This window comes from Thermocatellispora tengchongensis (genome assembly GCF_014202315.1).
In the GTDB taxonomy this organism is placed as follows: Bacteria; Actinomycetota; Actinomycetes; order Streptosporangiales; family Streptosporangiaceae; genus Thermocatellispora; species Thermocatellispora tengchongensis.
In genome coordinates this window covers 1-56,923 of sequence record NZ_JACHGN010000008.1, presented here as the reverse complement: position 1 = coordinate 56,923, position 56,923 = coordinate 1, and the positions used below count along the sequence as shown (strand labels likewise).

The window sequence follows — 56,923 nt, the reverse complement described above, 5'->3', positions numbered from 1 at the left end:
TGGTCCGGCAGGGCAAGTCGCTGGTGCGGGTGACGCCGACCTCGTGGGGGCCGGTGGCGACCGGGGGGTTCCCGCCGAGGCTGGCGTCGTGAGCGGCGCCGCCCCCGAGGGCGGCGCCTGGCTGGGCGAGGAGGAGGAGCGCGTCCTGCGCACCTTCCTTGTGGACGGGCGCATCCGGACCATGCCCGCCCGCCGTGCCAAGCGCCTGGTGCTGCTGCGCTACATCTCGCGCGTCTTCGAGCCGGGCGTGCGCTACCCGGAGAAGGACGTCAACGTCGCCCTGCGCGCCTTCCACGACGACTTCGCCGCGCTGCGCCGCTACCTGGTGGACGAGGAACTGCTCAGCCGCGAGGGCAACGTCTACTGGCGATCCGGCGGGCCGGTGGACGTGTGAGGCCCGGCCGCCGTCAGGTGGCGGCGGCGAGGATCGTGCCGGCCCGGTGGTGGTGGACCAGGCGGGCCAGGGCGGGGTCGAACTCGGCGACGATCTGCTTGACGCGGATCTCGGCCAGCGGGCCGAGGGTGTCGTAGATCTCGACGAACAGGTCGCGGGCGCGGGCGCGGGGCCAGTCGGCGGGCAGCAGCTCCGCGGGCAGGCCGGGGTCGAGGTTGGGGAAGGTCCGCCAGGTGTCCATGACGCCGGTGCGGGCGACCAGCGCCTCGGCCGCGCCGACCGCGCCTTCGCGCACCCGGCCGAGCAGGGGCTCGTAGCGCTCGATGAACTGGTCGTAGCTGCGGCGCAGCAGCGCGAAGTCCCAGGCGTCGTGGGGGGCGCGCAGGCCGGGGGCGTCGGCGGCGGTGGCGCGGAAGACGGTGGCGTTGGTGACGCCCAGCTCGGCCAGGGCGGCGACCGCCGCCGCGGCGTTCGCGGCCGGCGAGACCCACAGGCCGTCGTACAGGGGGGCGAAGCCGAGCCAGCGCAGCCGGGTGCGCAGCGCGTGGCGCAGGTCGCGCTGCTCCTCGGGGATGGAGAAGCCGGCGACGGTCCACTGCTCGTCCCAGGCGCCGTGGTGCAGGCCGAAGGACATGATCCGCTGGCGGCCCTCGGACAGCACCTCGGCCGCGCGGTCGGTGATCCGGTAGTACGTGCGCCGCCCGGCCTTGGAGGACTCCAGCAGGTCGCGCCGGGCCAGCCTGCTCAGCGCGGCCCTCGCGGCGACGGAGGAGACGCCGAACTCCTCCGCCAGGCGCACCAGCGCGGCCGAGGGAAGCGGCTCCTCGCGACGGAACCAGTAGTCGCCGAGCAGGGTCGTGATCAGGTGCTGGGGCGGCGTGCCCACCTGGAAGCGCGGGAGGTGGATCTCCTCGATGCCGGTCACGCCTGGCAGTATAAGGATGACGCTTCTGGCCACGCCCGCAAAGCGCCAAGTCATCCGGCGCGGTGTCCCATCCGGCCGGGCAGGAGCGCGGGCCGGGCGGCGGCCGTACGATCGGCGGGTGAGCAATCTGGAGCGCGACCCGCGGGAGGCGGCGTGCGGCGGGACCGCCGTCGCCGAGCTGCCGGTGCGCGAGGCGCTGACCGGCCGCGACGTGGTCCTGGGCGGGCCGCGCGGCATGAAGGTGACCCGCACGCTGCCCGGCCGCGACCTGCGCATGGTCGGGGCGTGGTGTTTCCTGGACGCCTACGGCCCCGAGACGGCCGTGATGCGGGTGCCGCCCCATCCCCACACCGGGCTGCAGACGGTGAGCTGGCTGGTACGCGGCGAGGTGCTGCACCGCGACTCGGTGGGCAGCGAGCAGTTGATCACGCCGGGGCGGCTGAACCTGATGACGGCGGGGCGCGGGATCGCGCACTCGGAGGAGTCGCCGTCCGGCCCGCCCGGGGTGCTGCACGGCGTGCAGCTCTGGGTCGCGCTGCCGGGCGAGCACCGGCACGTGGCGCCGCACTTCGAGCACCACCCCGACCTGCCCGTGCTCGCCGAGCCCGGCGTCCGCGCCACCGTGATCATGGGTGAGCTGGGCGGCGTCGCCTCGCCGGCGCGGGTCTACAGCCCGCTGGTCGGCGCCGAGATCGCGCTCGACCCGGGGACGCGCACCCGGCTGCCGCTGGAGGCGTCCTTCGAGTACGCCGCGCTGACGCTGGAGGGCACGGCCGAGGTCGAGGGGGGCCCGCTGCCGCCCGGCCCGCTGCTGTACCTCGGGCGCGGCCGGCAGGGCCTGGAGCTGCGGGCGGGCGAGGGCGAGGGGCCCGCGCGCGTGCTGCTGCTCGGCGGCGAGCCGTTCGAGGAGCGGATCGTCATGTGGTGGAACTTCGTGGGCCGCGACCATGACGAGATCGTGGCGTTCCGGGAGCGGTGGGCGGCCGGCGAGTGGTTCGGCGAGGTACGCGGCTTCGACGGCCCGCCCCTGGCCGCGCCCGCCCTGCCCACCACGCCCCTCAAGCCGCGCGGCCGGCGGCGCTGACCGCGCGACCCCGGCCCCCGGCGCCCCGAGGGCGAGACACCGCCGGGGGCGGATCTGTAGGCTGCCTGCGTGCGAGTTCCCGGAGACGACCCCCGCCCGGCCCGCGGCGCCGTGCGCCAGGTGCACACCGTCGAGCGTGCCGCGCGGCTGGAGTACTCCCCCGACCTCGACGGCCGCGCCGACCCCGGCGAGATCGTGTGGACGTGGGTGCCCTACGAGGACGACCCGTCGCGGGGCAAGGACCGGCCGCTGCTGGTCGTGGGCCGCTCCGGGCCCAGGCTGCTCGGCATGATGCTCTCCAGCCGAGACCGCGACCGCGACCCCGGCCGCGACCGTTACCACGATGAGTGGCTGGAGCTGGGCGCGGGCGCGTGGGACCGCGACGGCCGGGTGTCCTACCTGCGGCTGGACCGGGTGTACGAGTTCGACGACGACGACATCCGCCGCGAGGGGGCCGTGCTCGACGCCGACCGCTTCACCCGGGTCGCGGTGGCCCTGATGGAGCAGTACGGCTGGCCCGCCGGCGCCTGACCGTCCGATCCGGCACATCCTCTTGCGCCGGCCCGCCCCGGAGGGTTGTCCTTGTCGGGAGCGGAGGGGACGGGAGCGGAGGGGACGGGAGCGGAGGGGAGTGGTCGGTCATGACAGCCGTGAGCGTGGACGCCGTGCTGGACACCCTCGGCCGCGACGGGTACGCCATCGTGCAGGACATGCTCTCGCCCGCCGAGGTCGCCGCGGCCAGGGCCGAGATCGGCGGGCTGCTGGCCGGCGCGCCGACCGGGCGCAACGCCTTCGAGGGGCTGCGCACCCGCCGCCTGTACGCAATCTTCGCCAAGACCCGGCTGTTCGACGGGCCGGCCACGCACCCGCTGGTGCTGGGCGTGCTCGACCGGCTGCTGCGCCACTACCACCTCAGCGCGCCGACCGGGATCGAGATCGGCCCCGGCGAGGAGGCGCAGGCCCTGCACCCCGACGACGGGATCTACCCGCTGCCGCGTCCCCACCCCGAGGTGGTGGTCAACGTGATGTGGCCGCTGGACGACTTCACCGCCGCCAACGGCGCCACCCGGATCGTGCCGGGCAGCCACCGCTGGGGCGAGGAGCGGCCGGGGCCCGGCGCGCCCGTGGTCGTCGCCGAGATGCCGGCCGGATCGGCGATGTTCTTCCTGGGGTCGCTGTGGCACGGCGGCGGGGCCAACACCACCGACCGGCCGCGGCTCGGCGTGATCATGCACTACGCGGCGGCGTGGCTGCGGCAGCAGGAGAGCCACCTGCTGGCGGTGCCGCCGGAGGTCGTGCGCGGGCTGCCCGAGCGGCTGCAGGAGCTGCTCGGCTACAACATCTGCCCGCCGTTCATCGGCTACGTGGACGGCCGCCACCCCCGCCGTACCCTCCCGGCCTGAGCATACGGCGGCCAGACGGCGGCGCCGGTGGGTAGAGTGGCGATCGATGCATGCGCACACGATATTCGCAGAATGGGATGAAATCCCCGACGACGCCGACGACACGGCGCTGCTCGCGGGCGGCTACCGGTCGTACAGTTGCGTGTGCGGCACGCCGCTGCCCACCCGCATGGCCGCCGAGCTGCACGCGGTCGAGACCGACCAGTGCTCGACCTGCCTGGGCTCCGCGGTCGAGGAGGTCGTACCCGGCTTCACCCGCCGCTGCACCTCCTGCACCGGAACCGGGCGGCGCCGGATGCAGCTCATCTGGGAGATGGCCTACGCGCAGGCCGAGGTGACCATCACCGTCGAGGTGGTCCGGGGCGTGATCTCCCGCTTCACCGGCCCGTTCTCGCTGTCGCAGGCCGCCGACGCCGTGCGCGGCACGCTCGGGCTGCGGCCGGGGCGCATGCCGGTCGGCCCCAGGGTCCGCGACGTGCTGCGCGAGCTGGAGGGCACCGGCGAGATCGCGCTGATCTCCGCGCCCGACGAGCTCCTGCGCGGCGCCTCCATCGTGCTCTACCGCGATCCCACCTGGCAGCGCACCATCCCGGCCTGATCGCGCGGCCGCCTCCAGGGGTCCTATGTGTCAGATGGGACCAATACGGATATGCTCACATCACTCCCCCTATGACGGATTTACTCCACCGGTGGGGGGACAATGCGCGTTCGCATGCGATGGAGCAATCGGTTGCGGCGATGGGGCGTATGGCTGCGCACGCCCGAGGGCGGGGGCCCACCCGCACGACCCGCCCTGATCGGCCTGGTGATCGCACTCGCCCTCATGGGCGGGGCTCTCGCCGTGCTGCCCATGTCCAAGCCGCAGCCGCACCTGACCCCGCTGTCGCCCGAGCTGAGGGAGAGCATCGCGCAGCGCGCCGCCGCCCGTAAGGCCCGCGCCAAGCTCAGGCGGATCGTCAACGGCCGGGTCCAGCCCCGCAAGGTACGGGTGCCGCACGCCGCCGGCGGCAGGTACGCCGTCGCGCCCGGCACGTCCCACGCGCCGCGGGGCGCCAAGGGCAGGGTCATCCGCTACATGGTCGAGGTGGAGCGCGGCCTGCCGTTCGGCGTGCGGGCGTTCGCCGCGGCGGTGCACCGCACGCTCAACGACCCGCGCGGCTGGGGCCACGGCGGCCGGCTGCGCTTCGTCCGGGTGGACCGCCCGCCGGTACGCCTGCGCGTGGCGCTGGCCAGCCCCGCCCTGACCGACCGGCAGTGCGTCCCGCTGCGCACGAACGGCGTCCTGTCGTGCTGGAACGGCCGCCGTTCCATCGTCAACGCCCTGCGCTGGGGCCAGGGCGCCGCCACGTACGGCGGGGACCTGGCGTCGTACCGCGAGTACATGATCAACCATGAGGTCGGCCTGGCCCTGGGGCACCCGCGCCGCTCCTGCACGGCTCCCGGCCGTCCCGCTCCGGTCATGGCGCGCCAGACCATCTCGCTGGCGGGCTGCCTGCCCAACCCGTGGCCGCACCCCGGCGCGGCGCCGGCGTCAGGAGGACAGCAGAGGCCAGAGCCTGCCGGGGGTCATGGGAGTGCGCGTTAGGCGCGGCGCGGCCGTCGGGGCCGCGGCGGCGACGGCGTTGCCGATGGCGGCGGGCGCGCCGATGACGCCGGACTCGCCGACGCCCTTCATCCCGCCGGGCGTGTACGGCGACGGGGTCTGCAGGAGGCCGATCTCGATGCGGGGGACCTCGCGGGCGGTGGGGGGCAGGTAGTCGGCGAGGGGCTGACCCTCGGGGGTGTAGACGACCTCCTCGGTCAGCGCCATGCCGATGCCCTGGGCGATGCCGCCGCGGAGCTGGCCCTCCACGATCGCGGGGTTGACCAGCACGCCGGAGTCGTTGACCGCCCAGTAGCCCTCCACCTCGACGGCGCCGGTCTCGGGGTCCACCGCGACGGCCGCGGCGTGGGCCCCGTAGGCGTAGGTGTAGGCGGGCGGGGTGTAGGTGGCGCGGGCCTCCAGGCCGGGCTCCTCGCCCTCGGGCAGGTCCCAGCCGCGCCAGGCGTGCGTGGCGATGTCGCGCAGGGTGAGGGCCGCCGTGGGGTCGCCCTTGACGCGGACGGCCTCGCCGTCGAGCTCCAGATCCTCGGCGGCGACCTCCAGGCGGTGCGCGGCGAGGGCGAGGACGCGGGCGCGCAGGCGGGTGGCCGCCTCGCTCAGCGCGCCCCCGCCGACGGTGGCGGAGCGGCTGGCGATGGCGCCGATCGAGGAGTACGGCGTGGTCACCGTGTCGCCGAGCACCACGCGCACGCGGTCGATCGGCACGCCCGCGCGGTCGGCGGCGATCTGGGCGAGCGCGGTCTCGATGCCCTGGCCGATCCCGGCGACCCCGGCCAGCACGACCACCGAGGCGTCGGGCTCCATCCGCACCACCGCGGTCTCGTGGCCGCCCGCCTGCATCCCGGCCGCCTTCAGCTCCATGGACGGGCCGAGGCCGGTGGTCTCCACGTGGCAGGAGTAGCCGATGCCGCGCAGCCGGCCGTCGTCGCGGGCGGGGGGCGCCCCGGCGCGGGCCATCTCGCGGACCAGGCGCAGCGCGCGCGGATAGTCGCCGGAGTCGTACTTCTGCCAGGTGCGGGTGGCGCAGGGCAGCTCGCCGGGTCCGATCATGTTGCGCAGGCGCAGCTCCACCGGGTCCTCACCGAGGCGGCGCGCCGCCTCGTCGATCAGCCGCTCCCTGGTCCAGGTGGACTCGGGCTGGCCGAAGCCGCGGTACGACCCCGTGGGCGTGGTCGTGGTGACCACGCCGCGCACCCGGGCGCCGGCGCGTTCGAAGCGGTAGGGGCCGGGGAGGGTCAGCGCAGAGATCGCGTGGGGTGAGCCGCCGACGTTGGAGGGATGTCCGCCGAGATCGCCCAATATTTCGGCATAGATGGCGAGAAATCGCCCGGTGGCGTCGAGTGCGAGCATCGCCCGGTGCACCGCGTCCCGCGCCGGCAGCGTGGCCGCCAGCAGGTCGGACGGCGACTCCACCCACATCACCGGGCGGCCCAGCCGCATCGCGGCCAGGCAGGCCAGCGTCTCGTCGGGGTACAGGTGCTCCTTGGCGCCGAACCCTCCCCCGGTCTCGCCCGCGAGGACCCGCACCCGGTCCAGCGGCAGCCCCAGCGCCTCGGCCGCGTGGTCGCGGGCGTGGTGCGGCGCCTGGGTGGAGGTCCTGATCGTCAGCACGCCGTCGGCGTACGCGGCGACGACCCCGCGCGGTTCGAGCGGGCGCGGCGAGGCCCTGCCGATGGTGAACTCCATCCGCACGACGTGCGGGGCCCCCGCCGCCGCGGCCTCGCACTCGCCGGCCGGGTCGCCGAGCTCGTAGTCGAAGGCCAGGTTGCCGCCCCACTCGGGGTAGAGCAGCGGCGCGTCGCCGGCCAGGGCCGCCGTCACGCCGATCACCGGGGGCAGCTCCTCCAGCTCCAGGCCGACCAGCGCGGCGGCGTCGGCCGCCTGGGCCTCGGTCTCGGCGACCACGAGCGCGAGCGGCTGGCCCGCGTACCGGATGCGGGTGTCGAGCACCGGGTAGGACGACATCGGCTGCTCCGGCGCCAGCGTGACGCACGGCAGCCGCACGCCCGCCGCGTCGGCGGGTGTGATCACGTCGAGCACGCCCGCGGACGCCGCGGCGGCCCCGGTCTCGCAGCGCACGAGCCGGCCGTGCGCGATCGGGCTGCGCACCACCACGGCGTGGGCCGTCGCCGGCAGGCGCGTGTTGGCGACGAAGCGGCCCTTGCCGGTGAGCAGGCGCGCGTCCTCGCGGCGCCGCGCCCGTTCCCCCACGTACCGGTGGCCATCAGCACCCATGACCCCGATTGTGCGCGCTCGCCGGGACGCGGCCAAGCACCGCCGGTGAGCCGGGCGTGGGGCGGGCTGCGGGCCGGGTGCGGGCCGGGGTGCGGGCCGGCGTGGGCCGGGTGCGGGCCGGGCGTGGGGCGTGCGTGGGACGGCTACGATCGGCGGATGCGACATCTCGGGCGGCCCGCTCCGGAGTGGCCGGAGACCGCGGTGGAGGCGGAGGAGATCCAGGAGCGGCTGCGCCCGCTGGCCGACCTGAGCGGCCCGGGGCCCCGGGATGTGCGGCTGGTGGCCGGGCTCGACGTGGCCTACACGCCGGCCGAGGGCGGCGGCGAGCTGGTCACCGGGGCGGTCGTGGTGCTCGACGCGGCGACGCTGGAGGTCGCCGGGCAGGCCGTGGTCACCGAGCGGGCGCGCTTCCCCTACGTGCCGGGGCTGTTCGCCTTCCGGGAGCTGCCGCCGCTGCTGGCCGCGCTGGACCGGCTGGACGCCGTGCCCGACCTGCTGCTGTGCGACGGGCACGGGCTGGCCCATCCGCGCCGCTTCGGGCTGGCCTGCCATCTCGGCGTGCTCACCGGGCTGCCGGTGATCGGCGTGGCCAAGACGCTGTTCGTGGGCGAGCACGGGGAGCCGGGGCGGGAGCGCGGGGCGTACGCGCCGGTCGTGCACGAGGGCGATGTGGTCGGCCGGGCGCTGCGCACCCAGGACGGCGTGCGCCCGGTGTACGTCTCGCAGGGCCACCGCGTCGGCCTGGACGAGGCGTGCGAACACGTGCTGCGCCTCGCCCCGGCCTACCGGCTGCCGGAGCCGATCCGCCGCGCCGACCACCTGTCCCGGCACCGGAGCTGACCGAGGGAACGGGCGCCTCAGCGGCCGGGCCAGTTCCAGTTCCTGATCTCCTCGGGGTCCTCGCCGTGCTCGCGGGTGTGCGCGCGGGCGGCGATGCGGGCGTCGGACATCCGCTGGCGCAGGTGCGCGGCCCGGGTGCCGAGGCCCGGCACCCGGTCGATGACGTCCATGACCAGGTGGTAGCGGTCGATGTCGTTGAGCATGGCCATGTCGAACGGCGTGGTGGTGGTGCCCCGCTCCTTGTAGCCGCGCACGTGCAGGTTGACGTGGCCGTGCCTGCGATAGGTCAGCCGGTGGATCAGCCACGGGTAGCCGTGGAAGTTGAAGATCACCGGCTTGTCCACGGTGAAAAGCGCGTTGAACTCCGGGTCGCGCAGCCCGTGCGGGTGCTCGGTGTCCGGCATCAGCCGCATCAGGTCCACGATGTTGACCACCCGGACCTTCAGGCCGGGCAGGAACTCGCGCAGCATCGCCGCCGCGGCCAGGGTCTCCAGGGTGGGCACGTCGCCCGCGCAGGCCAGCACCACGTCCGGCTCCACGCCCTCGTCGTTGCTCGCCCAGGGCACGATGCCCAGGCCGTGGGTGCAGTGGGTGACGGCCTCCTCCATGGTGAACAGGTCCAGCACCGGCTGCTTGCCGGCGACGACCACGTTGACGTAGTCGCGCGAGCGCAGGCAGTGGTCGGCCACCGACAGCAGCGTGTTGGCGTCCGGCGGCAGGTAGACCCGCACCACCTCGGGCCGCTTGTTCATCACCACGTCCAGGAAGCCCGGGTCCTGGTGGCTGAAGCCGTTGTGGTCCTGCCGCCACACGTGCGAGGACAGCAGGTAGTTCAGCGAGGCGACCGGGCGCCGCCAGGGGATCTTCTGCGAGGTCTCCAGCCACTTGGCGTGCTGGTTGAACATCGCGTCCACGATGTGGATGAACGCCTCGTAGCAGTTGAACAGGCCGTGCCGCCCGGTGAGCAGGTAGCCCTCCAGCCAGCCCTGGCACAGGTGCTCGCTGAGCACCTCCATCACCCGGCCGTCCGGGGTGAGGTTCTCGTCGGTGGGCAGCACCTCGGCGTGCCAGGCCTTGCCGGTGGTCTCGTACACGGCCGAGAGCCGGTTGGAGGCGGTCTCGTCCGGGCCGAAGAGGCGGAAGTCGCGCGGGTTGGCGGCGATGACGTCGCGCAGGAACCCGCCCAGCACCCGGGTGGGCTCGGAGTGCGCGGCGGCCGGCCTCTTGACCTCCACGGCGTAGTCGCGGAAGTCGGGCAGGGCCAGCGGGCGCAGCAGCTCGCCGCCGTTGGCGTGCGGGTTGGCGCTCATCCGGCGCGGCCCCTCGGGCACCAGGGCGCGGACCTCGGCGACCGGGCGCCCGTCGGCGTCGAACAGCTCCTCGGGGCGGTAGGACCGCATCCACGCCTCCAGGGCGGCGCGGTGGCCCTTGTCGTCGCGTACGCCCGCCAGCGGCACCTGGTGGGACCGCCAGGTTCCCTCGACCGGCACGCCGTCCACCTCGGCCGGGCCGGTCCACCCCTTGGGCGAGCGCAGCACGATCATCGGCTGGCGCGGGATCTCGCCCCGTTTGAACGCGGCGATCTCGTCGAACACCTCGTCCAGCGTGCGCGCCATGAGCTCGTGCATCGCCGCCGGTTCGGCGCCCGCGACCACGTGGGGACGGTAGCCGTAGCCCTCCAGGAGCTTGAGCAGCTCCTCCTCCGGGATGCGGGCCAGCACCGTCGGATTGGCGATCTTGTAGCCGTTCAGGTGCAGGATCGGCAGCACGACGCCGTCGCGGCGGGGGTCGGCGAACTTGTTGGCGTGCCAGCTCCCGGCCAGCGGCCCCGTCTCGGCCTCGCCGTCGCCCACGATGCACGCCACCACCAGCCCGGGGTTGTCGAACGCCGCGCCGTACGCGTGCGCGAGCGCGTAGCCCAGCTCGCCGCCCTCGTGGATCGACCCGGGCGTCTCGGGCGCCACATGGCTCGGGACGCCGCCGGGGTAGGAGAACTGGCGGAACAGCCGCCGCATGCCCGCCGCGTCCTGCGACACCTCCGGGTAGTAGTCGGAGTACGTGCCCTCCAGCCAGGCGTGCGCGACCGCCGCGGGCCCGCCGTGGCCGGGCCCGGCGATGTAGATCATGTCCTGGTCGCGCTCCAGGATCACCCGGTTGAGGTGCGCGAAGCAGAAGTTCAGCCCCGGCGTGGTGCCCCAGTGCCCGAGCAGCCGCGGCTTGATGTGCCGCGCGTCGAGCGGCTCGGTGAGCAGCGGGTTGTCCCTGAGGTAGATCTGCCCCACGGACAGGTAGTTGGCCGCGCGCCAGTACGCGTCGATTCCGGAGACGTCGATTCTGGAAACGGTGTCCATGCCCCTGGCACCTTCCCCGATCGGGGCGGTCAATCGTCTCCGTCGCCACCCCGGGACCTTGGTCCCGGACGGAAGGGGCACCATGGACGTGTTGGCACGGTCCCGCTCGCGGGAATGCTCACCTGCGCGAGCCACCGACACAATGACGTGGAAAGGCGGCCGGAGATGCCCGCCATCGATCTCAGCTCCATATCCGCCGTCATCTTCGACACCGACGGCGTCGTGACCGACACCGCACGCGTGCACGCCGCCGCCTGGAAGCACGTCTTCGACAGCTTCCTGGGCGGCGAGGGGCCGCCGTTCGACATCCGCGAGGACTACGTCCGCTACGTGGACGGCCGGTCCCGGCACGACGGCGTACGCACCTTCCTGGCCTCGCGCGGCATCACTCTGCCCGAGGACGCCCCCGACGGCCGGCCGAGCGTCCGGTCCCTGTCCCAGGCCAAGGACGCGCTGTACGCCGAGCAGATCGACCGCTACGGCGTGGCGCCGTTCCCGGGCACGGTGATGCTGCTGCACGAGCTGCGCCGGCGCGGCGCGCGTACGGGGGTGGTCTCGGCCAGCAGGCACGGGGCGCGGGTGATCCGGGTGGCGGCGGTGGGGCCGCTGTTCGACGCCCTGGTGGACGGCAACGAGGCGGCCCGGCTGGGCCTGCCCGGCAAGCCCGACCCGGCGCTGTTCCTGGAGGCGGCCCGCCGCCTCGGCGTGCCGCCCGCGCGCGCCGCGGTGGTGGAGGACACCCTGCCCGGCGTCGCGGCGGGCAGGCGCGGCGGGTTCGGCCTGGTCATCGGCCTGGACCGGTCCGGCTCCGGCCGGCAGGGCCCCGGCCTGCGCGAGGCGGGCGCCGACATCGTGGTCGCCGACCTGGACGAGCTGACGGTGACGGGCCGGGTCCCGGTGACGCTGCGATGAGCGCGTCCGTCACCGCGCCGGGCGATCTCGGCCGGCGCGTCGCCCGGCGGCGGGAATCCCTGGGGCTGAGCCGGGAACGGCTCGGCGAGCGCTCGGGCGTCGATCCCGGCTACATCGACTACCTGGAGCACCACCCGGCGTCGCCGTCGATGAGCACCGTACGCCACCTCGCCGCGGCGCTGGAGACGACAGTGCACGACCTGCTCGGCGCGGAGTGGGAGCGGCCGCCGGGGCGCGCCGTGGCCGCGCGGAACGCCCACCTGGAGGAGCTGACGCCGCAGGAGTGCCTGCGGCTGATCTCGCCGGGCGGGGTGGGCCGGATCGCGTTCCCGGCCCGCGACGGCACCGCGATCATGCCGATGAACTACGTGATCTACCACCGCAGCGTGCTGCTCCGCTCGGCGCTGCACGGCCCGCTGGACGAGGACCTGCGCACCGGCCTGGACGGCGTGGAGCGCGTGGTGGCCTTCGAGGTGGACCGGATCGACGAGGCCCAGCGCACCGCGTGGAGCGTGCTGGTCCGGGGCCCGGCCCACCATGTGACCGATCCGGCCGAGCTGGCCGCGGTCGCCGAGGCCGCCGCCCACCCGTGGGCGGGCGGCAGGCGCGAGCTGTACATCCGCATCCCCTGCGTCACCCTGACCGGACGCAGGATCCGCCACGACTGACCGGCCGTGCCGGTCCCGATCGTGCCGATCCGGGGCGCTCAGGCGGCCGGGGGGACCACCGCGATCGGGCACTCGGTGTGGTGGAGCAGGGCGTGGCTGACCGAGCCGAGCAGCAGGCCGGCGACCTCGCCGCGTCCGCGCGTGCCCACCACGATCAGGTCGGCGCCCGCGGACGCCTTGCGCAGGACGTCCACCGGGTGGCCGCGGTCGGCCTGCTCGGTGACCTCGACGTCGGGGTAGCGCTCGCGCCAGCCGGACAGGGCCTCGGCCAGCAGGCGGCGCTCCGCGCCGTCCTGGGGCACCGCGGGCACCGGGTCGAGCCCGCTGCCGGGCGCGAGGGAGTTCCAGGCGTGCACGGCGCGCAGCCCGGCGCCGCGCCTGGACGCCTCGGCGAAGGCGAAGCCGATGGCCGCCGCGCCCGCCTCCGAGCCGTCCACGCCCACCACCACCTCGTCGCGGGGCGGGGTGGAGATCCCGCCGACCACCACGACCGGGCAGGGGGCGTGGCCGGAGACGCCGAGCGCGACCGAGCCGAGCAGCAGGCCGCGGAACCCGCCGAGGCCGTGGTTGCCGACCACCAGCAGCTCCGCCTCGCGCGCGGCCTCGATCAGGACCGGGCGCGGGTCGCCGGGGATCAGCGCGGAGTCGACGGTGACGCCGGGGGCCTGTTTCGCGGCCTGCTCCAGCGCCTCGGTGAGCACCGAGGAGGACAGCTCGCCCATCCAGCGGCCCACCTCGGCGTAGGGGCCGCTCTCGGTCATCTCGACCGACCACTTGGGCACCGCGTGCACGATCCGGACCGGCACGTCGCGCAGCGCCGCCTCGCGCACCGCCCAGCCCGCGGCCTCCACGCCCGCCTTGGACCCGTCGACTCCGACGATTATCACGACATCATCCTCCTGATGCTCGGTAGGTCAGATCGGCCGCGGCCGGCGCCATCGGTCACAGGCGCGTATCCAGGCGGCGTCCCAGTCGGCGTAGCGGCGCCGGTCGAGCCGGCGCCGGAACAGGCACAGGGCCGCCACCAGGCCCGTGGCCGCCGCCATCCAGCAGACCGCGCCCGTGGCCGCCGCCTTGAACTCCGTCTCGGCCCGGGTGCGCGGCGGCGCGGTGCGTTTGCCCTCGCGGTCGAGCCACAGGCTCACCTCCGACCCGGCCGTGGCCCTCGGCGGCACCGTGACGCTCCCGATCACCGCCCGCCCGTCGGGGGTGTACCAGCGGGCGCGCGCGGTGATCTGCGCCGGCAGGCCGTCGGGGGTGCCGGGGGTGAAGGCGGGCGCGTCCTCGATCAGGGTCGCCGCCGTCCGCACCCGGCCGGCGCGCTCCTCGCGCTCGGCGCGCACGCCCGAGGCGTACGCCGCGCCGCCGAGCGCCGCCGCGGGCCATGCGGCCAGCAGCACCAGCGCGGCCATGGCGAGCAGCGCCGCGGTCTCCAGGCGGTCCCACCTCCGCCGCAGGGGATTGCCGTCGAGCCGGTAGCGGCGCCACCACCGCAGCGGCCTGTTCATCCCACACCTCCCCAAGGTGAACGCCGGGAACGGGGCCCGGCGATCATCGAGGATTCCGGACCCGAACCCCAGGGGCAAATCCCCGCAAGCGGTATATCACCGTGATCCCGCTCGATGCCCCCGGACAACGCTACGGGGTCCGGGGTCGCAGCGTGGCCAGAACGGCCGCGACGACGTCGGCGTACGGGGAATCGCGGGTGGACAGGGAGCGGTGCAGCACCTCGATGCCGGGGCGGTGCTCGCGTAGCAGGGTCAGCGCCGCCTCGGTGCCGCCGCGCGCGGACAGCTCGCACACCGCGGCCAGGTGGTCCGGGGGCTCCTCGGGGGCGGGCCGGAACCCGGCCGACTCGTACGCGGCGGTGAAGCGGCGCAGGGCCAGCCCCCGCTCCCGCGAGGTCGCCGCGAGGTAGAAGGTCAGCCGGGGCGAGCTGTGCCGGCGGGCGCTGAAGGCGTCGGCGTGCTCGGCGGCCAGTTCGCGCACCGGGGTGCCGGCGGTGCGATCGAAGAAGGAGCGCAGCGCGCGGGCCGCCTCTCCGTCGGGCAGTCCCTCCACGGCGCGGGCGAGCAGCGGGCGGGCCTCGGCCTGACGCTCGTCCGGGCTGCCCAGCAGGACCGACGCCACCAGGTGCACCACGCGCTCTCTCATGCCTGCCGTTCCTCCCCTGCTCGCCGACCGGGCGAGTACAGCCTGGCGTGCCGGCGGCGGGCTGGATCAGAGTCTTTGGTCCTGTTTCATCCTGGCAGTCGGTCCCGGCGCGGGTCATCGGCACTGCGCGAGCATGACCTTTTTGTCGGCCTTCGTCACCGGAAGACGGTACTTCGCGGCCACCTGGGCGAACCTGACGGCGTACGAGCAGCGGGCGCGGCGCAGCGGCGGCAGCCACTGGGCAGGTCCCCGGCCGCCCTTGGCCTGGTTCACCTCGCGCCGCACCGGCAGCAGGTTGAGCGGGTCGTTGGCGAAGCGGGTGCGCTTGGCGAGCGGCCAGCGCGCGGCGCCCATGCGCCAGCCGTACGCCAGCGGCACCACGTGGTCCACCTGCACCCGGTCGGCGTCGGACCGGCGCCACTCGATCGCCTCGCCGGTGTAGGGATCGGTCAGCGTCATCGCCGCCACCCCGCACGGCGACCGCGTGCCGTACACCACGCGCTCGCCGTCGCGGGCGAGCATGTCGTCGCGGGTACGGCAGCCATTGCGGGCGAAGGGGATGTTGGTCGCGGCGTCGGTCCAGTTCTCGCCGTAGCGCTCGCGGCTGTAACCGCGCAGCGAGCCGCGCTCGCCCGTGCGCAGCCGCCCGATCAGCGCGGCCCCGGCGCCCCGGTCGGCGGGCTCGGTCATCGGGGCCAGCCCCGGCAGGGTGCCCTCGGGGTTGCGCAGCGGCACGGCGCGGACCGGCGCGCCCTCGTGCGCGGCGGCCATGGAGACCATGATCACGGCGGCGGCCAGAACCGTCACCACATCCCGCGTGCCCAGCGCCGCCTCCCGTGCGCACCTCGACCCGGGGGCGGGATTCCCCCGGCGCCGCGCGCCTAACGCCACGGGCCGGTGACGAAGCCGTACCGGGTTTCGGCGGCGATGCGGGGGAAGGGGGCGATGAGACGCCGTACGAGGAAAGGGGGAACGATGCGGCACGACGAGTTCATCGGGCAGGTACAGGCGCGGGCCAAGCTGTCCGGCCGGGACAAGGCCGAGCGGGCGATCCGGGCGACGCTGGAGACGCTGGGCGAGCGCGTCCCCGAGGGCCTGGCCGACAACGTCGCGGCCCAGCTCCCGCACGAGATCGGCGAGCACCTGCGGCGCACGGAGGTGTACGGCGGCCTCGGCACCGGCGAGCGGTTCGGGCGCGAGGAGTTCCTGCACCGCGTCGCCGAGCGGGCGGGCGCCGACGAGCCGCAGGCGGCCTACCTCGCCCGGGTGGTGCTGGAGGTGACCGCGGAGGCCACGGAGGGCAGCGTGATGCAGAAGGTGCGCGACAGCCTCTCCCCCGACCTGCGCGAGCTGGTGACCGCCGGCAGCTCCGGCCGCATGGGCTGAGCGCGCCCGTCCGCCGTCGGAACGTGTGAGGAGGAAGTACCCCATGGCCGAGCGGACCGATGTGGACCCTCTCTGGGAGGAGTTCCACCGGGTCGTGAACATGAGCTCGGAGGAGCTGCGCGCGTGGCTGCTCACCGCCGCGTCCGGCGAGGAGGGCTTCACGCCCGATCCCGACCTGGGCGTGGGCGGCCTGGGCCGGCGCGTGCTGCACGTGCTGGGCAAGCGCAAGGCCGACCTGACCGCGCAGGACGTGGACACGATGCGCGACGTGGTCGATCTGGTCGAGAGCAGGCTGGCCGACCCGCCGCCGAGCGGAGCCCGCGACGAGGAGTGGCGGCACGCCCTGATGTCGGTCGGGCACGACCCGCTGCGCCCCACGAGCCCGGAGGACGTGACGGGCTGATCGTTCGCTCCCCCGGCCGGACGGCGCCCTCGCGGCCGGGTGCGGCATCGCGGCCGGGTGCGGCATCGCGCCGGCCGCTCGCGGCCGGGTGGGGCATCGCGCGGCTCTGGGCCGGTAGCGATCCGTGACCGGCGTGGCCGCCTTCGCCGCCCAAGGGCCGCGAGGTGACACGGACGGCGAGGGCCCTCCCGCAGACCCTCGCCGCCCGTCCGGAGGTGACCGTCCCCGATTCGGGAGGGGGCAAAACCCGCTTTTACGGACACAAGGCGATTGCCGTGCCGGAACCGGCCGGAGCCCCCGCCCCGGACGGCGCGCGCGAGCCCGGCCGAATAGGGTTTACAGGTGCCCACCACACCGCAGGCGCAGCGCTGGCTGCGCACCTTCCAGCCCCGCCCAGACGCCCCCGTCCGCCTGGTCTGCCTGCCCCACGCCGGAGGCACCGCCGCGTTCTACCGCACCTGGGGCTCCCGGATGCCGCCGAGCATCGAGGTCTCGGCGGTGCAGTACCCCGGGCGGCTGGACCGGTTCGGCGAGCCGGTGCCGGAGCGGATGGCCGACCTGGTGGCCGGGATCGCGGCCGTGCTGACCGGGCTGCGGGCCGAGGCGGTGGTGCTGTTCGGGCACAGCATGGGGGCCTACACGGCGTACGAGGTGGCGCGGGTGCTGGAGCGCACCGAGATCGTGCCGCTGCGCCACCTGGTGGTCTCGGGCCTGCCCGACCCCGACAGGCACACGCCCGGAGACGTGCACACCGGCGACGACGACGCCGTGGTCGCCGAGCTGCGCCGGCTCGGCGGCACCGACGCCGAGCTGCTCGACGATCCCGAGATCCGCGACCTGTTGCTGCCCGCGGTGCGCGGTGACTACCGGATCATCGAGACCTACCGCCACCGCCCCGGGCCGCCGCTGAGCTGCCCCATCACCGTCTTCGTCGGCGACGCCGACCCGGAGGTGACCCCGGAGCAGGCCAAGGGGTGGGGCGCCTTGACGACCGGCGGCTGCGAGGTGGTCGTCTTCCCCGGCGACCACTTCTACCTCGCCGGCCGCGAGGCGGAGGTGACCGAGGCCCTCGCGGCCAGAATCGGCCCCCGGTGATCCCCCGCGGGTCCGTGTCGTGAACTATGTTTAGCTAGAGCGAACAATCGCGACAGGACACGACAGAAGGGGGTCCGGTGGGGCGTGCAGAGGTCGAGCGCCGGCGTGAGGACGGCGAGCGGCAGGGGATCGTGGGCGCGCGGATGCGGCGGTTCCGCAAGGAGCGCGGGCTCACCCTGCGCGGCCTCGCGACCAGGTCCGGCCTGTCGATCGGCTTCCTGTCCCAGGTCGAGCGGGGCATCTCCTCGATCGGGCTGACCGCGCTGAACAGCGTGGCCGCGGCGCTGGACCGGGGGGTGGCGGAGTTCTTCGACGACGCGCCCGAGGCCACCGGCCCGCGCGAGGCGCCCGAGACGACCGTGCCGCCCGCCCCGCCCGCCCCGGCGCCCGCGGCGGCCCCGGCCGAGCCGCCGCCGCACTTCACGCTGACCAGGGCCGAGACCGCCGCCACCGAGTACGTCTCGGGGCAGCAGACCTACCGCATGCTCTCGGCCCGCGGCCCCGGCCTGGTGCTCGAACCCATGCTGGTGCACATCGCCCCCGGCGGGAAGCGCGAGGACGCCTACGGCCACGCGGGCGAGGAGTTCGCCTTCGTGCTGGAGGGCGAGCTGCTGTACGAGGTGGACGGCGTCGAGCACCGCCTCTACCCGGGCGACAGCCTGCACCTGCGCTCCTCCACGCCGCACAGCATGTACAACGACACCGACCGGGTGACCACGGTGGTGTCGGTGGTGACGCCGCGGCTGTTCTGAGCGCGGAATTTCACCGTGTTCGGCCCGGGTGAAACACCCGGGCCGATCGGAGCCTCACGGCATCAGCCGGATGAACTCCTCCAGGGAGTAGCGGCCGTCGCCGTCGGCGTCGCCGTCGAGGCTCAGCGCGGGCAGGGCCTCGGCCGGGAGCCCGGGGAAGTGCGCCCGGAACTCGGCCTCGGTGATGTACCCGTCGCCGTCGGTGTCGATGGCCGCGAACTCCTCGCGGAGCCGCCCCAGCCGTGCCTCGGAAACTTCCTCCGCCACGATGACCGCCTTTCGCAGCCTATGTGCCATGTGATCCGAATTAACCTAGCGTGCCGCGGAAACGACGCGCACCCGGCCCGGCCCGCGGCCCACCAGCCTGCTCACCACCTGAGCTGCGGCAGAACCGCGGTGCCCAAGAGGTGGACGCCCCGGCCGTCGGTCAGGCCGCGCGGGGCGCCGAACTCCACCCGGGCGGCGCCGGCGTCGATCAGGGCCTGGGCCTGGGGCTGCGCCGCCCCCCTGGTCCGGGGTGCCGGAGAAGGCGAACAGGTCCGGCACGTCGCCCGGGATCAGCCGGCCGGCCTCGGTGTGGCGGTCGTCGTCCACCAGGACCTTGACCCGCGACACGAGATCGGGCGGCAGGTGCGCGATGGGGTCGAGGCCGGCCACGACCGCGAGGCACATCGCCACCTCCGTGCGCACCCTGTCCCGCGCCGCACAACCATCGGCGCCTCCGCGCGCACCCTGTCCCGCGCCGCACAACCATCGGCGCCTCCGCGCGCACCCTGTCCCGCGCCGCACAACCATCGGCGCCCACGACCGTGACCGCACCCATGCATGCGTCCATGAGCGTGCCCAACACCGCGGCCATGACCATGCCCATGACCGGGCCCACGACCATGCCCACGACCATGCCCACGACCATGCCCACGACCATGCCCACGACCGGGCCCACGACCGGGCCCACCTCGTTCGGATCGCGGCCGGCCTGCCGGGGGCCCGCCGCCACGCGGTCGCGGATGACCGGGACCGTCGCCGGGGTCGGCGCTGCCGCCGGCCTTGATCTCGTTGGCGATCCGGCGCGCGAGGCGCGTCGCGCGGGACGGGCTGCCGGCCAGCCGGCAGCCCACGCTCCGGTCAGATGCTCCCGGCGGAGCCGCTCTCGGCGCCGCCGCCGTGGAGGACTTCCCGCCGCCATTCGTGTCGCGGCTGGGTGTGCAGCCGCCAGTAGTGTTCGGCGATGTCGTCCGGGTCGAAGGCCGTACCCGCAGCGACGGGACCGTCCACGGTGACACTGGCCACGTGGACTCCGGAGGGCCCGTATTCCTGGTCGAGCAGGGCGACCAAGGTTCGCACTCCGGCCTTGCCGAGCGAGAGGCTGACGTATTGCGGCTTCGGCTCGGGCATTCCGCCGGTGATGAGGAACGAGCCGCTCCCGCGCCGCGCCATCTCGGGTGCGAGGTGGGCGGCGGCGGTGAGGGCACCGACCACGTTGACCGCCCAGGCGTCCAACTGGGCCTGCGCGGGCAGTTGTCCGGGCGCGTCCGGCCGGATGAGCGCCGCGTTGTAGACCACGACGTCCGGGAGGCCGAACTCATCGGTCGCCGCGTCGAGGGCGGCGCGCAGCGCCGTCTCGTCGGTGCAGTCGGCGGTCAGCGAGATGACCGGCACACCGAAGGGGGCAACGGCTTCGGCCACGCCGGCGAGCGTTCCGGGGGTCCGCGCGATGAGCGCGATCGGCAGGCCCTGGCGTGCGAACCGGCGGGCGACCGACCGGCCGATGCCCGGACCCGCTCCGATGACCACTGCTCCCGGCATTACACGGCTCCTTCGCTGGATGATGGCTGACAACCAGGACGTTAAGGTGTCACATCGGTGTGAAGGTCAACCTCGGAGCGAGGGAGTCACATGCGGATCGGTGCCCTGGCCGCGAGGACAGGAGTCAGCCGGCGGCTGCTGCGCTACTACGAGGAGCAGGGGCTGCTCCGGCCGCTGCGGCTCACGAACGGCTACCGTGAGTACTCCGAATCGGACGTCGCCGCTGTGCGCCACATCCGCGCCCTGCTGGCCGCCGGCCTGCCCACCACGGTCATCGCCCGGCTGCTGCACTGCGTCCACGACGACGGTGAGCGGCTCATACCGTCGAGCTGTCCCGGAATGGTGGCCGGCCTGCGGCAAGAGCGCCGCCGCATCACCGAGGCGATCACACGGCTCCGATCGTCCCAGCAGGCGCTCGACGCCATGCTCGCCGCCGCCCTACGCGGCGACGGACCCGACCAGCGCGAACGGCTCTGAGACGTACGCGGGCCGCACCGCCTGCCGTACCGCAAACTCTTGCGCCGGACCGCGGCTCGCGCTTCACTTGGTCAGGTGCGGGTCGGCCAGGCCGGCGACCGGTCCCGCCCGGCCGCCGCGCGCGTCGAGCGCTGCGCCGCCTGCACAGCGCGCTGCGGTGCCATCTGGATGACGAGGAACGCGACGCGGTCCCGCTGATCCGCGCGCACATCGGCCCGGCCGAGTGGGCGGCGCACAGCCTGAAGGTGGTCCGCGGCTATGATCGAGGGCGGGTGCCGCTGCTGTTCGGCTGGGCGTGTGCGGCCGGCTCCCCGCATCTGGTCCGCCGCGCGCTCAAGGGGTTCCCGATGCCGGTCCGGCTGCTGTTCCGCCTCCACTGATGGCCCGCCTACCGCCGCAGGCACGCGCGGCTGTACGGAACCCCGCTACGCCGCCATGCCGACCGCGCCTGACACCCGCGCCGGGGGCGCCTCGCACCGATCGTGCTCGATGACCAGTCGCGGGCGCGGCGCCGGCTTCTCCGCTCATCCGCCCGTCATTCGGTGGTCGCCAGGCCGGCACGAGAGCGCAGCCGACCGAAGATCTCGTTGAGCTGAGCCACCTCGTCCTCGGTGAGCGCGTCGAAGACCAGGCGCCGTACGGCGAGTACGTGCGCAGGCGCGGCGCGCTCGATGGCGGCCCGCCCCGTCTCGGTGATGCGGACGAAGGCGCCACGACCGTCGTCGGGGCACCCGCGCCGGGACACCAGGTCCCGTTTCTCCATCCGCGCGACGTGGTGCGACACCCGGCTGCGTTCCCACTGCAGCGTCGTGGCCAGGTCGGATACGCGGATCTGCCCTTCGGCGGTATCGGTCAGCACGACGAGCACCTGGTAGTCGGGGTTGGACAGCCCGGAGTCGGCCTGCATCTCGCGGTTGAGCGTCGCCAGAAGCTCCGCGTTGAGGCCCATCCATTGCCGCCACATGCGCTGCTCGTCGTCGTTCAGCCACGGGATGTCGGTTACTTCAGCCACGGGGTCCAGTCTAGCCGGTTAGGTGACACGTCATGTATGGTGCCTGTCATTAAGTGACACGTCACCGATTTCTGGTGGCGTTTACGGATCTCAGGAGTACCGACATGACAAGCACCGCGACGACGACCACCCTGTCCGACCTCTCCGGCGACTACGTCCTCGATGTCGCCCACAGCCGGATCGGGTTCGTCGCCCGGCACGCCCTGGTGACCAAGGTGCGTGGCCAGTTCAACGAGTTCGACGGCGGCCTGCGCATCAACGCGGAGGACCGCGGCAAGAGCACCGCGTACGTCACCATCAAGGTCGCGAGCATCGACACCCGCAACCAGCAGCGTGACGAGCACCTGCGCAGCAGTGACTTCCTGGCGATGGACCAGTTCCCGGAGATCACCTTCATCTCCACCGGGGTTCACGTCACCAGCGAGCAGACGGCGGAGCTGACCGGCGACCTCACCATCAGGGGCGTCACCAATTCCGTCACGGTGCCGTTCGAGTTCCAGGGCGGGGTCGTCGATCCGTTCGGCAACCACCGCGTAGGTTTCGAGGGCTCCGCGGTCATCAACCGCAGGGACTACGGCATCACTTTCAACGCCGCGCTGGAGACGGGCGGCGCCCTGGTCAGCGACAAGATCACGCTGGAGTTCGAGCTCGCCGCGATCAAGCCGGTCTGACATGTCGATACGCAACCGACCTCGGGCGCGGGGTGCCCACCCGCGCCGAAGGCCGAATCCCGTTGAGGATGGAAATGACACATTCCTTTGAAGTAGGGGTCATCACCTTCGGTGAGATCAGCCCCGATCTCAGGACCGGCGCACTGATGTCACCGCGCGACCGCATGGCGGAAATCGTGGAGCAAGGGGTCGTGGCCGACGAGGTCGGCCTGGACGTCTACGCGGTGGGTGAGCATCACCGATCCGACTTCGTCGCTTCCGCTCCGCCCGTCATCCTGGCGGCGGTGGCCGCCCGGACCAACCGCATCCGCCTGACCAGCGGAGTGACCGTGCTGGGCTCGGAGGACCCGGTCCGGGTCTTCCAGGACTTCGCGACGCTGGACCTGCTGTCCGACGGCCGGGCCGAGATCATCGCCGGCCGGGGTTCCTTCTCCGAGTCGTTCCCGTTGTTCGGCTACGACGTCGCCGACTACGCGGACCTCTACCGGGAGAAGCTCGACGCCCTGCTCGCGATCCGCGCCGGCAACCCCGCGGTCTGGCGTGGCGGCCCGCATACCCGGGACCTGACCGGGCTCGATGTCGCTCCCCGTCCGGTCGGCGAGCTGCCGATCTGGGTCGGCAGCGGCGGCACTCCCGCCTCCGCCGTCCGGGCGGGCTCGCTGGGCCTGCCTCTGGCGCTCGGCCTGGTGCTCGGGCCGATCGGTCAGTTCACCGGCGCGGTGGCGAAGTACTACGAGGCATTCGAGGCCGCCGGCCATCCGGCGGCGAACGCGCGGGTCGGCATCACCGCGCACGGCTATGTCGGCGCGACGAGCCAGGGCGCTCGGGACACGATGTATCCGTACTTCAAGGTGGGCATTCGGGAGAACAACCACCAGCGTGGAGCCGGGTTCGACCTGCCGCGCGCCGCCTTCGACGCGCAGGCGACACCGGGCGGAGGGCTGCTCGTGGGTAGTCCGCAGGAGGTCATCGACAAGTTGATGACCTACCACGAGCTCTACGGGGTGACCCGGGCCGTCTTCCATCTCGGCTACGGCCACATGCCGCAACGCGACCATCTCGCCGCCATCGAACGACTCGGCACCGAGGTCGCGCCGGTGATGCGGCGTGAGGTGTCCCGCACCGCGGGCAGCGCGGCATGAGCCGAGCCCTGAGCGTCGTCGTCGTCAACGGCAGCCCGAACGAGCGATCCAAGACCATGGGTCTGGCCGGGCTCGTCACATCCCGGCTCGGCGAACTCCTGCCGATCGAGCTCCATCAGGTGGATGTCCACCGGCTCGGGCCGAGCTTCACCGGCGCCATCGCCCGGGAGGACGTGTCACCCGAGGTCGAACGCCGGCTCCGGCTGGTCGAAGAAGCCGACGTGCTCGTCGCGGCGACACCGGTGTTCCGGGCGTCGTACTCCGGGATGTTCAAGCACTTCTTCGACCTGGTCGACCAGTACGGCCTTGCGAACAAGCCCGTCATCCTGGTGGCCACCGGGGGAAGCGATCGGCACGCGCTCGTCATCGAGCACGCGCTCCGGCCGCTGTTCGGCTTCTTCCAGGCCGCGACCGCGCCGGTCGGCTTCTACGCCAACGCGGGTGACTTCGACGGCACCTTGGTCCTCAACGGCGAGGTGTACAGCCGGGTCGAAGTCGGTGTGAACGACATCATGCCGCGCCTGAGGGCACTGGCCGATCGGGAGCCGGCCACCGCCGGATGACATCCCGTCACTCGTGCTGCTGCGCCCACCGCGTGCGCGGCAGCACGCTCGCACCGGCGAGCAGCGCGAGCATGACCGCCCCGAACACGAGCACGGCGATGGGGATCGGGATGACCTGCATCAGGACGCCGAGCAGGATGACGGGCACCGACATCCCGAGGTAGGAGGCGACGAAGAGCCCGGCGAGGGCTTCGGCCTGCGAACGGCCCGCCGCGATGGCGACGACGGTCCCCACGCTCGCCTTGAACAACACGCCCGCTCCGGCGCCCGTGACGGTCCCGCCGACGACGAACACCGGAAAGGCCACCGCCTGCATCGCCCCGACCAGCAGGACGAGGCCGGCAGCCAGGAGCATGACCCCGGCCGTCTGCTGCGCCCTGGTGGACCATCCGCCCGTGACCGTCTGAGCCGTCACCGAGGCGCCGAACGCGGCGAAGGCGACGGCACCGGCCACCGCGTGCGAGGTGATGTGGAGCTGCCCCGCCAGGAACGCCCCGGACAGTCCGCTGAACACCCCGAACATGGAGAAACCCACGAAGCCCGCCACCAGTGCGCCCGCGTACGCGGCCCTGGACTCCGGCGGTACGACGACGCGCTGCGGCCGGTAATGCCAGGGTCCGTCCACACCCGAGACCGTCTCGGGAACGAGGGGGACCAGCAGCAGGCCGCCGAGCATCGCGAACAGCAGAACCAGGTACGGCGTGTGCAGCGGCGCGGGGGTGACGTCGGCGAGCATGCCCGCGACGAGCATGCCCGCGCCGATCCCGCCGATGTTCGCGGCCGTGGACATCGTCTCGGCCCGGCCCGCAGGCCGGCCTGTTGCCGGCGCGCGGCCCGCAGGCCGGGCCATGGCCGACGTGTGACCTGCGGGCCGGCCCATGGCCGGACGGGCCGTGCCGTGCAGTTCGGTCATGTGCGCGGTGGCCGTGGCGGTGAGCATGCCCACGCCCAGGCCGGAGAGAACGCGCGCGACGATCAGCATGCCCAGATCGGTCGAGGTCAGGAAGATCAGCCCGGCGAGCACATTGAGCAGCACCGCGGGAGCGATCATGCGCAGCCGTCCGAAGCGGTCGGAAAGGTGACCGGCCAGGAACAGGGATGCGATGACGCCGAACGCGTACGCGGCGAAGACGATGGTGGCCGCGACGGTGCCGAAGCCCTCCCGTTCCTGGTAGATGACGAACAGCGGCACCGGGGCGCCCGCGAAGGCCATCGTGACGGCGAAGGTGTAACCGATGATCCAGAAACCGCGGGCGTGGTGCCGCCGCCGGATCGTTGCTGGAGATGTCACGCGGCGATCGTGCATTCCCTCCCCTCATCGTGTCCAACGAATCATCCTGAATCCAACTATCGCGACACGCGATACATAGGGGCGCAAGCCGAGGGCCTACGGGTCCTCCGGCGACGGTGTGCCCGCCTTGAGCTCGGCGGCCAGGGCGGCGGCGGCCGCGGACAGCGGACGGCTCGCCGAACGGGCCAGACGCACCGTCCAGATGAGCGCGGGATCGACGTCGAGCGCGACGAGCCGGGGATCCGCCCGGACCAGTGTCGCCGGCACGAACGCCACGCCGAGCCGCTCGCCGACCAGCGACTGCGCCATGGTGAAGTCGATGGTCTCGGTGTAGACGGTACGACGCAGGCCCGCGGCGGCGAAGGCCGAGTCGACCAGCAAGCGGTTGCCCCAGCCCGCCGGGGAGTCGATGAACGCCTCGTCGGCGATCTGCTCCAGCCGGATCGTCCCGGAGGAGGCGAGAGGGTGGGACACGGGGCACACCAGCAGGAGCGGCTCGCTGTCCAGGCTCTGCAGGTGCACCCCCGGCACCGTGTCCGTCGGGGTCGCGACCAGCGCGAGGTCCAGGTCGCCACGGCGCAGCGCGTCGAGATGGTCACGCGTCCCCGCGGTGGACGAGCGCCCTTGCACGACGACCGCCGGATGCCTGCGCCGGAACGACGCCAGACGGCCCGCCAGGTCGAACCCCCCGACGTGGTGCATCATGCCGAGGTTCACCGTGCCGGTGACCTGGCCGCGCGTGGCGGCGACCGCGGCGGTGGCGGCCTCCAGCGCGCACAGGACGTCGCGGGCTCGCGGCAGGAGCGCCTCACCCGCGGGAGTGAGGCTGATCCTGCGGCCACGGACGAACAGGGTGCTGCCCAGTTCCCGTTCGAGCTGGCGCACGGCCGCCGACACCGCCGACTGCACCACCCGGACACGCTGGGCACCTGCCGTGAAGCTGCCCGTCTCGGCGACGGCGACGAAGTATTCGAGCTGATGCGGCTGCACCCGGCCATCGTATCGCGATACGCGATACTTCGGTTCGCCATGATTCGTTGGACATGATGGATAGCCGAGGCGCACGATCGACTCGTGGCGCCGGCGAAACGATCGGCAGCCCCGTACCGGTAATCCCGAAGGAAGAGTGATGGCACGTACTCCGCTTTCCGCCGACAACGCGGCGATCGTCCTGATCGACCACGCGATCGGCTTCTCCAACCTGATCGGATCCCACACGATCGAGGAGAACCTCAACGGCACCCTCGCCCTCGCCAAGATCGCGAAGGTCTTCGGCACGCCGCTGGTCGTCACCAACGGCTCCGACGACGGCCCGGCCGGTCCGCTGTACCCGGAGCTCCAGGATGTCCTCGGTGATCACCCCGTCATCGTGCGGCCCCCGGTGTTCGACGCGTTCGACGATGAGAACTTCGCGGCCGCCGTCGAGGCGAGCGGGCGCCGGCGGCTGATCATGGCGGGCATCCAGACGGACGTCTGCCTGGCGCTGACCGCGCTGACCGCCGTCGATCGCGGTTACGAGGTGTACGCGGTGGTGGACGCCTCCGCCGCCACCACCAAGGAGACCCATGACACCGCGGTCATGCGCCTGGTCCAGGCGGGGGTGATCCCGGTGAACTGGCTCGCCGTCGGGTCCGAGCTCCTGGGGGGCTGGACCCGCGACCCGAACGCCGCCACGGGCTTCGGCGAGGTGATCTACCAGCACCTCCGCTCGTGGAGGCACCAGAACGCGCTCACCACGAACGTCAGGAAGCACGTGACCGACTAGGTCCCCCCAAGCGTCGTGTGGAGCCCATGCCGGCGCGACCGGCAGGGGCTCCACGACGATCCCGAGACCGCGGGCGCGGCGCCGGGCCTCGAATCGGGAACGGATTCCTCAGTGCAGCAGTTCGGCGTGGTGGTGGGCGATGCGCCAGGCGCCGCCGGTGCGGCGCAGCACGTCGGTGACCCGGGTACGCTCGGCCGGGGCGCCGGGCTGCTCGGCGACGAGCACGTAGCGCGCAACGGCCACCTCGCCCCACACGTCGATCCGCTTGTCCTCGGCGGCCAGGCGGGCGAGCGCGGGCCGCTCCCCGGAGGAGTCGCGGGCCTCGCGGTAGGCGTCCAGCTCGGCGCGGGTGCGCAGCGGGCCGGGCAGGTGGGTCTCCCAGGTGGTCACCTCGGGGTGCAGGTGGGAGTCGAAGCGGGCCCGGTCGGCGGCGAGGAAGGCGTCGTACATGTCGTCGATGGCCGCCGCCACCGGATCGGGGTCGGGCGGGACCGCCGCGCGGTCATCGCGGACGACCTCGCCGCCCTTCATCACCCAGCGGATCGAGCGGAAGGCCGAGGCCGAGGCCAGCGGGTCGGCGTCCATCGCGATCAGGTCGGCGTGCTTGCCGGGCTCGACGGTGCCCAGCTCGGCCTCGGCGCCGAGCCAGCGGATCGGGCCGAGCGTCGCGGCGTACAGGGCGCGGGCCGGGCTCAGGCCGCCCTCGGCCATGTGCTCCAGCTCGCGCACGGTGGCGCTGGTGCCCTCGAAGTCCCAGAACGGCGGCATGTCGCTGCCGAGCAGCACCTCGACCCCGGCCTCCAGGGCCATGGCGTAGCTCTCCAGGTGCCGTGGCCCGGCGCCGAGCGAGCGGGCCTGCATCCACTCGGGCACGCCCAGCTCGTCGAAGAACGCCTTGCACCGCGTGACCAGCAGCGTGGGCACCAGGGCGGTGCCGCGCGCGGCCATCGCCGCGACGACCTCGGGGGTCAGCTGGTAGCCGTGCTCGACGCAGTCCAGGCCCAGCTCGACCGCCTGGGCGACCACCGGGGCGGGGCCGGCGTGCGCGGTGACCTTGCGGCCCCAGGCGTGCGCGGTCTCCAGCACGGCGCGCATCTCGTCGGCGAAGAGCTGCGGGGTGTCGATGCGCTCGTGCTCCCCGGCGATCCCGCCGGAGATCATCACCTTGATCAGGTCGGCCCCGGCCTTGATCTGGGCGCGCACGCCGCGCCGGAAGGCGTCGGGGCCGTCGCATTCGAGGGTGTCGCTGCCCTCGTGGCCGTGGCCTCCGGTGCACACCAGCGCGCGGCCCGCGGTGAAGATCCGGGGGCCGGGCACCCGGCCGGCCGTGATCGCGCGGCGCAGCGCGAAGTCGGCGTGGTCCTTCTCCGCCACGCAGCGCACCGTGGTGACGCCGCTGTGCAGGGTGCGGCGGGCGCCGTCGGCCATGTACAGGGCCAGCTCGTACGGGCCCAGCGTCCTGACGCTCTCGCCACCGGGGCCGGGCAGCGACAGCGACAGGTGCGTGTGCATGTTGACCAGGCCGGGAGTGACGTAAGCGCCGCCGAGGTCCAGCACCACGGCGTCGCCCGCCGCGGGCATCACCTCGGCGTACGGGCCCACCGCCGCGATGCGCCCGCCGTCGATCAGCACGGCCGCGCCGGAGACGGGCCGCTCGCGGGCGTCCACGACGGTGCAGTTCACCAGCACGGTACGGCTCATCGCGCGGCCTCCACGCCGTGGATCTCAGCACCGCGGATCTCAGCACCGCGGATCTCAGCACCGCGGATCTCGACGCCGTAGACCTCCCGCGCGGCCTCGCGGGAGACGTAGCCCTCGGCGACGTCCTCGCGCACGGCCTCGGGGTCTCGCTCGCGCGGGTCGCCGTGCCCGCCGCCGCCCGCGGTGAGCAGGGTCACCCGGTCACCCGGCTCGACACGCGTCCGCCTGGTGCTGACCCGCCGCTCGCGCTCGGTGCCGGGGAAGACGATGACCTGGTTCGGCTCCGGCTCGTGCCCGCCTGCCAGCGCCCACGGGCGCGCCTTGGTCTTCTTGATCACGGTCAGGAACTCGCCGGGGGTGACGAAGCGGATGTCGCGCCGCAGCCCGGGGCCGCCGCGGTGGCGGCCGGGGCCGCCCGAGTCCTCACGGATCTCCATTCGCTCGACGAACATGCCGGTCTTGGCCTCCAGTACCTCGATGGGGGTGTTGCGGGCCTGCGTCTGGCAGAGATGGTTGGCCGGGCCGATCCCGTCGTGGGCGGGGGTGCCGCCCCAGCCGACGGCGTCGTTGTTGCTGACCGCGAACATGAGGCCGGTGTCGGGGTGGGTGCCGACCATCATGAAGCCGGGCACGTCGCCGCCGGAGGAGGCGGGCAGCCGGTCCGGCATGCCCTGGGCCAGCGCCTTGTAGATGAGTTCGAGCGCGACCGTGCCCGTCCACTGGGTGAAGGTCGCGGCCGGGTAGACGGCGTGGAACAGGGTGCCCGGCTCGGCGCGCACCCGCAGCGGCGCGAAGTGCCCGGCGTTGGCCGGCTCGCCGGGCGTGGTGATCGCCTTGAACGCGACCCGGCAGGTGGCGATCGTGGCGCCGAGCGGCAGGTTGACCGGGCCGGGCACGGCCGGCGAGGAGCCGGCGAAGTCCACGGTGAACGTGCCGTCCTCGATCGTGACCGTGGCCTGCATCCGCACCGGGTCGCCGGTGACGCCGTCGTCGTCCAGCCAGTCCACCGCGGTCCAGGTGCCCTGCGGGAGCCGCGCCACGGCCTCGGCGGCCGACTCGGCCGCGGCGGCGACCACGGTGTCGATCACGGCCCGCACCGTGGCGGTGCCGTAGCGGGTGTGCAGGTCGATCAGGCGGCGCTCGCCGGTGCGCAGCGCGGCCACCTGGGCGTTCAGGTCGCCGATCACCAGGTCGGGCATCCGGGAGTTGAACCGGATCAGCTCGATGATCTCCCGGTTCGGCACGCCGCCCGCGTACACCTTCGTGCCCGGGAAGATCAGCCCCTCCTGGTGCATGTCGGTGGAGTCGAGCACGTAGCCCGGGTCCTTGGCGCCCAGGTCCATCCAGTGCGCCCGCACGCACAGCAGGCCGATCAGGTCCTCCTCCAGGAAGACCGGGGAGAACAGGGTCGCGTCGTAGGAGTGGGCCGCGTTCCAGTACGGGTAGTTCAGCAGCACCACGTCGCCCGGCCGCAGGTTCTCCTTACCGACGTACTCCACCCCCTTGCGCAGGGAGAAGTCGTTGGCGCCCAGGAACCGGCTCAGGCCGGTGGACTCGGCGACCAGGCGCAGCTCGGGGTCGTAGACGGAGATGCCGTAGTCGCGCACCTCGTAGATGACCGGGTTGAACGCCGTGCGCTCCAGCGTGGCGCGCATCTCCTCGGCGGCGGAGGTGAGGTGGCTGCGCACGACCTCGACGGTCGCGCCGTCAACACCAGCGCCGTCAACACCAGCGCCGCCCACACCAGCGCCGTCCACGCCCTCAGGCATCCTCCACCCCGTAGACCTCCCGCGCGGCCTCGCGGGAGACGTAGCCCTCGGCGACGTCCTCGCGCACGGCCTCGGGGTCGCGCTCGCGCGGGTCGCCGTGCCCGCCGCCGCCCGCGGTGAGCAGGGTCACCCGGTCGCCCGGCTCGACACGCGTCCGTTTGGTGCTGACCCGCCGCTCGCGCTCGGTGCCGGGGAAGACGATGACCTGGTTCGGCTCCGGCTCGTGGCCACCGGCAAGCGCCCACGGGCGCGCCTTGGTCTTCTTGATGACGCTCAGGAACTCGCCGGGCGTCACGAACCGGATGTCCCGCCGTACGCCGACGCCGCCGCGGTGGCGGCCCGCGCCGCCGGAGTCGGCGCGCATCTCCACCCGCTCGAAGAACATGCCGGTCCTGGCCTCCATCACCTCGATCGGCGTGGTGCGGCCCGCGCTGCCGGAGACGTGGGTGGCGGCGTTCATGCCGTCGTGCGCGGCCGTCGCGCCCCAGCCCACGACGTCGTTGTTGCTCACCGCGAACATCTGGCCGGTGTCGGGGTGGGTGCCGACCATCATGAAGCCGGGCACGTCGCCGCCGGAGGAGGCGGGCAGCCGGTCCGGCATGCCCTGCGCCAGCGCCTTGAGGATCAGCTCGACCGCGACGATGCCGGTCCACAGCGTGAAGGTGGGCTGCGGGTAGACGGCGTGGAACAGCGTGCCGGGCTCGGCGCGCACCCGCAGCGGCACGGTCGTGCCGTGGTTGGACGGCTCGTCGGGCGAGGTGAGCGACTTCAGGATCACCTTGCAGATCGCCTCGGTCGCGCCGAACGGCATGTTGATCGGCCCGGTCACGGCCGGCGAGGAGCCGGCGAAGTCCACGGTGAACGTGCCGTCCTCGATCGTGACCGTGGCCTGCATCCGCACCGGCTCGTCGGTGATGCCGTCGTCGTCCAGCCAGTCCACCGCGGTCCAGGTGCCCTGGGGCAGCGCGGCCAGGGCGGCGCGCGTACGCTCCTCGCCGTCCTCGATCATGCGCTCCACCGCCGCCTCCACCGTGGGGCGGCCGAACTTGGCCAGGATCTCCAGGAACCGGCGCTCGCCGGTGCGCAGCGCGGCCACCTGGGCGTTCAGGTCGCCGATCACCAGGTCGGGCATCCGGGAGTTGAACCGGATCAGCTCGATGATCTCCTTGTTCGGGACCCCGGCGGTGAACACCCGGGTGCCCGGGAAGATCAGCCCCTCCTGGTGCATGTCGGTGGAGTCGAGCACGTAGCCCGGGTCCTTGGCGCCCAGGTCCATCCAGTGCGCCCGCACGCACAGGAACCCGACCAGGTCCTCGCCGTCGAACACCGGCGAGAACAGCGTCGCGTCGTAGGCGTGGGCCGCGTTCCAGTACGGGTAGTTCAGCAGCACCACGTCGCCGGGCCGCAGGTTCTCCTTCCCGACGTACTCCACGCCCTTGCGCAGGGAGAAGTCGTTGGCGCCGAGGAAGAAGGTCAGCCCCGTCGCCTCCGCGATCAGCCGCAGGTCGGCGTCGTACATGGACAGGCCGAAGTCGTGCACCTCGTAGATCACCGGGTTGAACGACGTGCGGATCAGCGTCGCGCGCATCTCCTCGGCCGCGGCCAGCAGATAGCTGCGCACGACCTCCGCCGTCGCCCCGTCCAGCCGCCCGGTCACGCCGTCACCCCCGTCACCAGCAGGTAGCCGTGCGGATCGACCTCGACCCGCTGCCCGGAGGGCACCACCGTGGTGGAGGTGCCCTCGTCCACCAGGGCGGGGCCGGCGAACGCGTCGCCCGGCTCCAGCAGCGCCCGGTCGTAGACGTCGAACGGGACGACGGCGCGCGCGCCGAAGTCGTACGCCTCGCGCCGGCCGAGCAGCGCCCGCCCCGGATCGCCGTCGCCCGGCGGCCGGGTGACCAGCTCGGGCCGGGCCGTGCGGCCGATGCCGCGCACCCGCAGGTTGAGGATCTGCAGCGGGTTGTCCATGGCGTGGCCGTAGCGGGCCAGGTGGGTCTCCTCGAAGGCGCGCCGGATCGCCGCGCGGTCCAGGGCGCCGCCCGCGGTGACGATCAGCGAGTGCTCCTGGCCCAGGTAGCGCAGCTCGAACTGGCGCTCCAGCACCATCCGGTCAGGCGGCACGTCCTGTCCCTCCAGCGAGGCCACGGCCTCGGCCTCGATGTCCTTGAACCGCGACTCCAGGTCCTCCAGGTCGGCGTCGTCCAGGGTCGCCATGACCGTGCGGGAGAAGTCGTCCACGATGTCGGCGCTGAGCATGCCCCAGGCCGAGAACCCCGACGGAGCGAACGGCACGATCACCTCGCCGATGCCCATCTCGGCGGCCAGCAGCGGGGCGAGCAGCGGCCCGGCGCCGCCGAAGGCGAGCAGGGAGAACCCGCGCGGGTCGTGCCCGCGCTCCACGGTGATCTGGCGCACCGCGCCCACGGTCTTGGCCAGCAGCACGTCGAACACGCCCGCCGCCGCGGCCACCGGGCTCAGCCCCAGCGGCTCGGCGATCTGCTCCCGCAGCGCCTCGCGGGCGGCGTCGGCGTGCAGGGCCATGTCGCCGCCGAGGAAGCGGGCCGGATCGACGAAACCGAGCACCACGGCCGCGTCGGTGACGGTCGGCCGGGTGCCGCCGCGGCCGTAGCAGACCGGGCCGGGGTCGGCCCCGGCGCTGTGCGGGCCCACCTTGAGCAGGCCGCGCTCCAGCCAGGCGATCGAGCCGCCGCCCGCCCCGATCGTGCGGATGTCGTAGGTGGGGATGAGCAGCGGGAAGTGTTCGAGCTGCGCCTCGTACGCCGCGACGGCCGCGCCCCGCTCGATCATGCACGCGTCCAGCGAGGTGCCGCCGATGTCGAAGGTGAGCAGGTCGCGCCGGCCCAGCTCCCCGGCGATGTGCGCCGCGCCCACGATCCCGCCCGCGGGGCCGGACAGCACGGTGTGCGTGGGCGAGGTCTTGGCCACCGCGGACGTCATCGAGCCGCCGCCGGAGCGCATGATCAGGAACCGGCCGGCGAAGCCGCGCTCGGCCAGGCCGCGCTCCAGCTCGTCCACGTACCGCTCGAAGATCGGGCGGATGTAGGCGTCCAGGACGGTGGTGCTGGTGCGCTCGTACTCGCGGTACTCCCGGACGATGTCGGTGGAGATCGACACGGTCACGTCCGGGTACGCCTCGCGGATGACCCGCGCCGCCTCCCGCTCGTGGGCCGGGTCGAGGAAGGAGTGCAGGAAGCACACCGCGATCGAGACCACGCCGTGCTCCTCGACCAGGGTGCGCGCGGCGGCCCGCACGCCGTCCAGATCCAGCTCCTCGACCACGCGGCCCTTGTAGTCGAGCCGGCCGCGCACCCCGGCGGTGTGGCGGCGGCGCAGCAGGCTCGGCGGGCGCTGGTACTGGAAGTCGTACATGTGGTCGGAGGGCACGTTGCCGCGGCCGATCAGGAAGATGTCGCGGAAGCCGTCGTTGGTGATCAGCCCGGTCGGCTCGCCGCGCCGCTCCAGCACCGCGTTCAGCCCCAGGGTGGTGCCGTGGATGAACAGCTCCGCCTCGGCCAGGTCGGTGCCGAGCGCGGAGACGGCGTCGAGCACGCCCTCCCAGGGCCGGGCCGGGGTCGTGGACGCCTTGCGGAAGCGGACCTCTCCGGTGCGGGTGTCCAGCTCCATCGCGTCCACGAAGGTGCCGCCGATGTCGACGGCCAGCCTCAGGTGGGTCATGTCACAGCCTCTCCAACAGCGCGGGTATCTCGTCCACCCGGCGGCATGCGACGCGGCCGGGCATGCCGCCGTACGCCAGGAGCTCCGGCTCCCCCTCGCGGCACTCGGGGGTCGCGAAGGGGCAGCGCGGCGCGAGCGGGCACCCGCCGCCGGCCTCCGCCTCCTCCAGGTCCCTGGTCAGTTCCACCCTCGGCCCGGCGAAGCCGTCGCCCAGGCTCGGCGCGCCGGACAGCAGCGCCCGCGTGTACGGATGGCGCGGGTCGCCGAACACCTGCTCCACCGGGCCCTCCTCGACGATCCTGCCCAGGTAGAGCACCACCACCCGGTCGCAGAAGCCGCGTACGGTGGCCAGGTCGTGGGAGATGAACACCGAGCCGCGCGCGGAGTCGCGGGCGACGCCGGCGATCACCTCCAGGATCTGCGCCTGCACGGTCACGTCGAGGGCGGAGGTCGGCTCGTCGAAGACGATCAGGTCGGGCTCGCCCACCAGGGCGCGGGCGATGCCGACCCGCTGCGCCTGCCCGCCCGACAGCTCGTGCGGACGGCGGGTGAGCATGGAGCGGTCCAGCTCCATGCGGTCCAGCGCCTTCGCCACCCGCTCGGCGCGCTCCGCCGGGCCCACGCCCGCCGCGCGCAGCGGCTCGGCTATGGCGTCGGCGACCGTGCGCCGGGGGCTGAGCGAGCCGATCGGGTCCTGGAAGACGAGCTGGGCGCGCGTGCGCAGCCTGCGCAGCTCCCGGCCGCGCACCTCGGCCAGCGGCCGCCCGGCCAGCTCCACGCCACCGCTCGCGGGCGCGACCAGGCCGAGCATGAGCCGGGCGAGGGTGCTCTTGCCGCACCCGCTCTCGCCCACGACGCCCACGGCCTCCCCGGCCGCGACGCTCAGGCTCACCCCGCGCAACGCGTGGTGCCCGGCCCCGCCGAACCGGCCCCGGTACACGACGTGCGCGTCCCGCACGCGGGCCACGACCTGCGGCTCGGCGCCGCCTCCGGACGCCCGCTCCCGCCGCTCGGCGATCCGCGTCCCGGTCCCGGCCAGGGGCGCGGTCTGGGGGTGGAAGCAGGCGGCGGTCCAGTCGGCGGCCAGGGCGGCCGGCTCGGGACGCCCGGCGGCGCACTCCCCGGTGGCGTGCGCGCAGCGCGGCGCGAACGGGCAGGCCGCGGGCGGCTCGCGCAACAGCGGCATCGCGCCCGGGGTCGCGGTCACCGGCCGTCCGCCCAGGTCGGGGACCGAGCGGAGCAGGGCCCGCGTGTACGGGTGCGCGGGCTCGCCGAGCACCTGGGCGGCCGGGCCGCTCTCCACGACGGTGCCCGCGTACAGCACGACCACCCGGTCGCACACCTGGGCGATGGAGGCGAGGTCGTGCGAGATGAGCAGCACGCCCCGGCCCTCGGTGTTGGCGGCGGCGCGGAACCGGTTCAGGATCTCGCCGGTCAGCGTGACGTCGAGCCCGGTGGTGGGCTCGTCGGCGATCAGCAGGCCCGGCGCGCAGCCCGTGGCCAGGGAGATCATCACGCGCTGGGCCATGCCGCCGGACAGCTCGTGCGGGTAGGCGTCCAGGCGGCGGCGCGGGCTGCGGATGCCGACCGACTCGAACAGCTCGGCGGCGACCTCGCGCGCCCGGTCGCGGTCCATGCCGCGGTGGGTGCGCAGCCGGTCGGTGAGCTGGGCGCCGACCGTCCTGGTGGGGCTGAGCGCGCCGCGCGGGTTCTGGAAGCACAGCGCGGCGCCGCGGCCCCGGTGCGCCTGGAGCGCGGCGGGGTCCATGGTGAGCACGTCCGCGCCGTCGAACAGCACCCGGCCGGTGGCCCGCGCGCCGGCGGGCAGCAGTCCGACCACCGACCGGGCGACCATGCTCTTGCCGCCGCCGCTCTCGCCCACCAGGCCGACGACCTCGCCCGCCTCGACGTGCAGGTGCACGCCGCTGAGCGCGGCCACCTCGTGCCCGGGGCGCCGGATCAGCACCGACAGGTCCTCGACGGACAGCAGGGTCATGGCGCCGTCACCTCCGCACCGCGTCGGCGCGCTCCTGCAGCCCCTCGCCGAGGAGGCTGAAGCCGAGCACGCACACCAGCAGGAACAGTCCCGGCGGCACCGAGGTCCACCACCGCCCGGCCACCACGTCGGCGGTGCCCAGGCTGATCATCGCGCCCCATTCCGCGCCCGGCACCGGCACGCCCAGCCCCAGGAACGACAGCCCGGCCAGGGTGAGCATGGCCCAGCCGCAGTTGAGCGGGGCGATGACGCGCACGGGGGTGAGGCTGTTGGGCAGCACGTGCCGCCACAGGATCCCCCAGGGCGGGGCGCCGGAGGTGCGGGCGGCCTCGATGTAGGGCAGCTCGCGGATCGAGCGGACCTCGGCGCGCACCAGCCGCGCGTACGCCGGGGCGTTCACCAGGGCGATCACGGCCACCAGGTTGAGCGTCCCGCCGCCGAACAGCGCGGCCACCGCCAGCGCCAGGATGAAGGTGGGGAACGCCTGGAACACGTCCACCACGCGCATGAGCACGTCGTCCGCCCAGCCGCCCCAGTAGCCGGCGACCAGCCCGAGCAGGCTGCCCGCGACGACCGCGAGCGCGACCGCCACCACCGCGACGCCCAGGTCGAGCCGGGCGGCGTACAGCACGCGGCTCCACACGTCCATGCCGTTGAGGTCGGTGCCGAGCAGGTGGGCGCCGCCGGGCGCGGCCAGCGGGGCGGCCGGGTCGATCTCCTCCGGCCCCCAGCCGGTCAGCAGCGGCGCGAGCAGCGCGGCCAGCACCACCACCGCGAGGATGACCGACCCCGTGACGATCAGCGACGAGGCGAACCTGAGGTCTTTTGTCATGAGATGCGCACCCTCGGGTCCAGCGCCGCGTGCACGACGTCGGCGATCAGGAACACCACCACGTAGAACAGCGCGATCAGCAGCACCGACGCCTGGACCACCGGGTAGTCGCGGTAGAGCAGGCCGCGCAGCGCCCACTGGCCGAAGCCCTGCCAGGAGAACACGTACTCGATCAGCACCGTCGATCCGATCGCGAAGCCGAAGACCAGGGCGGCCAGGGCGGGCAGGCGCACCAGGGTGGCGCGCAGCAGGTAGCCGCGCAGCAGCAGCCGGCCGCGCAGGCCGTGCGCCTCGGCCGCCGCGTACGCCTCGGAGGCCAGCACCTCCAGCGCCGAGGCCCGCACGCTGCGCAGCAGCGGCGCCACGATCACGATCGCCAGCGTGAGCACCGGCAGCATCAGGTGGTGCAGCGCCGAGACGAACGCGGGCCCGTTGCCGGTGAGCGCGGCGTCGAGCAGGTCGGCGCCGGTGAGCAGGCTCAGGTCGGTGTCGGGATCGACCCGCCCGCTCGGCGCGGGCGCCCAGCCCAGCACGCTGTACCCGAGCAGCACCAGCACCAGGCCGAGCCAGAACTCCGGCAGCGAGTTGCCGACCAGGGCCGCGATCCGCACCGTGTGGTCGCCGAAACGCCCCGCCCGGCGCGCCGACCAGATCCCCAGCGCCGTCGCCACCACCAGGGCCAGCGCCAGCGCGATCACCACCAGCTCCAGCGTCGGCCCGATCCGCACCGCCAGCTCACCGGCCACCGGGGCGCCGCTCTGGATCGAGGTGCCCAGATCGCCGGTGACCAGCCCGCCCAGGTAGTCCAGGAACTGCCGCCACACCGGCTGGTCCAACCCGTAGCGGGCCCGCGCCGCCGCGGCGTCCTCGGCGGTGGCGTTGGGCCCGAGAATGGTCCGGATCGGATCCCCGGGCAGCACCCTGACCAGCAGAAACGTCAACACGACGACGCCGAGCAGCACCGGGAGGAGCTGAAGCAGGCGACGCAGAAGGAAACGGAGCACACGCATGAGCGCTCAGCCCACCGCACTCATGACCGCGCTCATCAAGTACGCGGTCACCCGGCGCGCGGGCATTCGGACCGCGCTCGCATCACGCGCGTTCACCCCACGCGCGGTCACTCGGCGTGTGCTCACTCGGCCCCCGCTCACGCGGCGCGCGGTCGTTTCGTGCGGGGTCATTTGGTGACCGTGAGGTAGCGGAGGCGGGCCAGGCCGTCCATGGGTTCCACCCAGCCCGCGACCTCCTCGCGCACGGGCAGGTTGAAGTTGGGCTGGCAGATCATCACCCAGGGGGTGTCCTCGGCCAGGATCTCCTGGACCCGGGCCCACAGCTTGAGCCGCTCGGCCTCCTCGATCGTGGTGTGCGACTTGTCGAAGATCTCCTCGATCTCGTCGTTGACGTAGTTGGAGTAGTTCAGCGCGGCGCCCTTGGTGAAGCTGGTGCCGAGCATGTACTCCACGTCGTTCACCCACAACTGGCCCGAGGTGATCTGCAGCGGGATGTTCTTCTTCTCCCGGCGCTCGGCCAGGGTGGCCGGGTCGAGCGGGGCCAGTTTCAGCTCGATGCCCGCCTTCTTGGCCTCGCTCTGCACCAGCACCGCGATCTGCTGCTGCTCCTCGTTGTCGGTCTGGAACACCAGCTCGGACTGGATGGTGCGCCCGCCGAGCAGTTCCCTGGCCTTGGCGGTGTCGTGAACGTAGGGGTAGCCGGTCTCGGCGTAGCCGGGCATGTCCAGCGGGACCACGCTCTTGGCCGGGCGGGCGTCGCCGCCGTACACGTTCTGGATGATCTGCTCGTACGGCACCGCGTACGCCAGCGCCTGCCGTACCTTGACGTCGTCGAACGGCGCGGTCGTCACCGACATCTGGATCGCGACCTGGTTGTTGCTCGGCGCGGAGATGACCTTGATGCCCTCGGCGCTCTTGAGGTCCTTGATGTCGCGCCTGCCGATGCCGAGCGCGATGTCGATGTCGCCGTTCTGGAGCTGGAGCCGCTGGTTGGCCGCGGCGGGCACCACCATGAGCCGGATCGTGCCGGTCTTGGGAGCGTCGGGCCCGGGGTAGCCCGGGTTGGCGGTGAGCACGATCTCCTGCCCCTGGGTGGCCTTCTCCACGTTGAAGTAGCCGCCGGCCTGCGGGTTCTTGGCGAACCACTCCTTGGCCCAGGGGTCGGCGTCCGTGGCGTGCTTCTTGGCCTCCACCGAGTCGAACACGTACAGGGAGATGGCCTGGATCTGCCGGGTGAGCGCGCTGGCGAACTCCTGGTGGAAGCGGACGGTGTAGTCGTCCACGACCTCCACCTGGTCGGCCTTGGTCAGCCCGATCAGCCGATAGATGCCGGCGACGTTGGCCTGCGCGGCGAACGCGCGGTCCTTGGACCACTTCACGTCGTGCGCGGTCATCTCGTTGCCGCTGGCCCACTTGACGCCCTTGCGCAGCTTCAGAGTCCAGACCTTGTTGCCGGCGTCGGGCTCGAACGACTCGGCGAACGCCGGGCCGATGGCGCCGGTGTCGAGGATCTGCCCGCCGCCGACGGACTTCACCCCGTAGTCGATCATGTAGGGGAAGACGTTCTTGTACAGCATGAGCGCGGTCAGGTCGAACCCGACGAAGTCCTGGTCCCAGCTGCTCAGGTAGCTGCTGACCGCGATCCGCAGCGTGCCGCCGGCGGCCCCGCCCGGCGCGGTCTCCGAGGCGGCGCCCTCGGGCTGCCCGGCCTTGGTCCCGGCCGCGCAGGCGTTCGTGAACCCGGCCGCGACGAGCAGCGCCACGCCGCCGCCCAGCCGCAGCACCGTACGCCGGGACGGCCCCTCCCCCATGCGCGACAAACCGGCCATGGCAGCCCTCCAGAGACCCGTGCTGAACAACGTGCGCCTGTTCTATCAGACGCAAGTTTCAGTGAACAAGATGGCGGCGCTTGTTCACAGGTGAACAGCCTGCGTGACCAGCGGTTTCGCCGAGGTCTCCGGCCCGCGATTTCACATGAACGTAACTAGACGCACGAAGGCCCCGGCCGGCGTCGATCGCCGGCCGGGGCCTTCGCGGAAGCGGTGTCAGACCTTGAAGCGGTGTCAGACCTTGAGCGCCACCCCGCCGTAGCAGGCCACCTCGGACGCGGTGCCCCACGGGTTGGGGTCGGGCCGCCACAGCGGCACGGACACGACGCCCGGCTCCAGCAGCTCCAGCCCGGTGAAGAACCGCTCGATCATCTCCGGGCTGCGCGGGGTGTAGGGGATGGCGCCGCTGCCCCTGTTGTAACCGCCCAGCGCCTTGACGTACGCGGGGTCGGTGTCGGTGCCGTCGTACAGGGCGAGGTAGCTGCCGGACGGCAGCTCGCGCAGCAGCCGGCTCACCACCGCCCGCGCCTCGTCGTAGTCGGCGACCAGCCCCATGATCCCCATCAGCATGAGCGCCGTCGGCTTGCTGAAGTCCAGGGTCTTGGCCGCCTCGCGCAGGATGAACTCCGGGTCGCGCACGTCGGCCTGGATGTAGTCGGTCGCGCCCTCCTCGGTGCTGGTGAGCAGCGCCGCCGCGTGCACCAGCACCAGCGGGTCGTTGTCCACGTACACGATGCGCGACTCCGGCGCGATCCGCTGCGCCACCTCGTGCGTGTTGTCCTCCGTCGGCAGCCCCGTCCCGATGTCCAGGAACTGCCGGATGCCCGCCTCTCCGGCCAGGAACCGGACCACGCGGGTGAGCATGTGCCGCGACTGCCGCGCGATGTCCACCATGCCGGGGAACACCTCGCGGATTTTCTCTCCGGCCATCCGATCGACGGGATAGTGGTCCTTGCCGCCCAGCATGTAGTTCCACACCCGGGCCGAGTGCGGCACGCTGGTGTCGATCACCGGCACCGAATCCCGTGGACCGGTCGGTTCATCCGCCACCGAATCTCCTTCAGTTCAAGATCATTCGCATCATACCTCCGCGGGTATCGAATCGGCGGAAACTTGCGCGGGCCGCCCGCGGCCACAGCAGGATCGGAACATGACCGGCGTGGAGACGGCAGTGGTGGCGGCGGGCAGGGCCGTCGCCGAGCGGGCCGTACGCGAATGGCTCGCGGTGCGCTCCTCGCGCACCGAGCGCGAGTCGGACCTGAGCGAGCTGATCCGGGCGAACTTCCGCGACCGGATGGCCCCCCGCAAGTTCGCCAACCAGGTGAACGGCATCGCCCTGGCGGTCGAGGACAGGCTGCGCCCGCTGGTGGAGCACGAGTACGGCGGCCTGGACGAGGACGCCCGCGCCGCCGTGCTCGCCGAGGTCACCGACGCGCTGCGCCGGGCCGACTTCTCCGACGCGGCCCTGTTCGAGGCCGACGGCGACCCGGGCGCTCTGGCCGAGCGCGTCCTGCGCCGGCTGCCCCCGCCCCGCCTGGGCGAGGCCGAGGACCGCCTGTACGCGGCCCTGCTCGCCGAGTCGGTGGAGTGCGTGGTCCGGATGGTCCGCCAGCTCCCGCAGTACCTCCCCCGGGCCGCGTCCGAGACGCTGAGCCGCCTCAGCGGCCTGTCCGGCCAGATGGAACGCGTGCTCGCCCGGATGCCGATCCGCACCCTCGACGCCCCCGAGGGCCGCCAGGACGACGCCGCGTTCGAGCGCCGGTATCTCGACCACCTCAGCCGGGTGCTGGACGAGGTCGAGCTGATCGGGGTGCGCGTGGACAACTTCCGTCCGGTCACGTCCCTGAGCGCCGCCTACATCAGCCTCAGCGTGACCGGCGCGAACCCGCGGGAACGCCCCGGACGCCTCCCGATCGCCTCCCTCGCCGAGCCGCCGGAGGAGGCGGGCGGCCTGCGCGTCGAATCGGCCCTGGGCCGGTCCCGGCTGACCCTGCTCCGCGGCGAGGCGGGCTCCGGGAAGAGCACCCTGCTGCGCTGGCTCGCGGTGCGGGCGGCGCGCGGCGGCTTCACCGGCGACCTCCAGGCGTGGCACGGCTGCGTGCCGTTCCTGATCAAGCTGCGCAGCCACGCCGACGGCCGCTTCCCGCCCCCCGGGCGCTTCCCGCACGATGTCGCCCCGGAGGTCGCCGGGCTGATGCCGCGCGGCTGGGTGGAACGGGTGCTGGCGGCCGGGCGCGGGCTGCTGCTCGTGGACGGCGTGGACGAGCTGGTGGTCGAGCACCGCCCGGCCGTGCGGCATTGGCTCGCCGGGCTCCTGGCCGCCTACCCCGGCATGCGGGTGGTGGTCACCTCCCGGCCCACCGCCGCCGAGGCCGAGTGGCTGGCCCACGAGGGGTTCACGGCGGCGCTGCTGGAGCCGATGACCCCGGCCGACCTGGCCGAGCTGGTCCGGCAGTGGCACGCGGCCGTCCGCGAGTGCCCGAGCCTGCCCTGCGAGCCGGAGGAGCTGGAGGGCTACCAGGGCGCGCTGCTGTCCCGCCTGGAGAGCGCCCCGCACCTGCGCCAGCTCGCCACCACCCCGCTGCTGGCCGCGATGCTCTGCGCGCTCAACCTGGACCGGCGCAGCCGGCTCCCGCGCAGCCGCATGGGCCTGTACGAGGCGGTCCTGGAGATGCTGCTGGAACGCCGCGACGCGGAGCGGCGCATCCCCGACACGGTGGCGCTGGACCGGGAGCAGAAGGTCTGGATCCTGCGCGACCTGGCCTGGCTCCTGGTGTCCACGGGCAGGTCCGAGCTGCCCAAGGCGACCGCGCTGAAGCGGGTGGCGCAGAAGCTGGAGTCCATGACCCGCGTCTCGTACCCGCCGCAGGACGTGCTGGCGCACCTGCTGCGGCGCAGCGGCGTGCTGCGCGAGCCGGTGCCGGAGCGGATCGACTTCGTGCACAAGACCATCCAGGAGTACCTGGCGGCCGGCCAGATCGTCGAGGACGAGGACGTGGACCTCGTCGTCCGCAACGCCCACTTCGACGACTGGCGCGAGGTCGCGGTGATGACCGCCGGCCACGCGACCGGCCGCCTGCGCCGCGCGCTGCTGGCCGGCCTCCTGGAGCGCGCCGGCCGCGAGGCCGCACGGGCACGCTCGCTCCGCCTGCTGGTCGTGAGCTGCCTGGAGACGATCCAGGAGATCCCGGCCGACCTGCGCGACCGCATCGAGGAGTGCTTCCGCCTCGTGATCCCGCCCGTGACCGAGACGGAGGCCGCCCTGCTGGCGGCGGCGGGCGAGGAGACTCTGCGGCGGCTGCCGGACGACCTGTCCGGGCTCCGGCCGGAGCACGCGGCCATGACCGTGCGCACGGCCTGGCTGATCAACGGCCCGGCGGCGCTGGCCAAGCTCGCCGCGCACGCCGCCGACGGCCGCCCGAACGTGACGAGCGAGCTCATCGCCTCATCGGCGTTCTTCGACACCGAGGAGTACGCGCGCCGCGTCCTGTCCCGGATTCCCAGGGGGGTCTCGCTCCGGGTGCGCCGCTTCGGCCAGTTGCGGTCGCTGCGGCACCTGGAGAATCTGACCGCGCTCACCGTGGACGAAGAGGTGACCGTCGGCGACCTGGCGTTCCTGCGCGATCTGCCCCGGCTGCGATCGCTGGAGGTGCTGGCGCTGGACACGGAGCATGTCCGCGAGATCGGCGAGCTGAGCGAGCTGAGATACCTCCGGATCGGCAAGCCGCGGCCGGGGCCGGTCGACTGCTCGGGGCTCGCCGGTCTCCATCGCCTGCAGAACCTCCGCCTGAACTTGTCGGTGCGCCATGACGACCTGTCCTTCCTCGACCTGGTTCCCCGGCTGACGAGCCTCGGCCTGACCCTGCCCGACGGCGCGGATCTCGGCCCGCTCGCCCGGCAGTCCGAGCTGCGCGAACTGCGGCTCCATGGCGCACCGCAACGGGCCGATCTGTCCTCGATGGCGGGCATGACCCTCCTGACCGACCTCACACTGTCGTCGGTCACCCCCGTGGGAGGGGTCTCGGCCATCGCCGACACCTGGCCGGGCGTGATGACGCTGACCCTGGGCGGACTCGCCGACCTGACCGCCCTGACCGGAATCGGCAAGCTGTGGCTGACGGAGCTGTACATCGCCCGATGCCCGCGGATCGGCCACCTGGAGGATCTGCGCGGCCTCCCCCATCTGACGAGGGTCACGCTGCGCAGCATCCCGGCGGCGGATCTCGCGCCCCTGGCGGACCTCCCCCGGCTGTCCGCCCTGGTGTTGTACGACCTTCCCGGTCCCGTCGACCTCGCCCCGCTGGCGGGGATCCGGGAGCTGGACCTCTATCTCGGCGGCGGCCAGCAGGTGATCAACGAGGACCTGCTCGGCGACAGCGTCACTGTGCTGCGGATGTGAGCTACGCGGTGAGCGCGTGCAGGCGGCGGGCCTCGCGCACCACCCGGCTGCTGCCCGGCCTGCGGGCGATCTCGGCCAGGCCGGGGATCGGGGCCGTGCCGGTCACGGCGGGGGCCGCCTCGGCGGCCACGGCGATCAGCTCGGCCAGGCCCTCGCGGGGACGGGCGTCGCGCTCGGGCAGGAGCGGGGGCAGGGCCGCGGCCAGGGCCGACCAGACGAGGGCGTGCGCGCCGCGGCGTACGGCCTCGGCCAGGGCCGAGGCGAGGCGATCGAGCCGGACCAGGCCCGCCCGGCCCATCTCGGCGATGGCCCAGCCCAGGTCGGGCGCGGGTAACTCGCCGCCGAGCGCGAGGAGCGCTTCGGCGGCGTGCGAGCGCTGGGCGGCGCGGCGGTGCCCCATGCCGCAGACCAGCGCGCACGCGGTGGCCCGGCCCACCGGCCCCGCGCCCGCGGCCAGCGCGGGCAGCGACTCGGTCTGGCCGTCGTCGCCGCCGGAGACCGAGGGCAGGCACTCCAGCAGATGGGCCGCGACGACCTCGCGGTGGGACGGCATGACGTGCGGCCACCACGCCATCGAGGTCGAGTAGCCCGGCAGGCCCGGCGCCGGGGCCAGGGTGAACAGCAGCCGGGCGACGGAGGCCGGAAGACCGCCGGGCCCGCCGACGGCGGACGCGACGGCGCCGCCACCCCCCTCGCCCAGCCCGCCGGCACCGGCGCCGCCCGTCGCGCCGCCTCCCCCGCCGCCTCCCGCGCCGCCCGTCGCGCCGCCGGCGGCGCAGGTCACCCGGGCGTGCATCTCCTGGACCGAGGACGGCTCGCCGGTCTCGGGGTCGGGCCGCGCCACGATCTCCAGGCCGCAGGTCACCACCGGGTCGGGGGCCGCGAGCCAGGCCGCCAGGACGCGGCCCGCGGGTGAGGTCAGGCGGGCGGCGCGGGCGAGCGCGGCCGGGTCGTGCTCGCGCGGGAGGCGCAGCAGCGCCTGGGCCAGGTCGTGCTCCAGGGGCTCCAGGCCGCGCGCCGCCAGATCCTCCAGCCGGGCCACCAGGGACGCCAGCGTCACCGGCGGGGTGGCCAGCAGCGGGGCGACCTCGGCGCCGCGCTCGTAGGCCCGGATGATCTCGCGGAGGCGTTCGCGGACGAACTCGTCGGGGCCCGCGGCCTCCTCGCCGGGCAGGTGCTGCCCGGCCAGGGCCAGGGTCAGCTCGCGGCTCTCGTGCGGGGACATCGCCGCCAGGACGCAGCGCCGCACCAGGGCCAGGATGTCACTGTCGTACGCCGTCGTGGGGAAGGCGTACCGGCGGGGGTCGAGCCGCTCGCCCCACTCGGCCCGGCGCCACTCGGCCAGGGCCGCGGCGAGGGAGGAGCGGTCGCGGGCGGCCAGTTCGACCAGGGCCGCGAGCACCGGCTCCACCTGGGCGGGCTCGGCGGGCCAGCGCAGCGCGCGCAGGGCGCGGGCCAGGCCGGCGGGGGACCCGATGGGGGCCGGGGGCTCGGCCGGCCCGCGCGGGGCGGGAACCGGCGGGGCGGGGACGAGGGTCTGGGCGCCGTAGGCGCGGGTGAGCGGGTGGCGGTGCTCGGGCGGGAGCTGCGCCGCGGCCTCCCGGATCGCCTTGCCCGCCTCGGCCCCCGCGTGCGGGGCCAGGCGGAGCGCGAGGCGCACGGCGCGGTCGCGGATCGCGGGGACGGGGTGGCGCACCAGGAGCGCCAGCGCCGGTAAGGAGGCATCGGCGCGCGCGGGGGCGGACTCGGCGATCCAGGCGAGGGCGGCGGCGGCCGGGGCGCGATCCCCGCGTGCGGCGAGGGCGCGTAACGCGGCGGCGAACTGCTCGGCGGGCAGGAGCCCGGCGGCGTCGCGGCGGCGCAGCTCGGCCACCACGGGACGCGCGCGAGCCGCCTGGGCGACCGCCAGCGCCGCGATCAGCTCGCGGCCGGTCGCCTCACCCCATGTGCCGGCCCGCCCCACCATGCCCGCACCATAACCCGCGCCACCGACATTTCCCCATCCCCGCCGGTGGAGCAGAAGACTGTCCCGGGTGGGGCCGCTTACGCCGTGCCGTCGAACGCGTGCCGCTTGAAGACCGGGGCGGCCAGCGACGCCGAGGCGATGAACGCGGTCCACTCCTTGACGTGCTCCTGCTCGCGGTGCACCTCGTGGGCCGGCTCGCCGGTCCACGCTTCGAGCAGGCAGAGCGTGGCGGCCTCCCCGGTGTCCCAGGAGAGCGTGTAGTCGATGCAGCCGTCCTCGGACCGGCAGCGCGCCTGGAACTCGGCGGCCGCCGCCCGGACCTCGTCAAGGCGGCCCGGATCGACGGAAACGTGGCCGTACACGATGACCATCAGGAGTTTCGTTCCTTCCGATAATGCCGCCTGCATTGCGCGGGCCCGTCGCATTGCCCGAGCATGATGGCCGGTCGCGGCACGGCGCAAATATCATTTCGCGAGCTGAGCCTTACCCGTCCGGCTATACCCTGTGGCGGTGCACGTCCCCAAGCTCCTCGACGGAAGGCTGAAACTCCGCCACCTGGTGCTCATCGACGTCCTCAGCCGGCAGGGCAGCGTGGTGGCCGCCGCGACGCACCTGCACGTGGCGCAGCCGGTCGTCTCCCGGGCGTTGCAGGAGGTCGAGCGGATACTCGGGGTGCGGCTGTACGACCGTGGCCCGCGCGGCCTGACGCCCACGATCTACGGGTCGGCGTTCACCACGCACGCGCGTGCCGTACTGGCCCAGCTCAACCAGGCGGGCGAGCACATCGCCGAGCTGAGCAACGCCACGCGCGGGACCGTCGTGGTCGGCTCGCACCTGGGCGGCACGAACCTCCTGCTCCCGCGCGCGATCAACCGCCTCAAGCAGAGTCATCCGCTCGTGACGGTCATCATTCGCGAGGCGCCCCTGGAGAGTTTGCTGACCGATCTCGACACAGGCCGTCTCGACTTCCTGGTGGGCAGGCCGGCGCAGTCCGCGGCCCGGCCGTCGGCGGAGTGCGAGGTGCTCTACGCCGAGCCGCTGCAGGTGGTGGCGCGCGCGGGCCACCCGGCGTTCGGCATGCCGGCGATCGATCTCGGCGGCCTGTTCGCGTTCCCGTGGATTCTGCCGGGCGACGACACCCGGCTGCGCGCCGAACTGGAGACCGCCTTCGCGAACCGGCGGCTGCCGCTGCCCGAGAACCGCGTCGAGGGCACCGCCATCCTCACCGTCCGCCAGATACTGGAAAGCACCGACACGATCACGGTCCTGCCGTTCCTGCTGGTCCACAACGAGCCGGCGCTGCGGGCGTTCCCGATCACGATCGACGAGGCGGCCCAGACGGTGAGCCTGACCACGCCCGCGGGCCGGCCGCCCACCCCGGCGGCCGGCCTGCTGCTGGACCACGTCCGCAGCGTCGGACGCGAGCTGCAGGAACTCGTCGGCCAGGGGCGGGCGGCCCCCGGCTGATCAGCCCTCCGAGGTCAGGAGCGGGCCCAGGACGGGGGCCAGGTCGCGGAGGAGGGCCAGGCTCTCGTCCACGCCCGACGGGAGGGGTTGCAGCGAGACGTGGTCGGCGCCGGCGTCCAGGTGGTCGCGGACGCGGGTGGCGATGGCGTCGGCGTCGCCCCAGGCGACGATGGCGTCCACGAGGCGGTCGCTGCCCTCGCCCGCCACGTCGTCCTGCGAGAAGCCGAGGTGCAGCAGGTTGTTGACGTAGTTGGGCAGTTGCAGGTAGACGCGCGTGTGGGTGCGGGCGATGGCGCGGGCCCTGGCCGGGTCGGTCTCCAGGACGACGGCCTGCTCGGGCGCCAGCACGGGCCCCGGGCCGAGCGTCTTGCGGGCGAGATCGGTGTGCTCGGGCGGCACGAAGTAGGAGTGCACGCCGTCGGCCTTCTCGCGGGCCAGTTCCAGCATCCGCGGGCGCAGTGCCGCCAGGAGCACGGGCACGGGGCGCTCGGGGGCGGCGACCGGCGGGATCTCGCGCATCGCGTCGAGGTACGCCGACATCGCCGCCACCGGCCGCGTGTAGTCGTGGCCGCGCATCTGGACCGCGGGCTTGTGGCTGACGCCGAGGCCGAGGACGAACCGGCCGCCGTACGCCTCGCCGAGTGCCGCCGCCCCCGCCGCGGCGGCCATTGCGTCCCTGGCCCAGATGCTCGCGATGCCGCTGGCCACGTTCACCCGCTCGGTGGCCGCGAGGACGATCGCGCCCGCGCTGAGCGACTCGCGCCCGCCGGGCGCCTCGGGGTACCACAGCGTGCCGTACCCGAGCCGCTCGATCTCCGCCGCCGCCCGCCGCACCTCGCCCGCCGACTCGCGGGTGAACAGCGGATGCCAGACGCCCACCTTGCCCAGGTCCATCACCGTCACCTCCCGTACCGGTTCCTTCCCCCCATGGTCCCCCGGGCGCGGCGCGGGCATGCGGCGGGGTCAGTGGTGCAGGCGGTAGAAGCGCCAGAAGCCGAAGTCCTCGATGGGCAGGATCTCCACGCCGGTGTACCCGGCCTGCTCGGCGTAGCGGCGCAGGGTGGCGGGGCGCATGACGGTGCCGGTGCCGGCGCTGGGCTGGTGGGCCAGGCCGTCGGGCAGGCAGACCAGCAGGCTGAAGCCGTACATGAGCCGCTCGGTCTCGTCGCCGGGCGCGGTGAAGGACTCGCCGACGGCCTCGTCCATCACCACGACCATGCCGTCGTGGCGGACCGCGCGCCGGGCGGCGGACAGGGTGTCCACCGGGCGGGGCATGTCGTGCAGGCACTCGAAGGCGAAGACGGCGTCGTACTCGCCGGAGGTGAGGGCGGCGGCGTCGCGGTGGTGGAAGCGGACCCGCTCGGCGAGCCCGGCCGTGCCGGCGTTGCGCGTGGCCAGCGCCACCGAGGGGGCGTCGAGGTCCACGCCGTCCACGGTGAGCCCGGGGTACGCCCTGGCCAGCGCGATCGAGGACCAGCCCGCGCCGCAGCCGACGTCGGCGACCTTGGCGCCCGGCCGGCGCAGCAGTGCGTCCAGGTCGGGCACCGAGGCGAACGCGCCGGGCAGCGCCCGCTCGAACCAGGGGCGGTTCATGTCGGCCTGCGACATGCGCATGTCCTCGCCGAACCGGCTCCAGCTCACCCCGCCGCCGCTGCGGTACGCCTCGACGAGCGCGGGCATCTGGGCGCCGGAGGCGGCGATCATCCGGGCCAGGGGCGCGAGGTAGTTCAGGCTCCCCTCGTCGGTCAGCACCTCGGCCGCGCCCTTGGGCAGCGAGAACCGGCCGCTGCCCGGCTCGTGCTCCAGAATCCCGTACGACGCCTGCTGCTCCAGCCACTCGCGGGCGTACCTCTCGGCGCCGCCGGCGCGGGCGACCAGTTCGGCGGGGGTGGCCGGACCGCCCCCGGCCAGGGCCCGGTACCAGCCGAGCCGGTCGCCGAGGTGGATGGACAGCGTCTCTATGGCGCCGAGCGCCGAGTGGAACACCCGCTGCGCGAACTCGTCGGATGTCATGGTGGTCATTTCGTGAAGCTCCCTTCTTTCCCGCCGAAAGGATCGATGATCGGTTACGGGAAAAGAAGGTCTTTTTACCGACGCGAACGACGCTATATCACGCTGTCGCGGAGTTCGGTCGGCGATGGGTAAAAGGTTGCGGGCGGCCCGGTGGATATCTTCACAGCGGCTCGTTCACAGCGGCTCGTTCACAGCGGCTCGTTCACAGTGGCTCGTTCACAGTGGCTCGTTCACAGTGGCTCGGGCCGGCCTTGGGCGAAGAATTCGAGCAGTTCGGGGGCGAGGGCGTTCGGGGAGACGTTGTGGGCTTCTCCGTCCAGGACGCGGTGGGCGGCGCCGGGGATGGTCCGCGCGAGCGCGGTGCCGGCGTTGCGCATCCACGCCGGGCTGGCACCGCCGTTGAGGACGAGGACGGGTACGCCGAGCGAGGCGGCGGTCCGGGCGGGCAGGGGGTTGCCGGGCCCCATGACCTCGGCCTCGTAGGCGAGGGTGTGGGCGAGGCCCTCCATCGCGGGCCAGGACGGGTCGGCGCGCATCGCGGCCACGACGGCCGCGGGCACCTCGGCCGCCCGGGTCAGGAACAGTTCGAGCGCCTCGGCGCGCCGTCCCGTCTCGGCCAGGGCCGCCAGGCGGGCGGCCAGGTCGGCGGGCAGGGGCGGCGCGGTCGGGTCCACGTGGTAGGGCGGCTCCCACAGGGCCAGCCGGGTGATGGCCCGGGTCCGGGCCGCCGCCGCGAGGGCCAGGGCCGCGCCGGAGGAGCCGCCGAACACCATAGCCGACCCGCCCGCCGCGGCGATGACGGCGGACAGGTCCTCGATCTCCCGCTGGACGGAGTAGGGGCGGGTGTCCCCGCTCCCCCCGCGGCCACGGCGGTCGTAGTTGACCACCGTGAACCACGGGGACAGGGCGGCGGCCACGTGCGCGAGGGTGGGGTGGGTCCGGTCGGTGAAGGCGCCGTGCACCAGGACCAGGGCCGGCCCGCTCCCGCAGCGGTCGAACGCGATCGTCGTGCCGTCGGCCGAGGTGGCCGTGCCGGTGAGGACGGTGGTCATCTCAGCCGGCGAGGCACAGCGCCGACCAGTGGTGGCCGTCGGGGTCGGTGAAGCCGCGCTGGTAGCGTCCGCCCGCCGTCATCGGCTCGCCCACGGCCGTCCCGCCCGCGGCGAGCGCCTTCTCGGCCAGTTCGTCCACCTGCTGGGGGTTGTCCAGGCCGAGCACCAGGATCGCCTGGGTGGTCTTGGCCGGGTCGGCGACGTCGTTGCGGGCGAAGCCGGCGAACGTCGGCTCGGCCAGCAGCATGACCTGGGTCCGCTCGCTGATCACCACGGACGCCATGTCGTCGGTCATGCCGAAGAACTCGAAGCCGAGGGCGGCGAAGAACTCCTGGGAGCGCTTGAGGTCCTTGACCGGCAGGTTCACGAACAACGTGGTGGACATGTCTGCTCCTTTTTCTCGGGGCCGTCATCGGCCTTGTGACATCGAGTCTGCCGGTCGGCCGGGTGCCCCGGCTTGGACGTTTGTGCCCTGCCGTTGACGATCCGTGCCCGCCTCGGGGCGCGACGGTCCGTGTCGCCCTCAGGGCGTTGACGATCCGTGCCCGGTGGCGCGCCTCAGGACGCCGGGAGCAGGCTGGCCCTGCGGTATTCGGCCGGGGGCATGCCGTACGCCTGCCGGAACAGCCGGCTGAAGTGCGCCGGGTCGGGCAGTGCCCAGCGTGCGGCGATGGCGCTGACCGGCTGGTCGAACAGGACCGGGTCGGCCAGGTCACGGCGGCACCGCTCAAGCCGCCGCCTGCGGATCCACGCGGCCACCGTCGTGTCCTGCGAGGCGAACAGGCGGTGCAGGTAGCGCAGCGAGATGTGGTGGGCGGACGCGATCGTCGCCGGGCTCAGGCCGGTGTCGCCCAGATGCTGCTCGATGAAGGCGTGGACGCGGCGCAGCAGCACGTTGGCGTGGGTCTCGGGGGTCAGCGCCGCGGTCTGGGAGGCCTGTTCGGCGAGCGTCGTGGTGAGCAGGTCCATCACCACGCCGGACAGCCGGACGGTGCTGGCGGGCTGGTAGGTCTCGACGTCCTCGGCCACCCGGCGCAGCAGCGGGGCGGCCAGCGCCGCGGTGCCGGAGTCGCCGCGGATCGGGACGGCGGTCAGCCGGGAGACCGCGTCCGACGGGACGGTCAGCAGCCCGCGGGGGAAGCTGAACACCGCCAGTTCCACCGCCGAGTCGTAGACCAGGTCGTAGGGCCGGGAGAAGTCGTAGACCGTCATGTCGCCGCTGCTCAGCCGCGCCGACCGGCCGTCCTGGCTGAGGTGGGCGGTTCCGGAGACGGCCAGGACCACCCGGTACAGTTCGGGGGCGTCCCGGCGGATCAGGCCGGGCGTGCGGTGCACCGAGTGCGGGGTCGAGGTCAGGATGCGGCCGACGCCCAGCGGGCCCAACTGGGCCGCCTCGATCTGCCCGTGCAACGGCGCGCCGGGATCGATCCGCACGTCCAGCGGCCCCAGCGTGTCGCACACGATGCTCAGCCATGCCTCGGCCCGCTCGGCCGCAGGCACGTCCCGGGCACGGATGAGGACGGCCATCCAGCCTCCTCCCACCGGATCCGCGCCCAATCGTAGATCCCCGGCGGGCCACCCGGCACCCCCATCGGCCCGGCCGCCACCGGGACGACACGCCGGGGACGCCGCCCGGCGGCCGTGGCGCTCCCGGGTGGATCGCGGCCGGCTCGGTGGGGAGGGGCGGGGCCGGGAGGGGGCGGGCGGGGTGGGGCTCCGGCTGAAAGTTTCAGGTGGGCAGGTGGCCGGGCGGTTTTCGTGTCGCGGGCATCGTGCGAAGTAGCCGACCCTGCGGCGGGGCGTCCGGGGTGGTGGGCGGCCGGGGTGTTCTGTACATGGGCGCGAAATACGCGGACTATGCGAGCGCTCCCACCAAGGGGGCACCCCGGCGCCCAAACGGCGCCCCGGCCGCCGGGACCGAGGCGGCCCTCTCCCCAACTGACCCGGGTGGGAGCTGATCGACATGCGACATCGATCCTGGCGCAGAAAGGCCGCCTCCGCCGTGGCCGCGTTCCTCGTGGCGGCCGGCCTGGCCGCCGCCCCCTCGTCGCCCGCGCAGGCCGCGGTCGCGTGCGAGGTGACGTACCAGAAGACCTGGGACAGCGGTGGCGGTTTCGGGGCGAACATCACGATCCGCAACATCGGTGACCCGCTCACCGGCTGGACGCTCACCTGGACGTTCGCCGGCAACCAGCGGGTCACCAACATGTGGAACGCATCCCACACCCAGTCCGCGGCGACGGTGACCGCGACGAACGCGCCGTACAACGGGAACCTGGCCACGGGCGCGAGCGTGACCGTCGGGTTCAACGGCACCTACAGCGGCACGAACACCAATCCGACGAGCTTCGCGCTCAACGGTGTGACCTGCAACGGGCAACAGCAGCAGCAGGCGCTCGTGGTCACCCCCACCAGCGTGGCCGTGCCCGAGGGCGGCACCGCGACGTTCTCGGTGCGGTTGCAGGCGCAGCCCTCGGCCAACGTGACCGTCACCACGACCGCGGGCAGCGGGGACTCCAACCTGACCGTCTCCGCCGGCGCGACCCTGACCTTCACGCCGTCCAACTGGAACACCGCCCAGAACGTGACGCTGGCCGCGGCGGAGGACGCCGACAACGCCAACGGCGCCCGCGCCTTCACCGTGGCCTCGTCCGGGCTGACCTCGGTGACGGTGAACGCCACCGAGGCCGACAACGACTCGACGCAGGCGCAGGCGCTGGTGGTGACGCCGACGGCGGTCAGCGTCCCGGAGGGCTCGACCGCGATCTACTCGGTACGCCTGGCCGCGCAGCCGAGCGGGAACGTGACCGTCACCTCCACCGCGGGCACCGGCGACAACGACATCACCGTCTCCTCGGGCGCGAGCCTGACCTTCACCGCGTCCAACTGGAACACCGCCCAGAACGTGACGCTGGCCGCCGCGCAGGACTCCGACCAGGCCAACGGCACGCGGCCGGTCACGGTGGCCGCCACCGGGCTCACCTCGGTGACCGTGACCGCCACCGAGATCGACGACGAGGCGCCGGCGAACTCCTACCTGACCGAGTTCACCACGCAGTACAACAAGATCAAGGCGTCGGCGAGCGGCTACTTCTCCCCCGAGGGCATCCCGTACCACTCGGTGGAGACGCTGCTGGTGGAGGCCCCGGACCACGGGCACGAGACCACCTCCGAGGCGTTCAGCTACTGGCTGTGGCTGGAGGCGATGTACGGCCGGATCACCGAGAACTGGGCGCCGTTCAACAACGCCTGGAGCGTGATGGAGCAGTACATCATCCCGTCGGCGGCCGGGCAGCCGGGCGGGCAGACGACGTACAACCCGAACGACCCGGCGGACTACGCGCCGGAGTTCAACCAGCCGAGCCAGTACCCCGCGCCGCTGTCCAGCACGGTGACGGCGGGGCAGGACCCGCTGGCCAACGAGCTGCAGTCCACCTACGGCAACCGGACCATGTACGCGATGCACTGGCTGCTGGACGTGGACGACGTCTACGGCTACGGCACCGGGCGCACCGGCGCGGAGTGCGGCGACAACACCCAGCGCGTGACGTACATCAACACCTACCAGCGCGGCCCGCAGGAGTCGGTCTGGGAGACCGTGCCGCACCCGTCGTGCGACACCGGCAGGTTCGGCCAGTCGGGCGGGGGCGGCTACCCGCCGCTGTTCGTCCAGGGCAGCACCGCCGGCCAGTGGCGCTACACCGCCGCGCCCGACGCGGACGCCCGCGCGGTGCAGGCGGCGTACTGGGCGCTGACCTGGGCGACCGAGCAGGGCAACCAGTCGCAGATCTCCGCCACGGTGGCCAAGGCCGCCAAGATGGGCGACTTCCTGCGTTACGCGATGTACGACAAGTACTTCAAGAACCCCGGCTGCACCTCGCCGAGCTGCCCCGCGGGCACCGGCAAGAGCAGCTCGGCGTACCTGCTGAACTGGTACTTCGCCTGGGGCGGGGACATCCAGAACCAGTGGTCGTGGCGGATCGGCTCCAGCCACAACCACGGCGGCTACCAGAACCCGCTGGCCGCCTGGGCGCTGTCGCCGGCCGGCCCGTCGGCGCTGCGCCCGCTGTCGCCGACCGCGGGCGCCGACTGGCAGCAGAGCCTGACCCGGCAGGTGCAGTTCTACACCTGGCTGCAGTCGGACGAGGGCGCCATCGCCGGCGGCGCGACCAACAGCTGGGACGGCGCCTACGCCGCCCCGCCCGCCGGGACCCCGACGTTCTTCGGCATGGCCTACGACGTGGACCCGGTCTACCACGACCCGCCGTCGAACCAGTGGTTCGGCTTCCAGGCGTGGGGCGTGCAGCGCCTGGCCGAGCTGTACTACGTGACCGGCAACGCGCAGGCCAAGGCGGTGCTGGACAAGTGGGTGGCCTGGGCGCTGTCGGAGACCACGCTCGGGTCGGGCAGTTCCTACCAGATCCCGAACGAGATGACCTGGAGCGGCGCTCCGTCGGCCAGCTTCAGCGACCCCGACGGCACGCCGGGCCCGAACCCGAACCTGCACGTGAGCGTGCGCAACTACACCACCGACGTGGGCGTGGCGGCGGCGCTCGCCCGGACGCTGATCTACTACGCGGCCAAGGAGGGGAACACCACCCTGGGCACCCAGGCGCGCACCACCGCCAAGGGCCTGCTGGACCGGTTGCTGCTGCTCAAGGACAGCCGCGGCGTCGCGGTGCCGGAGACCCGGGCCGACTACAACCGCTTCGACGACGTGTGGTCCTCCTCCAACCAGCAGGGCCTGTACATCCCGTCGGGCTACAGCGGCACCATGCCGAACGGTGACGTGATCCAGCCCGGCTCGACGTTCCTGAGCATCAGGTCCTTCTACGAGGACGACCCCGACTGGCCGAAGGTCCAGGAGTACCTGGACGGCGGCGAGGCCCCCACCTTCACCTACCACCGGTTCTGGGCGCAGGCGGACTTCGCCATGGCCCTGGCCGACTACGGCACGTTCTTCCCGAACGGCTGACCGGCTTGCCGGACGGCTGATCGAGATCTGACCCCGGGCCCGCGCGGGCGACCGCGCGGGCCCTTGATCCGGCCCGGCGTACGGGCTTCCGCACGCCGCGAAACTTAACCGGTTAATCCGAACCGGTCGAACCGAGAAGAGAAAGGCACGTGATGAGAATCCGACTCGGACTCGTGGGGGCGGCGATCCTGTCGCTCCTCGCGTCGGTGCTGGTCGCCGCGCAGCCCGCGCACGCCGCGGTGGGCCTGCGGGTGAGCGGCACGAACATGACCGAGGCCAACGGCAACACCTTCGTCATGCGCGGGGTCAGCCACCCGCACGCGTGGTACCCGACCCGGACCTCGTCCTTCGCCGGGATCAAGTCGCTGCGGGCCAACACCGTGCGCGTGGTGCTGAGCGGCGGCCGGTGGACCCCCAACAACGCCGCGGACGTGGCGAACGTGGTCTCGCTGTGCAAGGCGAACAAGCTGATCTGCGTGCTGGAGAACCACGACACCACCGGGTACGGCGAGCAGAGCGGCGCGGTCACCCTGGACGCGGCGGTGGACTACTGGATCAGCGTCAAGAGCGCGCTGGACGGCCAGGAGGACTACGTCGTGATCAACATCGGCAACGAGCCGTTCGGCAACAACGCGGTGACCCCGGGCTGGACCCAGGCCACCAGCGCGGCCATCACCCGCATGCGCAACGCCGGGTTCGACCACCTGCTGATGGTGGACGCGCCGAACTGGGGCCAGGACTGGCAGTTCACCATGCGCGACAACGCCCAGACCGTCTTCAACGCCGACCCCGACCGCAACACCGTGTTCTCGGTGCACATGTACGGCGTCTTCGACACCGCCGCCGAGATCACCTCCTACCTGGACGCCTTCCGCACCGCGGGGCTGCCGCTGGTGATCGGCGAGTTCGGGTTCAACCACTCCGACGGCAACCCGGACGAGGACACCATCATGGCCCAGGCGCAGGCGCGCGGCCTGGGCTACATCGGCTGGTCCTGGAGCGGCAACGGCGGCGGCGTCGAGTACCTGGACATGACCACCGACTTCGACGCGAGCCGGCTCACCTCGTGGGGTGAGCGGATCTTCAACGGGGCCGACGGCATCGCGTCCACCTCGCGCGAGGCCACGATCTACGGTGGCGGCGGCACGGACACCACGCCGCCGACCACGCCCGGCACCCCCACCGCGAGCGACATCACCGCCACCGGCGCCACCCTGACCTGGACCGCCTCCACCGACTCCGGCGGCAGCGGCCTGGCCGGCTACAACGTCTACCGCGAACAGGGC

Annotated in this window: 51 protein-coding genes (1 of these 51 cut by a window edge); 23 read left to right on the top strand and 28 right to left on the bottom strand. The window is 73.4% G+C overall.

All coding sequences use genetic code 11. The features are described from left to right. Together HNP84_RS19630 and HNP84_RS19625 are read left to right on the top strand one after the other, a co-directional pair. Positions 1–92, top strand: partial view of a PPOX class F420-dependent oxidoreductase gene (locus HNP84_RS19630; protein WP_185051217.1) — the end only. The gene continues 373 nt to the left of window position 1, outside the view; 92 of the gene's 465 nt are visible here — the last part of the coding sequence; its start codon lies off the left edge, out of view; the stop codon is at positions 90–92. Further along, entirely contained in the window at positions 89–394 is a 306-nt protein-coding gene (locus HNP84_RS19625; RefSeq protein ID WP_312925240.1) for a DUF2087 domain-containing protein, read from the top strand. The genes HNP84_RS19630 and HNP84_RS19625 overlap by 4 nt, the downstream gene beginning before the upstream one ends. Before the next feature lie 13 nt (positions 395–407). Here the strand turns inward: HNP84_RS19625 and HNP84_RS19620 are convergent, their stop codons facing one another. Then, the gene (locus tag HNP84_RS19620) at positions 408–1,319 is read right to left on the bottom strand and encodes a PaaX family transcriptional regulator (RefSeq protein WP_312925239.1); all 912 of its coding nucleotides are present in this window, start codon (positions 1,317–1,319) and stop codon (positions 408–410) included. A gap of 118 nt (positions 1,320–1,437) precedes the next feature. On the opposite strand from HNP84_RS19620, the gene HNP84_RS19615 reads away from it, so the two are divergent. The 5 genes from HNP84_RS19615 (at position 1,438) to HNP84_RS19595 (ending at position 5,391) form a co-directional block, all read left to right on the top strand. Continuing rightward, positions 1,438–2,403 (top strand): pirin family protein, encoded by a 966-nt coding sequence (locus tag HNP84_RS19615; RefSeq protein ID WP_185051216.1) that lies wholly within the window; start codon positions 1,438–1,440, stop codon positions 2,401–2,403. 69 nt (positions 2,404–2,472) lie between these two features. Then, positions 2,473–2,934 carry a type II toxin-antitoxin system PemK/MazF family toxin gene (locus HNP84_RS19610; protein ID WP_185051215.1) on the top strand — a complete coding sequence of 154 codons (462 nt, stop codon included), beginning with the start codon at positions 2,473–2,475 and terminating at the stop codon, positions 2,932–2,934. A 110-nt stretch (positions 2,935–3,044) separates the two neighbouring features. After that, complete coding sequence (locus HNP84_RS19605) at positions 3,045–3,806, top strand: phytanoyl-CoA dioxygenase family protein (protein ID WP_185051214.1); 762 nt, start codon at positions 3,045–3,047, stop codon at positions 3,804–3,806. A 46-nt stretch (positions 3,807–3,852) separates the two neighbouring features. Next, positions 3,853–4,404: a hypothetical protein gene (locus HNP84_RS19600; protein WP_185051213.1), complete on the top strand. Its 552-nt coding sequence runs from the start codon at positions 3,853–3,855 to the stop codon at positions 4,402–4,404. A gap of 114 nt (positions 4,405–4,518) precedes the next feature. Further along, positions 4,519–5,391 (top strand): DUF3152 domain-containing protein, encoded by an 873-nt coding sequence (locus HNP84_RS19595; RefSeq protein ID WP_246518395.1) that lies wholly within the window; start codon positions 4,519–4,521, stop codon positions 5,389–5,391. Here the strand turns inward: HNP84_RS19595 and HNP84_RS19590 are convergent. Next, a complete protein-coding gene (locus tag HNP84_RS19590; RefSeq protein ID WP_185051212.1) occupies positions 5,338–7,644 on the bottom strand; it encodes a xanthine dehydrogenase family protein molybdopterin-binding subunit in 2,307 nt (768 codons plus the stop codon). The genes HNP84_RS19595 and HNP84_RS19590 overlap by 54 nt on opposite strands. A gap of 156 nt (positions 7,645–7,800) precedes the next feature. Here HNP84_RS19590 and HNP84_RS19585 point away from each other — a divergent pair, with 156 nt between their 5' ends. After that, positions 7,801–8,484: an endonuclease V gene (locus tag HNP84_RS19585; protein ID WP_185051211.1), complete on the top strand. Its 684-nt coding sequence runs from the start codon at positions 7,801–7,803 to the stop codon at positions 8,482–8,484. A gap of 17 nt (positions 8,485–8,501) precedes the next feature. On the opposite strand, the gene HNP84_RS19580 is transcribed toward HNP84_RS19585, so the two are convergent. Next, entirely contained in the window at positions 8,502–10,835 is a 2,334-nt protein-coding gene (locus tag HNP84_RS19580; RefSeq protein ID WP_185051210.1) for a phosphoketolase family protein, read from the bottom strand. 165 nt (positions 10,836–11,000) lie between these two features. Here HNP84_RS19580 and HNP84_RS19575 point away from each other — a divergent pair, with 165 nt between their 5' ends. Continuing rightward, complete coding sequence (locus HNP84_RS19575) at positions 11,001–11,747, top strand: HAD family hydrolase (protein ID WP_185051209.1); 747 nt, start codon at positions 11,001–11,003, stop codon at positions 11,745–11,747. Continuing rightward, positions 11,744–12,415, top strand: coding sequence for a pyridoxamine 5'-phosphate oxidase family protein (locus tag HNP84_RS19570; RefSeq protein ID WP_185051208.1), 672 nt, complete (start codon positions 11,744–11,746; stop codon positions 12,413–12,415). The genes HNP84_RS19575 and HNP84_RS19570 overlap by 4 nt, the downstream gene beginning before the upstream one ends. A 38-nt stretch (positions 12,416–12,453) precedes the next feature. Here HNP84_RS19570 and HNP84_RS19565 read toward each other — a convergent pair whose 3' ends face one another. The 4 genes from HNP84_RS19565 to HNP84_RS19550 form a co-directional block, all read right to left on the bottom strand. Beyond that, complete coding sequence (locus tag HNP84_RS19565) at positions 12,454–13,302, bottom strand: universal stress protein (protein ID WP_185051207.1); 849 nt, start codon at positions 13,300–13,302, stop codon at positions 12,454–12,456. A 27-nt stretch (positions 13,303–13,329) separates the two neighbouring features. Then, complete coding sequence (locus HNP84_RS19560; protein WP_185051206.1) at positions 13,330–13,923, bottom strand: Rv1733c family protein; 594 nt, start codon at positions 13,921–13,923, stop codon at positions 13,330–13,332. 130 nt (positions 13,924–14,053) lie between these two features. After that, positions 14,054–14,569, bottom strand: a complete 516-nt coding sequence (narJ, locus tag HNP84_RS19555; protein WP_185051205.1) for a nitrate reductase molybdenum cofactor assembly chaperone — start codon at positions 14,567–14,569, stop codon at positions 14,054–14,056. 114 nt (positions 14,570–14,683) lie between these two features. Then, positions 14,684–15,376, bottom strand: coding sequence for an HNH endonuclease family protein (locus HNP84_RS19550; RefSeq protein ID WP_312925233.1), 693 nt, complete (start codon positions 15,374–15,376; stop codon positions 14,684–14,686). 168 nt (positions 15,377–15,544) lie between these two features. On the opposite strand from HNP84_RS19550, the gene HNP84_RS19545 reads away from it, so the two are divergent. From HNP84_RS19545 to HNP84_RS19530, 4 genes are all read left to right on the top strand, one after another. Then, positions 15,545–15,955, top strand: a complete 411-nt coding sequence (locus HNP84_RS19545) for a DUF2267 domain-containing protein (protein WP_185051204.1) — start codon at positions 15,545–15,547, stop codon at positions 15,953–15,955. A gap of 43 nt (positions 15,956–15,998) precedes the next feature. Further along, positions 15,999–16,358, top strand: a complete 360-nt coding sequence (locus tag HNP84_RS19540; RefSeq protein WP_185051203.1) for a DUF3140 domain-containing protein — start codon at positions 15,999–16,001, stop codon at positions 16,356–16,358. Positions 16,359–16,700: 342 nt separating this feature from the next. After that, positions 16,701–17,453, top strand: coding sequence for a thioesterase II family protein (locus HNP84_RS19535; RefSeq protein ID WP_185051202.1), 753 nt, complete (start codon positions 16,701–16,703; stop codon positions 17,451–17,453). Between the two features lie 77 nt (positions 17,454–17,530). After that, the gene (locus tag HNP84_RS19530; RefSeq protein WP_221336485.1) at positions 17,531–18,205 is read left to right on the top strand and encodes a helix-turn-helix domain-containing protein; all 675 of its coding nucleotides are present in this window, start codon (positions 17,531–17,533) and stop codon (positions 18,203–18,205) included. Between the two features lie 54 nt (positions 18,206–18,259). On the opposite strand, the gene HNP84_RS19525 is transcribed toward HNP84_RS19530, so the two are convergent. Continuing rightward, positions 18,260–18,472 (bottom strand): EF-hand domain-containing protein, encoded by a 213-nt coding sequence (locus tag HNP84_RS19525; protein WP_185051201.1) that lies wholly within the window; start codon positions 18,470–18,472, stop codon positions 18,260–18,262. Positions 18,473–19,330: 858 nt separating this feature from the next. Further along, the gene (locus HNP84_RS19520) at positions 19,331–20,011 is read right to left on the bottom strand and encodes an SDR family NAD(P)-dependent oxidoreductase (RefSeq protein ID WP_185051200.1); all 681 of its coding nucleotides are present in this window, start codon (positions 20,009–20,011) and stop codon (positions 19,331–19,333) included. A gap of 90 nt (positions 20,012–20,101) precedes the next feature. On the opposite strand from HNP84_RS19520, the gene HNP84_RS19515 reads away from it, so the two are divergent. Then, positions 20,102–20,488 (top strand): MerR family transcriptional regulator, encoded by a 387-nt coding sequence (locus tag HNP84_RS19515; RefSeq protein WP_185051199.1) that lies wholly within the window; start codon positions 20,102–20,104, stop codon positions 20,486–20,488. Positions 20,489–21,023: 535 nt separating this feature from the next. On the opposite strand, the gene HNP84_RS19510 is transcribed toward HNP84_RS19515, so the two are convergent. Then, on the bottom strand, positions 21,024–21,500 hold the full coding sequence (locus HNP84_RS19510; RefSeq protein ID WP_312925229.1) for a MarR family winged helix-turn-helix transcriptional regulator: 477 nt from the start codon (positions 21,498–21,500) through the stop codon (positions 21,024–21,026). Between the two features lie 104 nt (positions 21,501–21,604). Between HNP84_RS19510 and HNP84_RS19505 the strand changes: the two genes are divergently transcribed. Genes HNP84_RS19505 through HNP84_RS19495 form a run of 3 tightly spaced genes read left to right on the top strand, consistent with a single transcriptional unit; the run spans position 21,605 to position 23,876 of the window. Further along, on the top strand, positions 21,605–22,171 hold the full coding sequence (locus HNP84_RS19505; protein WP_185051198.1) for a YceI family protein: 567 nt from the start codon (positions 21,605–21,607) through the stop codon (positions 22,169–22,171). Positions 22,172–22,203: 32 nt separating this feature from the next. Continuing rightward, positions 22,204–23,313 carry an LLM class flavin-dependent oxidoreductase gene (locus tag HNP84_RS19500; RefSeq protein ID WP_221336483.1) on the top strand — a complete coding sequence of 370 codons (1,110 nt, stop codon included), beginning with the start codon at positions 22,204–22,206 and terminating at the stop codon, positions 23,311–23,313. Beyond that, complete coding sequence (locus HNP84_RS19495) at positions 23,310–23,876, top strand: NAD(P)H-dependent oxidoreductase (RefSeq protein WP_185051197.1); 567 nt, start codon at positions 23,310–23,312, stop codon at positions 23,874–23,876. Before HNP84_RS19500 ends, HNP84_RS19495 begins: the two co-directional genes overlap by 4 nt. Before the next feature lie 7 nt (positions 23,877–23,883). On the opposite strand, the gene HNP84_RS19490 is transcribed toward HNP84_RS19495, so the two are convergent. Next, the gene (locus HNP84_RS19490; RefSeq protein WP_221336482.1) at positions 23,884–25,167 is read right to left on the bottom strand and encodes an MFS transporter; all 1,284 of its coding nucleotides are present in this window, start codon (positions 25,165–25,167) and stop codon (positions 23,884–23,886) included. 96 nt (positions 25,168–25,263) lie between these two features. Beyond that, complete coding sequence (locus tag HNP84_RS19485; protein WP_185051195.1) at positions 25,264–26,157, bottom strand: LysR family transcriptional regulator; 894 nt, start codon at positions 26,155–26,157, stop codon at positions 25,264–25,266. Positions 26,158–26,296: 139 nt separating this feature from the next. On the opposite strand from HNP84_RS19485, the gene HNP84_RS19480 reads away from it, so the two are divergent. After that, positions 26,297–26,932 carry an isochorismatase family protein gene (locus HNP84_RS19480; protein WP_185051194.1) on the top strand — a complete coding sequence of 212 codons (636 nt, stop codon included), beginning with the start codon at positions 26,297–26,299 and terminating at the stop codon, positions 26,930–26,932. Between the two features lie 108 nt (positions 26,933–27,040). On the opposite strand, the gene HNP84_RS19475 is transcribed toward HNP84_RS19480, so the two are convergent. The 9 genes from HNP84_RS19475 to HNP84_RS19435 form a co-directional block, all read right to left on the bottom strand. After that, positions 27,041–28,633, bottom strand: coding sequence for an amidohydrolase family protein (locus HNP84_RS19475; protein WP_185051193.1), 1,593 nt, complete (start codon positions 28,631–28,633; stop codon positions 27,041–27,043). After that, positions 28,630–30,402: a hydantoinase B/oxoprolinase family protein gene (locus tag HNP84_RS19470; protein ID WP_185051192.1), complete on the bottom strand. Its 1,773-nt coding sequence runs from the start codon at positions 30,400–30,402 to the stop codon at positions 28,630–28,632. The genes HNP84_RS19475 and HNP84_RS19470 overlap by 4 nt, the downstream gene beginning before the upstream one ends. After that, positions 30,395–32,059 (bottom strand): hydantoinase B/oxoprolinase family protein, encoded by a 1,665-nt coding sequence (locus tag HNP84_RS19465; protein WP_185051191.1) that lies wholly within the window; start codon positions 32,057–32,059, stop codon positions 30,395–30,397. The genes HNP84_RS19470 and HNP84_RS19465 overlap by 8 nt, the downstream gene beginning before the upstream one ends. Beyond that, on the bottom strand, positions 32,056–34,098 hold the full coding sequence (locus tag HNP84_RS19460; protein WP_185051190.1) for a hydantoinase/oxoprolinase family protein: 2,043 nt from the start codon (positions 34,096–34,098) through the stop codon (positions 32,056–32,058). Before HNP84_RS19460 ends, HNP84_RS19465 begins: the two co-directional genes overlap by 4 nt. 1 nt (position 34,099) lies before the next feature. Beyond that, positions 34,100–36,094, bottom strand: a complete 1,995-nt coding sequence (locus HNP84_RS19455; protein ID WP_221336481.1) for a dipeptide ABC transporter ATP-binding protein — start codon at positions 36,092–36,094, stop codon at positions 34,100–34,102. 7 nt (positions 36,095–36,101) lie between these two features. After that, positions 36,102–36,926, bottom strand: a complete 825-nt coding sequence (locus HNP84_RS19450; RefSeq protein WP_185051189.1) for an ABC transporter permease — start codon at positions 36,924–36,926, stop codon at positions 36,102–36,104. After that, positions 36,923–37,936, bottom strand: a complete 1,014-nt coding sequence (locus HNP84_RS19445; protein ID WP_185051188.1) for an ABC transporter permease — start codon at positions 37,934–37,936, stop codon at positions 36,923–36,925. The genes HNP84_RS19450 and HNP84_RS19445 overlap by 4 nt, the downstream gene beginning before the upstream one ends. 167 nt (positions 37,937–38,103) lie before the next feature. Further along, entirely contained in the window at positions 38,104–39,765 is a 1,662-nt protein-coding gene (locus HNP84_RS19440; RefSeq protein ID WP_185051187.1) for an ABC transporter substrate-binding protein, read from the bottom strand. A 234-nt stretch (positions 39,766–39,999) separates the two neighbouring features. After that, positions 40,000–40,815 (bottom strand): SAM-dependent methyltransferase, encoded by an 816-nt coding sequence (locus HNP84_RS19435; RefSeq protein WP_312925224.1) that lies wholly within the window; start codon positions 40,813–40,815, stop codon positions 40,000–40,002. A gap of 100 nt (positions 40,816–40,915) precedes the next feature. On the opposite strand from HNP84_RS19435, the gene HNP84_RS19430 reads away from it, so the two are divergent. Next, complete coding sequence (locus tag HNP84_RS19430) at positions 40,916–44,164, top strand: NACHT domain-containing protein (RefSeq protein WP_185051186.1); 3,249 nt, start codon at positions 40,916–40,918, stop codon at positions 44,162–44,164. A 1-nt stretch (position 44,165) separates the two neighbouring features. Here the strand turns inward: HNP84_RS19430 and HNP84_RS55095 are convergent, their stop codons facing one another. Together HNP84_RS55095 and HNP84_RS19420 are read right to left on the bottom strand one after the other, a co-directional pair. Further along, positions 44,166–46,130 carry a hypothetical protein gene (locus HNP84_RS55095; protein ID WP_185051185.1) on the bottom strand — a complete coding sequence of 655 codons (1,965 nt, stop codon included), beginning with the start codon at positions 46,128–46,130 and terminating at the stop codon, positions 44,166–44,168. Positions 46,131–46,207: 77 nt separating this feature from the next. Next, the gene (locus HNP84_RS19420; protein WP_185051184.1) at positions 46,208–46,501 is read right to left on the bottom strand and encodes a putative quinol monooxygenase; all 294 of its coding nucleotides are present in this window, start codon (positions 46,499–46,501) and stop codon (positions 46,208–46,210) included. A 139-nt stretch (positions 46,502–46,640) separates the two neighbouring features. Between HNP84_RS19420 and HNP84_RS19415 the strand changes: the two genes are divergently transcribed. Next, the gene (locus tag HNP84_RS19415) at positions 46,641–47,597 is read left to right on the top strand and encodes a LysR substrate-binding domain-containing protein (RefSeq protein ID WP_185051183.1); all 957 of its coding nucleotides are present in this window, start codon (positions 46,641–46,643) and stop codon (positions 47,595–47,597) included. Here the strand turns inward: HNP84_RS19415 and HNP84_RS19410 are convergent, their stop codons facing one another. The 5 genes from HNP84_RS19410 to HNP84_RS19390 all read right to left on the bottom strand — a co-directional run bounded on the left by HNP84_RS19410 (position 47,598) and on the right by HNP84_RS19390 (position 52,189). Beyond that, positions 47,598–48,491: a TIGR03620 family F420-dependent LLM class oxidoreductase gene (locus HNP84_RS19410; protein ID WP_185051518.1), complete on the bottom strand. Its 894-nt coding sequence runs from the start codon at positions 48,489–48,491 to the stop codon at positions 47,598–47,600. It abuts the gene before it with no gap. A 69-nt stretch (positions 48,492–48,560) separates the two neighbouring features. Further along, on the bottom strand, positions 48,561–49,619 hold the full coding sequence (locus HNP84_RS19405; protein ID WP_185051182.1) for a class I SAM-dependent methyltransferase: 1,059 nt from the start codon (positions 49,617–49,619) through the stop codon (positions 48,561–48,563). Between the two features lie 221 nt (positions 49,620–49,840). Then, the gene (locus tag HNP84_RS19400; RefSeq protein WP_185051181.1) at positions 49,841–50,662 is read right to left on the bottom strand and encodes an alpha/beta fold hydrolase; all 822 of its coding nucleotides are present in this window, start codon (positions 50,660–50,662) and stop codon (positions 49,841–49,843) included. 1 nt (position 50,663) lies between these two features. Then, positions 50,664–51,047, bottom strand: coding sequence for a VOC family protein (locus HNP84_RS19395; RefSeq protein WP_185051180.1), 384 nt, complete (start codon positions 51,045–51,047; stop codon positions 50,664–50,666). 173 nt (positions 51,048–51,220) lie between these two features. After that, on the bottom strand, positions 51,221–52,189 hold the full coding sequence (locus HNP84_RS19390) for an AraC-like ligand-binding domain-containing protein (protein WP_185051179.1): 969 nt from the start codon (positions 52,187–52,189) through the stop codon (positions 51,221–51,223). A gap of 436 nt (positions 52,190–52,625) precedes the next feature. On the opposite strand from HNP84_RS19390, the gene HNP84_RS19385 reads away from it, so the two are divergent. After that, positions 52,626–55,637: a glycoside hydrolase family 48 protein gene (locus HNP84_RS19385; RefSeq protein ID WP_185051178.1), complete on the top strand. Its 3,012-nt coding sequence runs from the start codon at positions 52,626–52,628 to the stop codon at positions 55,635–55,637. 152 nt (positions 55,638–55,789) lie between these two features. Next, positions 55,790–56,923, top strand: a 1,134-nt coding sequence (locus HNP84_RS19380) for a glycoside hydrolase family 5 protein (protein WP_185051177.1), incomplete at its 3' end; no start/stop codon positions are given.

Coding starts and splice junctions, on each gene's coding strand:
- HNP84_RS19390 (WP_185051179.1), bottom strand. CDS start 52,189: ATGGCCGTCCTCATCCGTGCCCGGGACGTGCCTGCGGCCGAGCGGGCC.
- HNP84_RS19450 (WP_185051189.1), bottom strand. CDS start 36,926: ATGACAAAAGACCTCAGGTTCGCCTCGTCGCTGATCGTCACGGGGTCG.
- HNP84_RS19455 (WP_221336481.1), bottom strand. CDS start 36,094: ATGACCCTGCTGTCCGTCGAGGACCTGTCGGTGCTGATCCGGCGCCCC.
- HNP84_RS19395 (WP_185051180.1), bottom strand. CDS start 51,047: ATGTCCACCACGTTGTTCGTGAACCTGCCGGTCAAGGACCTCAAGCGC.
- HNP84_RS19595 (WP_246518395.1), top strand. CDS start 4,519: ATGCGATGGAGCAATCGGTTGCGGCGATGGGGCGTATGGCTGCGCACG.
- HNP84_RS19600 (WP_185051213.1), top strand. CDS start 3,853: ATGCATGCGCACACGATATTCGCAGAATGGGATGAAATCCCCGACGAC.
- HNP84_RS19480 (WP_185051194.1), top strand. CDS start 26,297: ATGGCACGTACTCCGCTTTCCGCCGACAACGCGGCGATCGTCCTGATC.
- HNP84_RS19585 (WP_185051211.1), top strand. CDS start 7,801: ATGCGACATCTCGGGCGGCCCGCTCCGGAGTGGCCGGAGACCGCGGTG.
- HNP84_RS55095 (WP_185051185.1), bottom strand. CDS start 46,130: ATGGTGGGGCGGGCCGGCACATGGGGTGAGGCGACCGGCCGCGAGCTG.
- HNP84_RS19410 (WP_185051518.1), bottom strand. CDS start 48,491: ATGGACCTGGGCAAGGTGGGCGTCTGGCATCCGCTGTTCACCCGCGAG.
- HNP84_RS19445 (WP_185051188.1), bottom strand. CDS start 37,936: ATGCGTGTGCTCCGTTTCCTTCTGCGTCGCCTGCTTCAGCTCCTCCCG.
- HNP84_RS19575 (WP_185051209.1), top strand. CDS start 11,001: ATGCCCGCCATCGATCTCAGCTCCATATCCGCCGTCATCTTCGACACC.
- HNP84_RS19580 (WP_185051210.1), bottom strand. CDS start 10,835: ATGGACACCGTTTCCAGAATCGACGTCTCCGGAATCGACGCGTACTGG.
- HNP84_RS19440 (WP_185051187.1), bottom strand. CDS start 39,765: ATGGCCGGTTTGTCGCGCATGGGGGAGGGGCCGTCCCGGCGTACGGTG.
- HNP84_RS19515 (WP_185051199.1), top strand. CDS start 20,102: ATGCGGATCGGTGCCCTGGCCGCGAGGACAGGAGTCAGCCGGCGGCTG.
- HNP84_RS19590 (WP_185051212.1), bottom strand. CDS start 7,644: ATGGGTGCTGATGGCCACCGGTACGTGGGGGAACGGGCGCGGCGCCGC.
- narJ (WP_185051205.1), bottom strand. CDS start 14,569: ATGAGAGAGCGCGTGGTGCACCTGGTGGCGTCGGTCCTGCTGGGCAGC.
- HNP84_RS19470 (WP_185051192.1), bottom strand. CDS start 30,402: ATGCCTGAGGGCGTGGACGGCGCTGGTGTGGGCGGCGCTGGTGTTGAC.
- HNP84_RS19570 (WP_185051208.1), top strand. CDS start 11,744: ATGAGCGCGTCCGTCACCGCGCCGGGCGATCTCGGCCGGCGCGTCGCC.
- HNP84_RS19540 (WP_185051203.1), top strand. CDS start 15,999: ATGGCCGAGCGGACCGATGTGGACCCTCTCTGGGAGGAGTTCCACCGG.
- HNP84_RS19505 (WP_185051198.1), top strand. CDS start 21,605: ATGACAAGCACCGCGACGACGACCACCCTGTCCGACCTCTCCGGCGAC.
- HNP84_RS19405 (WP_185051182.1), bottom strand. CDS start 49,619: ATGACCACCATGACATCCGACGAGTTCGCGCAGCGGGTGTTCCACTCG.
- HNP84_RS19545 (WP_185051204.1), top strand. CDS start 15,545: ATGCGGCACGACGAGTTCATCGGGCAGGTACAGGCGCGGGCCAAGCTG.
- HNP84_RS19495 (WP_185051197.1), top strand. CDS start 23,310: ATGAGCCGAGCCCTGAGCGTCGTCGTCGTCAACGGCAGCCCGAACGAG.
- HNP84_RS19430 (WP_185051186.1), top strand. CDS start 40,916: ATGACCGGCGTGGAGACGGCAGTGGTGGCGGCGGGCAGGGCCGTCGCC.
- HNP84_RS19605 (WP_185051214.1), top strand. CDS start 3,045: ATGACAGCCGTGAGCGTGGACGCCGTGCTGGACACCCTCGGCCGCGAC.
- HNP84_RS19385 (WP_185051178.1), top strand. CDS start 52,626: ATGCGACATCGATCCTGGCGCAGAAAGGCCGCCTCCGCCGTGGCCGCG.
- HNP84_RS19520 (WP_185051200.1), bottom strand. CDS start 20,011: ATGCCGGGAGCAGTGGTCATCGGAGCGGGTCCGGGCATCGGCCGGTCG.
- HNP84_RS19560 (WP_185051206.1), bottom strand. CDS start 13,923: ATGAACAGGCCGCTGCGGTGGTGGCGCCGCTACCGGCTCGACGGCAAT.
- HNP84_RS19400 (WP_185051181.1), bottom strand. CDS start 50,662: ATGACCACCGTCCTCACCGGCACGGCCACCTCGGCCGACGGCACGACG.
- HNP84_RS19475 (WP_185051193.1), bottom strand. CDS start 28,633: ATGAGCCGTACCGTGCTGGTGAACTGCACCGTCGTGGACGCCCGCGAG.
- HNP84_RS19420 (WP_185051184.1), bottom strand. CDS start 46,501: ATGGTCATCGTGTACGGCCACGTTTCCGTCGATCCGGGCCGCCTTGAC.
- HNP84_RS19460 (WP_185051190.1), bottom strand. CDS start 34,098: ATGACCCACCTGAGGCTGGCCGTCGACATCGGCGGCACCTTCGTGGAC.